At 64.9% G+C, this 57,671-nt stretch carries 50 protein-coding genes and 1 pseudogene; 21 read left to right on the top strand and 30 right to left on the bottom strand.

Annotated elements, in window-relative coordinates:
* Positions 1-3: 3 nt before the first annotated feature.
* The 3 genes from argE (at position 4) to CF70_RS03110 (ending at position 4,039) form a co-directional block, all read left to right on the top strand.
* Complete coding sequence (gene argE / locus CF70_RS03120) at positions 4-1,209, top strand: acetylornithine deacetylase (protein ID WP_035860191.1); 1,206 nt, start codon at positions 4-6, stop codon at positions 1,207-1,209.
* Positions 1,210-1,296: 87 nt separating this feature from the next.
* Positions 1,297-2,601, top strand: coding sequence for an MFS transporter (locus tag CF70_RS03115; protein ID WP_035860189.1), 1,305 nt, complete (start codon positions 1,297-1,299; stop codon positions 2,599-2,601).
* A gap of 61 nt (positions 2,602-2,662) precedes the next feature.
* A complete protein-coding gene (locus CF70_RS03110) occupies positions 2,663-4,039 on the top strand; it encodes an amidohydrolase (RefSeq protein WP_035860187.1) in 1,377 nt (458 codons plus the stop codon).
* A 59-nt stretch (positions 4,040-4,098) separates the two neighbouring features.
* Here the strand turns inward: CF70_RS03110 and CF70_RS03105 are convergent.
* The 6 genes and pseudogenes from CF70_RS03105 to CF70_RS03080 all read right to left on the bottom strand — a co-directional run.
* Positions 4,099-4,413, bottom strand: a pseudogene (locus tag CF70_RS03105) (thiolase C-terminal domain-containing protein); the annotation flags it as partial.
* Positions 4,392-4,598: a hypothetical protein gene (locus CF70_RS38725; protein WP_035860183.1), complete on the bottom strand. Its 207-nt coding sequence runs from the start codon at positions 4,596-4,598 to the stop codon at positions 4,392-4,394. The gene CF70_RS38725 and the pseudogene CF70_RS03105, both read right to left, overlap by 22 nt.
* 314 nt (positions 4,599-4,912) lie before the next feature.
* Complete coding sequence (locus CF70_RS03095; RefSeq protein ID WP_035860180.1) at positions 4,913-7,210, bottom strand: xanthine dehydrogenase family protein molybdopterin-binding subunit; 2,298 nt, start codon at positions 7,208-7,210, stop codon at positions 4,913-4,915.
* Positions 7,207-7,674, bottom strand: a complete 468-nt coding sequence (locus CF70_RS03090) for a (2Fe-2S)-binding protein (RefSeq protein ID WP_035860178.1) — start codon at positions 7,672-7,674, stop codon at positions 7,207-7,209. The genes CF70_RS03095 and CF70_RS03090 overlap by 4 nt, the downstream gene beginning before the upstream one ends.
* Positions 7,675-7,767: 93 nt before the next feature.
* The gene (locus tag CF70_RS03085; RefSeq protein ID WP_035860176.1) at positions 7,768-8,250 is read right to left on the bottom strand and encodes a MerR family transcriptional regulator; all 483 of its coding nucleotides are present in this window, start codon (positions 8,248-8,250) and stop codon (positions 7,768-7,770) included.
* A 153-nt stretch (positions 8,251-8,403) separates the two neighbouring features.
* The gene (locus CF70_RS03080; RefSeq protein ID WP_035860174.1) at positions 8,404-9,648 is read right to left on the bottom strand and encodes a saccharopine dehydrogenase family protein; all 1,245 of its coding nucleotides are present in this window, start codon (positions 9,646-9,648) and stop codon (positions 8,404-8,406) included.
* Positions 9,649-10,064: 416 nt separating this feature from the next.
* Here CF70_RS03080 and CF70_RS03075 point away from each other — a divergent pair, with 416 nt between their 5' ends.
* The 8 genes from CF70_RS03075 (at position 10,065) to serB (ending at position 19,331) form a co-directional block, all read left to right on the top strand.
* Positions 10,065-11,300 carry an NADH:flavin oxidoreductase/NADH oxidase family protein gene (locus tag CF70_RS03075; protein ID WP_035860172.1) on the top strand — a complete coding sequence of 412 codons (1,236 nt, stop codon included), beginning with the start codon at positions 10,065-10,067 and terminating at the stop codon, positions 11,298-11,300.
* Positions 11,301-11,400: 100 nt separating this feature from the next.
* Positions 11,401-12,387, top strand: coding sequence for a hypothetical protein (locus tag CF70_RS03070; RefSeq protein WP_035860168.1), 987 nt, complete (start codon positions 11,401-11,403; stop codon positions 12,385-12,387).
* Between the two features lie 1,104 nt (positions 12,388-13,491).
* Positions 13,492-14,502, top strand: a complete 1,011-nt coding sequence (locus tag CF70_RS03065; protein WP_035860166.1) for an AraC family transcriptional regulator — start codon at positions 13,492-13,494, stop codon at positions 14,500-14,502.
* Positions 14,503-14,515: 13 nt separating this feature from the next.
* Positions 14,516-15,187 (top strand): nucleoside-diphosphate sugar epimerase, encoded by a 672-nt coding sequence (locus CF70_RS03060; protein WP_035860163.1) that lies wholly within the window; start codon positions 14,516-14,518, stop codon positions 15,185-15,187.
* A 434-nt stretch (positions 15,188-15,621) separates the two neighbouring features.
* Positions 15,622-16,236 carry an START domain-containing protein gene (locus tag CF70_RS03050; RefSeq protein ID WP_035860158.1) on the top strand — a complete coding sequence of 205 codons (615 nt, stop codon included), beginning with the start codon at positions 15,622-15,624 and terminating at the stop codon, positions 16,234-16,236.
* 151 nt (positions 16,237-16,387) lie between these two features.
* Entirely contained in the window at positions 16,388-17,239 is an 852-nt protein-coding gene (locus CF70_RS03045) for an oxidoreductase (RefSeq protein WP_035860155.1), read from the top strand.
* A gap of 70 nt (positions 17,240-17,309) precedes the next feature.
* On the top strand, positions 17,310-18,158 hold the full coding sequence (locus CF70_RS03040; RefSeq protein WP_035860153.1) for an SDR family NAD(P)-dependent oxidoreductase: 849 nt from the start codon (positions 17,310-17,312) through the stop codon (positions 18,156-18,158).
* A 318-nt stretch (positions 18,159-18,476) separates the two neighbouring features.
* Positions 18,477-19,331 carry a phosphoserine phosphatase SerB gene (gene serB, locus CF70_RS03035; protein WP_035860231.1) on the top strand — a complete coding sequence of 285 codons (855 nt, stop codon included), beginning with the start codon at positions 18,477-18,479 and terminating at the stop codon, positions 19,329-19,331.
* 93 nt (positions 19,332-19,424) lie between these two features.
* Here serB and CF70_RS03030 read toward each other — a convergent pair whose 3' ends face one another.
* The 4 genes from CF70_RS03030 to rimO form a co-directional block, all read right to left on the bottom strand.
* On the bottom strand, positions 19,425-20,651 hold the full coding sequence (locus CF70_RS03030; protein ID WP_051648003.1) for a cystathionine beta-lyase: 1,227 nt from the start codon (positions 20,649-20,651) through the stop codon (positions 19,425-19,427).
* Between the two features lie 106 nt (positions 20,652-20,757).
* On the bottom strand, positions 20,758-21,396 hold the full coding sequence (locus tag CF70_RS03025; protein WP_035860151.1) for a hypothetical protein: 639 nt from the start codon (positions 21,394-21,396) through the stop codon (positions 20,758-20,760).
* A 30-nt stretch (positions 21,397-21,426) separates the two neighbouring features.
* On the bottom strand, positions 21,427-22,611 hold the full coding sequence (gene bktB, locus CF70_RS03020; protein ID WP_035860148.1) for a beta-ketothiolase BktB: 1,185 nt from the start codon (positions 22,609-22,611) through the stop codon (positions 21,427-21,429).
* 116 nt (positions 22,612-22,727) lie between these two features.
* Positions 22,728-24,107 (bottom strand): 30S ribosomal protein S12 methylthiotransferase RimO, encoded by a 1,380-nt coding sequence (gene rimO, locus CF70_RS03015; RefSeq protein ID WP_051648001.1) that lies wholly within the window; start codon positions 24,105-24,107, stop codon positions 22,728-22,730.
* A 101-nt stretch (positions 24,108-24,208) separates the two neighbouring features.
* Here rimO and CF70_RS36455 point away from each other — a divergent pair, with 101 nt between their 5' ends.
* Positions 24,209-24,349 (top strand): hypothetical protein, encoded by a 141-nt coding sequence (locus CF70_RS36455; protein ID WP_160172225.1) that lies wholly within the window; start codon positions 24,209-24,211, stop codon positions 24,347-24,349.
* A gap of 44 nt (positions 24,350-24,393) precedes the next feature.
* Here CF70_RS36455 and CF70_RS03010 read toward each other — a convergent pair whose 3' ends face one another.
* The 6 genes from CF70_RS03010 to phaC form a co-directional block, all read right to left on the bottom strand.
* On the bottom strand, positions 24,394-25,374 hold the full coding sequence (locus tag CF70_RS03010) for a tRNA dihydrouridine synthase (protein WP_035860146.1): 981 nt from the start codon (positions 25,372-25,374) through the stop codon (positions 24,394-24,396).
* Positions 25,375-25,802: 428 nt separating this feature from the next.
* On the bottom strand, positions 25,803-26,354 hold the full coding sequence (gene phaR, locus CF70_RS03005; RefSeq protein ID WP_035860143.1) for a polyhydroxyalkanoate synthesis repressor PhaR: 552 nt from the start codon (positions 26,352-26,354) through the stop codon (positions 25,803-25,805).
* Between the two features lie 6 nt (positions 26,355-26,360).
* A complete protein-coding gene (locus CF70_RS35635) occupies positions 26,361-26,663 on the bottom strand; it encodes a hypothetical protein (protein WP_152561673.1) in 303 nt (100 codons plus the stop codon).
* Positions 26,664-26,807: 144 nt separating this feature from the next.
* Positions 26,808-27,548 (bottom strand): 3-ketoacyl-ACP reductase, encoded by a 741-nt coding sequence (locus tag CF70_RS03000; RefSeq protein ID WP_035860140.1) that lies wholly within the window; start codon positions 27,546-27,548, stop codon positions 26,808-26,810.
* Positions 27,549-27,661: 113 nt separating this feature from the next.
* On the bottom strand, positions 27,662-28,843 hold the full coding sequence (locus tag CF70_RS02995; RefSeq protein ID WP_035860137.1) for an acetyl-CoA C-acetyltransferase: 1,182 nt from the start codon (positions 28,841-28,843) through the stop codon (positions 27,662-27,664).
* A 79-nt stretch (positions 28,844-28,922) separates the two neighbouring features.
* Positions 28,923-30,716, bottom strand: coding sequence for a class I poly(R)-hydroxyalkanoic acid synthase (gene phaC / locus CF70_RS02990; protein ID WP_035860136.1), 1,794 nt, complete (start codon positions 30,714-30,716; stop codon positions 28,923-28,925).
* Positions 30,717-31,085: 369 nt separating this feature from the next.
* On the opposite strand from phaC, the gene CF70_RS02985 reads away from it, so the two are divergent.
* On the top strand, positions 31,086-31,367 hold the full coding sequence (locus CF70_RS02985; RefSeq protein ID WP_035860222.1) for a hypothetical protein: 282 nt from the start codon (positions 31,086-31,088) through the stop codon (positions 31,365-31,367).
* A 12-nt stretch (positions 31,368-31,379) separates the two neighbouring features.
* On the opposite strand, the gene pgeF is transcribed toward CF70_RS02985, so the two are convergent.
* Together pgeF and CF70_RS02975 are read right to left on the bottom strand one after the other, a co-directional pair.
* Positions 31,380-32,171, bottom strand: a complete 792-nt coding sequence (gene pgeF / locus CF70_RS02980) for a peptidoglycan editing factor PgeF (protein ID WP_035860134.1) — start codon at positions 32,169-32,171, stop codon at positions 31,380-31,382.
* Complete coding sequence (locus tag CF70_RS02975) at positions 32,161-33,378, bottom strand: RluA family pseudouridine synthase (RefSeq protein ID WP_035860220.1); 1,218 nt, start codon at positions 33,376-33,378, stop codon at positions 32,161-32,163. The genes pgeF and CF70_RS02975 overlap by 11 nt, the downstream gene beginning before the upstream one ends.
* A gap of 16 nt (positions 33,379-33,394) precedes the next feature.
* Here CF70_RS02975 and CF70_RS02970 point away from each other — a divergent pair, with 16 nt between their 5' ends.
* On the top strand, positions 33,395-34,225 hold the full coding sequence (locus CF70_RS02970) for an outer membrane protein assembly factor BamD (RefSeq protein WP_035860133.1): 831 nt from the start codon (positions 33,395-33,397) through the stop codon (positions 34,223-34,225).
* Between the two features lie 84 nt (positions 34,226-34,309).
* On the opposite strand, the gene CF70_RS02965 is transcribed toward CF70_RS02970, so the two are convergent.
* The 3 genes from CF70_RS02965 to CF70_RS02955 all read right to left on the bottom strand — a co-directional run bounded on the left by CF70_RS02965 (position 34,310) and on the right by CF70_RS02955 (position 37,766).
* Positions 34,310-36,421, bottom strand: a complete 2,112-nt coding sequence (locus tag CF70_RS02965) for an ATP-dependent DNA helicase (protein WP_152561672.1) — start codon at positions 36,419-36,421, stop codon at positions 34,310-34,312.
* Positions 36,422-36,574: 153 nt separating this feature from the next.
* A complete protein-coding gene (locus tag CF70_RS02960; protein WP_035860131.1) occupies positions 36,575-36,778 on the bottom strand; it encodes a DUF465 domain-containing protein in 204 nt (67 codons plus the stop codon).
* A 175-nt stretch (positions 36,779-36,953) separates the two neighbouring features.
* Positions 36,954-37,766, bottom strand: a complete 813-nt coding sequence (locus CF70_RS02955; RefSeq protein ID WP_035860127.1) for a hypothetical protein — start codon at positions 37,764-37,766, stop codon at positions 36,954-36,956.
* Positions 37,767-37,930: 164 nt separating this feature from the next.
* Between CF70_RS02955 and CF70_RS02950 the strand changes: the two genes are divergently transcribed.
* Positions 37,931-40,300, top strand: a complete 2,370-nt coding sequence (locus CF70_RS02950) for a Tex family protein (protein ID WP_035860124.1) — start codon at positions 37,931-37,933, stop codon at positions 40,298-40,300.
* A 140-nt stretch (positions 40,301-40,440) separates the two neighbouring features.
* Here CF70_RS02950 and CF70_RS02945 read toward each other — a convergent pair whose 3' ends face one another.
* The 9 genes from CF70_RS02945 to CF70_RS02905 form a co-directional block, all read right to left on the bottom strand.
* Positions 40,441-40,593, bottom strand: coding sequence for a hypothetical protein (locus CF70_RS02945; protein ID WP_235184864.1), 153 nt, complete (start codon positions 40,591-40,593; stop codon positions 40,441-40,443).
* 289 nt (positions 40,594-40,882) lie between these two features.
* Positions 40,883-42,784 carry a potassium transporter Kup gene (locus CF70_RS02940; protein ID WP_035860122.1) on the bottom strand — a complete coding sequence of 634 codons (1,902 nt, stop codon included), beginning with the start codon at positions 42,782-42,784 and terminating at the stop codon, positions 40,883-40,885.
* A gap of 307 nt (positions 42,785-43,091) precedes the next feature.
* The gene (locus tag CF70_RS02935; RefSeq protein WP_035860120.1) at positions 43,092-43,802 is read right to left on the bottom strand and encodes an ABC transporter ATP-binding protein; all 711 of its coding nucleotides are present in this window, start codon (positions 43,800-43,802) and stop codon (positions 43,092-43,094) included.
* Positions 43,799-44,611, bottom strand: a complete 813-nt coding sequence (locus tag CF70_RS02930) for an ABC transporter ATP-binding protein (protein WP_035860119.1) — start codon at positions 44,609-44,611, stop codon at positions 43,799-43,801. The genes CF70_RS02935 and CF70_RS02930 overlap by 4 nt, the downstream gene beginning before the upstream one ends.
* Positions 44,608-45,633: a branched-chain amino acid ABC transporter permease gene (locus CF70_RS02925; protein WP_051648000.1), complete on the bottom strand. Its 1,026-nt coding sequence runs from the start codon at positions 45,631-45,633 to the stop codon at positions 44,608-44,610. Before CF70_RS02925 ends, CF70_RS02930 begins: the two co-directional genes overlap by 4 nt.
* Before the next feature lie 4 nt (positions 45,634-45,637).
* On the bottom strand, positions 45,638-46,504 hold the full coding sequence (locus CF70_RS02920) for a branched-chain amino acid ABC transporter permease (protein WP_035860117.1): 867 nt from the start codon (positions 46,502-46,504) through the stop codon (positions 45,638-45,640).
* A gap of 137 nt (positions 46,505-46,641) precedes the next feature.
* Positions 46,642-47,823 (bottom strand): ABC transporter substrate-binding protein, encoded by a 1,182-nt coding sequence (locus tag CF70_RS02915; protein ID WP_035860116.1) that lies wholly within the window; start codon positions 47,821-47,823, stop codon positions 46,642-46,644.
* Positions 47,824-47,968: 145 nt separating this feature from the next.
* Positions 47,969-48,784: an alpha/beta fold hydrolase gene (locus tag CF70_RS02910; protein ID WP_035860113.1), complete on the bottom strand. Its 816-nt coding sequence runs from the start codon at positions 48,782-48,784 to the stop codon at positions 47,969-47,971.
* Between the two features lie 47 nt (positions 48,785-48,831).
* The gene (locus CF70_RS02905) at positions 48,832-50,466 is read right to left on the bottom strand and encodes a benzoate-CoA ligase family protein (RefSeq protein WP_035860107.1); all 1,635 of its coding nucleotides are present in this window, start codon (positions 50,464-50,466) and stop codon (positions 48,832-48,834) included.
* 221 nt (positions 50,467-50,687) lie between these two features.
* On the opposite strand from CF70_RS02905, the gene CF70_RS02900 reads away from it, so the two are divergent.
* From CF70_RS02900 to CF70_RS02875, 6 genes are all read left to right on the top strand, one after another.
* Entirely contained in the window at positions 50,688-51,626 is a 939-nt protein-coding gene (locus CF70_RS02900) for a helix-turn-helix transcriptional regulator (RefSeq protein ID WP_035860104.1), read from the top strand.
* 134 nt (positions 51,627-51,760) lie between these two features.
* Positions 51,761-53,443: a 2,3-epoxybenzoyl-CoA dihydrolase gene (boxC, locus tag CF70_RS02895; RefSeq protein WP_035860101.1), complete on the top strand. Its 1,683-nt coding sequence runs from the start codon at positions 51,761-51,763 to the stop codon at positions 53,441-53,443.
* A 76-nt stretch (positions 53,444-53,519) separates the two neighbouring features.
* A complete protein-coding gene (gene boxB / locus CF70_RS02890; RefSeq protein WP_035860099.1) occupies positions 53,520-54,944 on the top strand; it encodes a benzoyl-CoA 2,3-epoxidase subunit BoxB in 1,425 nt (474 codons plus the stop codon).
* A 74-nt stretch (positions 54,945-55,018) separates the two neighbouring features.
* On the top strand, positions 55,019-56,254 hold the full coding sequence (boxA, locus tag CF70_RS02885; protein ID WP_035860095.1) for a benzoyl-CoA 2,3-epoxidase subunit BoxA: 1,236 nt from the start codon (positions 55,019-55,021) through the stop codon (positions 56,252-56,254).
* Between the two features lie 196 nt (positions 56,255-56,450).
* Complete coding sequence (locus tag CF70_RS02880) at positions 56,451-56,840, top strand: MbcA/ParS/Xre antitoxin family protein (RefSeq protein WP_035860093.1); 390 nt, start codon at positions 56,451-56,453, stop codon at positions 56,838-56,840.
* Positions 56,800-57,552 (top strand): RES family NAD+ phosphorylase, encoded by a 753-nt coding sequence (locus tag CF70_RS02875; RefSeq protein ID WP_200876684.1) that lies wholly within the window; start codon positions 56,800-56,802, stop codon positions 57,550-57,552. Before CF70_RS02880 ends, CF70_RS02875 begins: the two co-directional genes overlap by 41 nt.
* Positions 57,553-57,671 lie beyond the last annotated feature (119 nt).

Here is a 57,671-nt window from a genome sequence, read left to right as displayed (position 1 = left end):
GCCATGCAAGCCGATACCCTCAGCAAGCCTGCCGATGCCGCCAACCGTGGCAGCGCGCTCGACTGGACCCAGCGCCTGGTCAGCTACGACACCACCAGCCGCCATTCCAACCTTGGCCTGATCGAAGCGGTACGCGATCATTTCCTGGCCAAGGGCCTGCGCCCCCACCTGAGCTACAACCCGCAGGGCGACAAGGCCAACCTGTTCGTCACCGTGCCCGCCGCCAACGGCAGCACCGATGGCGGCATCGTGCTGTCGGGCCACACCGACGTGGTACCGGTGGACGGGCAAAACTGGACCACCGATCCGTTCAAGCCGGTGATCCGCGACGGCCGCCTGTACGGCCGCGGCACCTGCGACATGAAAGGCTTTATCGGCACCAGCCTGGCGCTGCTGCCCACCATCCTGCAGGCCAGGCTGCGCGAGCCGGTGCACTATGCGCTGTCCTTCGACGAAGAGATCGGCTGCATGGGCGCACCCTACCTGCTGGCCGAACTGCGCGATCGCGGCGTGCGCCCGGCCGGCTGCATCGTGGGCGAGCCAACCAGCATGCGCGTGATCGTGGCGCACAAGGGCATCAATGCCTACCGCTGCTGCGTCAAGGGCCAGGCCGCGCATTCGTCGCTCACGCCCAAGGGCGTCAATGCCATCGAGTACGCCGCGCGCCTGATCTGCTTCATCCGCGACATCGCCGACGAGTTCAAGGCCAACGGCCCCTACGACCGCGACTTCGATGTGCCATTCACCACGGCCCAGACCGGCACCATCCAGGGCGGCATCGCGCTCAACACCATCCCGGCGCTGTGCGAGTTCGTGTTCGAGTTCCGCAACCTGCCGGGGGTCGATCCCGAAGCCATCTTCGCCCGCATCCAGGGCTACGCCAACGAGGTGCTGCTGCCCAGGATGCGCGCCGAGCACGGCGACGCCGGGCTCACCATCAGCAAGATCGCCGCCGCGCCCTCGCTCGACGTGGCCGAGCAGGAAGCCATCACGCAACTGGTGCGCGCGCTGACCGCCGACCGCGACGTCAACAAGGTCGCCTATGGCACCGAGGCCGGCCTGTTCCAGCGCGCCGGCATCCCGGCCGTGGTATGCGGCCCCGGCGATATCCAGCAGGCGCACAAGCCCGACGAGTTCGTCGAACTGGAACAACTCGCCGCCTGCGAATCCTTCCTGCACAAGGTGGTCGACAGCCTGCGGGTGAACTAAGCCGTTTTTCTCGTTTTCCGTTGTAGCCGGCCCGCTAAACCTGCGGGCCGGTGGTTGCGTCATGTCCAAAAATAACCCGGAGACACCATGACAGCAGTATCGGCAAGCGGTAGCAGAAATGGCAGCGCAGCAGCATCGGCAGCGCCCGCCTCGCGCCATCCCTGGCGCGCGGTGATCTCAGCCTCGATCGGCAATGCGCTGGAGTGGTTCGACCTGGTCGTCTACGGCTTTTTTGCCGTCACCATCTCCGCGCTGTTCTTTCCCAACCACGATGAAAACACCTCGCTGCTGCTGACGCTCGGCACCTTCGGCGTGTCGTTCTTCATGCGGCCGCTGGGCGCGGTGGTAATCGGCGTCTATGCCGACCGCAAAGGCCGGCGCGCCGCGCTGACGCTCTCCATCCTGCTGATGATGGTGGGCACGCTGATCATCGCGCTACTCCCCACCTATGCCGCGATCGGCGTCATGGCGCCCATCGGCATCGTGCTGGCGCGCATGATCCAGGGCTTCTCGGCTGGCGGCGAATTCGGCAGCGCCACCGCCTTCCTGGCCGAGCACGCGCCCAACCGGCGCGGTTTCTACTCCAGCTTCCAGGTTGCCAGCCAGGGCCTCACCACCCTGCTTGCCGCGGGCTTTGGCGCGGTGCTCACCACCACGCTCACGCCCGACCAGATGCAATCCTGGGGCTGGCGCGTGCCCTTCCTCTTTGGCCTGCTGATCGGCCCGGTGGCGTACTACATCCGCCGCCACGTCGACGAAACCCCTGAATTCCTCCAGGCCGAGACCACCGAGACGCCGCTGCGCGACACGCTCAGCCACCAGAAGGAACGCCTGCTGCTGGCCATGGGCGTGGTCATCGTCGCAACAGTGTCGACCTACCTGGTGCTGTACATGCCCACCTACGCGGTCAAGCAGCTCGGCCTGCCGCCCTCGGCGGCGTTTGCCGCCACGCTGGCCACAGGCGTGGTGCAGATGGTGTTCGCCCCGCTGGTCGGCCACTGGTCGGATCGCTATGGCCGCATCCCGCCCATGCGCCTCGCCGCGCTGCTGTTGCTGGTGTCGATCTGGCCGCTGTTCTGGCTGCTCAGCCACTATCCCGGCTTCGGCGTGATGCTGGCGGTGCAGGTAGTGCTGGGACTGATGATGACGCTGTACTTCGGCGCGCTGCCCGCGCTGGCGTCGGAGATCTTCCCGGTCAAGACGCGCACCACGGGCCTCTCGCTCTCGTACAACATCGCGGTGACGCTGTTCGGCGGGTTCGCGCCCTTCATCCTGACCTGGCTGATCGGTGCCACCGGCAGCAAGCTGGCGCCGAGCTTCTACCTGATGGCCTGCGCCGTGGTGAGCCTGGTGGCGCTAGGCCAGACGCGTGCACGCCTGGGCATCCGCTAGCCGCGCATGCGTTGGTTTGTTCATCCTGTTCCATCACGAAAAAAATAGAAAAGGAGTCTTCATGGCAGCACGCCAAGCCCATTCCCCCGCCGCGCTGCGCGCCGGCGTTTCCGCCCTCGCGCTGGCCGCCGGCCTGCTGTGCCTGGCACCCGCCGCCGCGCAAGCGCAAGCCACCGGCAGCGAGAGCCTGCAGGCGCAGATCGAGACCCGCGCCAAGGCCGTCGAGGCCCAGCTGATTGCCTGGCGCCGCGATATCCACCAGCATCCCGAACTTGGCAACTATGAAGTCCGTACCTCCAAGCTGGTGGCGGACCACCTGCGCAAGCTCGGCATGGAAGTCACGACGGGGGTCGCCAAGACCGGCGTGGTGGGCGTGCTCAAGGGCGGCAAGCCGGGCCCCGTGGTGGCGCTGCGCGCGGACATGGATGCGCTGCCGGTCAAGGAGCGCGTGGACGTGCCCTTCGCCTCCAAGGCCAAGGGGCAGTACCTCGGCAAGGAAGTGGACGTGATGCACGCCTGCGGGCACGACACCCACGTCGCGATCCTGATGGCCACGGCCGAGGTGCTGGCCGGCATGAAGGACCAGTTGCCCGGCACGGTCAAGTTCATCTTCCAGCCGGCCGAGGAAAGCCCCGCGGATTTCGAGCCCAACGGCAGCAATATGTGGGGCGCCAAGCAGATGGTGGCTGAGGGCGTGCTGGACAATCCCAAGGTGGACGCCATCTTCGGCCTGCACGTCACCAGCGGCATCGAATCCGGCAAGCTCGGCTGGCGCAGCGGCCCCTCCATGGCCGCCGCCGACCAGTTCTGGATCGACGTCAAAGGGCGCCAGACCCATGGTGCCCGTCCCTGGGGCGGCATCGACCCCATCGTGGTGGCCTCGCAGATCGTCATGGGCCTACAGACTATCCAGAGCCGCCAGGTCAACGCCATGCTGGAGCCTTCGGTGATCACCGTCGGCACCATCCACGGCGGCAACCGCATGAACATCGTGCCGGAGAAAGTCGAAATGATGGGCACGGTGCGCACCTACGACGAAGGCATGAAAAAGGACATCCATGCCCGCATGAAGCGCACCACCGAAGCCATCGCCAGCAGCGCCGGCGCCGAGGCCACCTTCAAGGTCGTGGAGCTTTACAACGCCACCGTCAACCAGCCGGCGCTGACCGACAAGATGGCGCCCACGCTCAAGCGTGTGGCGGGGGATGGGAATTGGATGATTACGCCGAAGGCTACGGCTTCCGAGGATTTCTCGTTCTATCAGGAGAAGGTGCCCGGGTTGTTCTTTAACCTGGGGGTGACGCCCAAGGGGACGGATGTGAACAAGGCGCCCTCCAATCATTCGCCGGAGTTCTATGTGGATGAGGCCGCGTTGGTGAATGGGGTCAGGGCGCTAGCTGGCCTGACGGTCGACTATATGACGATGGCGCAGCGATAAGGGGGGGCCGGCAGTCCGCGCAAGGCGTGCGAGCCACCTCCTCCTCGCCGAGTGCCCGATTACCTGCCCAGAATGGTCAGGCAGGCCACTGCCTCTTCCACGCCGTGCAGGCCGCCGCCGTTCTCGGCGATAGCGATTCGTGCACCGTCCACCTGGCGCGCGCCTGCCTCTGCTCGCAACTGCGATACCAGCTCATGGACCTGCCCAAGGCCGGTGGCGCCGATCGGATGCCCCTTGGACTCCAGGCTGCCGGAGGTGTTGACGGGGATGCGCCCGCCGATACTCGTATCGCCCTGCTCCGCGGCCAGACCACCCTCGCCGGGCTCGCAGAGGCCGAGTGCCTCCACCTGAATCACTTCGCCGATGGCGCTGGCGATGCGTTGGCCGCCCCTTTGCGCACAACGTGGTCGGCAAGCTGTGCCGGCGCGCGGTCGCTGCCGGTCACCACGACGGACGCGCGGATGTAGTGGGTCTGGGTATTGTCCGAGAGCTTGCGCATCCGCATGTCTTCGATCATGCGCTGGCGTAGCGGGCTGATGGTAGGCGTGACGACTGACATGGCTGTGCTCCTGTTGAGGCTCGAGGCGAATTGCCTCTAGCCTCGACATAGGAAACAGAGCTGACGGTCGAGTCACTTTGCACTTGGCCGGAGGGTTACCGCGCGAGCGGTTTAGTCCATCGGCCATTCTCGGCCATCCCCCTTGCGTCGCCGGACGGCCGGAGTGGGACGTCATGCGAACTATGGCAGGAGCAGCCTTTTCGCGGATAGCGGACTCGTTCGCCATTGCCCAAATCGTCATCACCTACCGCCGATAGTGGTGCGCCGGGCGCTATCCGTTGCCGACGCCGCGAAATATCCACATTGCTTTTGCCTTACACAATCGGCAGTTGCCGCACCGGTTTGCCGGTGAGCTGGGCGACGGCATGTGCCACGGCCGGTGCGACCGGGGGCACTGCAATTTCACCAACGCCACTGGGCTCGGCCGTGCTGGGCACGAGGTGGGTCTCGATCACCGGCGATTCCGCCATCTTCAATACCGGATAGTCGGGGAAGTTGCTCTGCACGACCTGTCCGTCCTTGATCTGGACCTGGCCGTACAGCGCCGCGGTCAGCCCGAAAATGATCCCGCTTTCCATCTGCTGCGCAACGATGCCCGGGTTGACTACCGTGCCACAGTCCACTGCGCAGACAACGCGATGTACACGCGGCTTGCCGTCCTTGAGCGACACTTCCGCCACCTGCGCCACCACCGAGCCAAACGCATTGTGCAGCGCGAGCCCGCGCGCACGCGGTGCACCGTCTGCAGCCGGTGCCAGTGGGCGGCCCCAACCAGCTGCCTGCGCTACGGTGTCGAGCACCTTCAACTCACGCGCGTGTGCCCTGAGCAAGTCGCGCCGCATCGCCAGCGGATCGAGGCCGGCGGTGGCCGCCACGTCGTTCAGGAAACCTTCCAGGAAGAAGCCGGTGTAGGAGTGGCCGACGCTGCGCCAGAATCCGATCGGTACCGGCAAATCGACCACCAGATGCGCAATGTGTTCGTGCTCGATCTCGTATGGCAAGTCAAACAGACCCTCGGCTGCATAGCGGTCGATACCGAGCGACCGCGCGCCGAACAGGCGCTCCAGCTCGCCGGCCAGGATCGACTGCCCTGCACTGCGCGAGGCGATGGCCGTCACCTTGCCGCTCTCGACGCGTGCCTTCAGCCTCGCGATGGCCTGCGGGCGATAGAAGTCGTGGCGGATGTCGTCTTCGCGCGCCCAGATCACCTGTACCGGGCGGCCCTCGGTCCTGGTGGCGATCGACACGGCCTGGCCGATGAAATCCGACTCCAGCCGCCGTCCGAATCCGCCGCCAATGAGCGGGATGTCGATCCGCACCTGGTCCCGGCCCACACCTGCGGCGCGCGCGGCGACCAGTTGCGCCAGCGTGGCCACCTGGGTGGGCGCCCAGAGCTGCACGCCATCCCTGGTCACCTGCGCCGTGCAGTTGATCGGCTCCATGGCGGCATGCGCCAGGTACGGCACACTGTATTCGGCCTCGACGATGGTTGCGCCACCCGTCTTGTCAAAGGCCTTCAGGCCATCGCCCATCGAACGGTACGTGAAGCCGTCCTTGTCGCTGTCGAGCGCGCCGACGAGCTGGCGCCGGATGCCCGCGGAATCGAGCGAGGCGTGCGGCCCGTTGTCCCAGGCCGGTTCGAGCTTTTCCAGGGCCTGGCGTGCCTGCCAGTAGTGGTCGGCCACCACGGCCACGCCCGGCGCGCCGCCCGCCGATCCCTCGAACGGCACGACATGCCGCACGCCGGGCATGGCAAGCGCCGCCTTCGACTGGAAGGCCTTGAGCTTGCCGCCAAACACCGGACACATGACGACCGCCGCATACAACATGCCGGGCGGCCGCGCATCGATGGCAAAGCGTGCGCTGCCATCCGTCTTGGCGGCGATGTCATTGCGCGGTGCAGGCTTGCCAATCAGTTGATATCGCGCAGCCGGCTTGAGCCTGACATTCGACGGCGGGGCAATGTCGCGCGCCTTCTGCGCGACCGCGGAGAAAGGCATCTGCTTGCCGCCCGGGCCAATAAGCTGGCCTTCCCGCACCGTCACCTGTGCCGCCGGCACGCCCCATTCGCGCGCAGCCGCTTCCACCAGCGTGGCGCGTGCAGTTGCGGCGGCCTCGCGCACGGGCTGCCAGCCGTCGGCCACGCTGCTGCTGCCGCCGGTGATGATGAGGCCGATCTCGCGGGCGCTCTTTGCCATGATCCAGTGCAGCGCGCGCGCCCAAGTCTTGTCAGCGTCGTCCGGATGCAGCGGCAGCGAGCTGTCGCCCATGGCGACGACATTGCCGTAGATGCGCTCGATGGGGGACGACTCGATGCTCACCCGCGCCAGCTGAATATCGAGTTCCTCGGCAGCCAGCATCGACAGCGCGGTGTGGATGCCCTGGCCCATCTCTACCCGCGGCATGGCGAGGATGACGTTGCCTTCCGGCGTGATCTTGATCCAGCCGTTCAGGGCAATCTGGCCGGACGTCTCAGGAAACACTGCGGGATCGCCCAGCCGGCTGCGCGGGGGCATGATGCCCCAGCCCACCACCAGCGCGCCGCCAAGGCCGAGCGCCCCCAGCAGGAACCGGCGCCGTCCGCGGCGCGGGGTCGTTGCGTTGGCCTTCATGCGCGGCCCTCCCGCAGCGCCTTTGCGGCACGCTTGATGGCGGTGCGCACGCGCGGATATGTGCCGCAGCGGCACAGGTTGGTGATGGCCACGTCGATGTCGGCATCGCTGGGATCTGGCTGCCGGGCCAGCAGGTCCGCCGCCGCCATCAGCATGCCCGACTGGCAGTAGCCGCATTGCGGCACCTGTTCGTCAATCCAGGCCTGCTGCAGCGCGTGGCGCTTGCCCGGTGCGCTGGCCAGCCCTTCGATCGTGGTGATGCGCTTTCCAGCCACCGCCGCCACAGGCAGGACGCAGGACCGCACCGCCGCGCCATCCAGATGCACGGTACACGCGCCGCAAGCCGCAACGCCGCAGCCGAACTTCGTGCCTGTCAGGTTCAGGTGGTCCCGCAGCACCCACAGCAAGGGGGTGGCCGGGTCGCATTCAACGTTGACCGGCTGGTGGTTGACGTCCAGATTCATGTGTTATCTCTTTGCCCTTACCGAAATTCACGCTGGCTTGTCGCGCATGCCGAGCGCTTTGGCCGTGCAGTTGCGCAGACCATCGACGGTCCATCAGCCAGACCTGCCTGACCGGCGCCGGCTTGCCTTGCGAAGTGTCGTGACATCGCTCGCCCCCAGGATCGGGCTTTCCATTTCCCCTGACCGCATCCGCGACAGCACTCTCCTCGCATTGGCAGCGCAGTCAATTTCCTCAGGTTTCGCCTCGATCTCCGCCAAGAGTGCGACGAGGTGCGCCTTGCTCTGCGCAAGCCGCACCTCCAGCGCCTCGATGTCCTGCACCTTGCTGCGGAGCGTTTCAATCAACGAGCCATGCTTCCAGTGCGCCAGGTCGGGCGGTAACAGCGTACGAATCTCGTCGAGACTAAAACCGGCCTGCTGCGCAGTCGCGATCAGGTCGAGCACCAGCACCGTTTGAGGCGGATAGGTCCGGTAGCCGTTCGGCTGACGCTCGACCTTCAACAGGCCGATGCCTTCGTAAAAGCGGATGCGCGACGGGGCAAGGCCAGTGCGCTCCGCCAGTTCCCCGATCTTCATGCTCGTCTCTCCCCTCAAACAGTTTGAAGTCGCCCTCAAGAATCTCGGGCTTTATACGTCAGTTAACACGCGCTAGCCAGCCTGGCGGCAGGGCTCAGCGTTTGGCCAACGCCATCTTGGCTTGCAGGCTGAATGAATCTTCCAGGTACCTCGTCATATCAGCTCGAAACGCAAACCAGCATGGCGCGTCAGGCGGTCGATAAAGCGCTCGTCGAATATCGTCGCCGGTGTCCAGAAGCCTCCACCGCGCCCGCTCTTGATACCATTCTTGACGTGGTCCAGTGCCAGACTGGCCGCCGCCTGGCCAAGTATCTTGCTGGTGGAGCCATAACCCGGATCGCGATCACCGGTGACTTTCACACGTAAGGTCTGCCCCCCTTCGGTTCGACCCAGGAGACGCAGATCGTAGCGACCGGCCAACTGTGCCGCAGGGCTGGGCCCTTCACCGGGCTTGGGCAACAAGAAGCGCTCCATCACGCCGCGTATGGGGCTGATGACGGCTCCCACCATGAACGCACCGAGACCCGCCACGATCGTCAGTGCAGTCAAGCGGCCTTTGAAACCCACCCCCGTCAGCATCGCTTCGTCATACGTGAACGGGTTGCCATAGGCCTTGCCTGACAAGGCGTTGGAGCGGTGAACCACGCGCTCATTGATCGCCGCCATGACGAAGGGGGCTATCCAGGCATCGAAGTCAGTATCGAATTCGGCGGCGCTAACGTAGTGCTGGCGCGCCGTGAAACCGTGGCCTCCGGGGCAAAGTGCATAGGGGTTGACCAACTCCTTGCGCAAGGAAGGATCGGCAGCGGCCTCCTTGACCACGTTGATCATGCTGGCCACCGTGCCGCCTGAAGCGCCACCCTTGAGTGTCTTGACGCGCATCTTGACATGGGCGGCCGGGGCACCAAAATGCTGCATCGCCTGTCGCTGCAGGAAATAGACGCCCATGTCGGAGGGCACCGAATCGAAGCCGCAGCAATGCACAATGCGCGCCCCCGACTGACGGGCCGTGGCCTCATACTTCTCGATCATCCGCTTGATCCACTGGGTCTCGCCGGTGAGGTCGCAGTAGTCCGTGCCACTTTCCGCACACACCTTGATCAGCGGTTCGCCATACAGCGCGTAGGGGCCGACGGTGGACACCACCACCCGGGTCTGCGCGCACAGGACTCGCAACTGGGCTTCGCTAGCCGCGTCCGCCACGATGATGGGCAGGGATTGCCCCGCCGCGCCCAGCGAGCGCCTGACGTCCTCGAGCTTCGCTTCGGATCGGCCCGCAATGGCCCAGCGCAAGGTTTCAGCCTGACCGGAGAGGTATTCGGCCAGGTACCGCGTCAGGATCTGACCAACAAAGCTGGTGGCGCCAAACACGACGACGTCATAGTCTGGGGCGGTCATGGGCGTTTCCTTGCGGCGCTGATTGCCGAGGGGCTGGAATTCAAGCCTTCTGGCTCACCTTCCTGCGGTTCGAATTCGATCTGTGTGACCTGCCTATCCCCATTCATTGCGCTTTCTCGATGATTGACCCGGTACGCAGTGCCTGAGACAGTGCCCGAGGCAAGCCAATTAGCAGCCAGCACTTTAAGGTTAAACGCAACTTTAAGGTCAAGTATCCGGATGCGGATAGTTCGCGTTGGTCTCATTCCGGTCACCTTGTGGGTCCCATCCTCGCGCCAAGCTCGGTCCGGTCGCCGTTCGCCTTCCTGTTTTCGCAGCCATCCTGGGCGATGCGCATACATCACCTCACAAAAGGTATTGACATTAAAGTTGACTTCAACCTTACAGTCGAATCACGATCAAAACGAGGTGACTCCATGAACGTGTTCGACAAGTTGATCCTTCGTAACGGTTCAACCGTTCCGAATCGCATCGCCAAAGCCGCCATGGAAGAGAACATGGCGGACGCTGACCACGCCCCCTCCGAGGCGCTGATGCGCCTGTACATGGCCTGGGCAGAAGGGGGGGCCGGCCTGCTGATGACCGGCAATGTGATGGTGGACAGCCGTGCCATGACAGGGCCCGGCGGCGTCGTGCTGGAGGACGCCAGGCACCTGGACCGGTTCAAGCGCTGGGCACGGGTCGGTCGATCCAAAGGAGCGCAGTTCTGGCTGCAGATCAACCATCCCGGCCGCCAGATGCCTGCCAATCTGGGGCAGCCCACTTGGGCTCCCTCCGCTGTGTCAATGAACCTGGGCAATATGTCCAGGCACTTCAACACGCCGCAGGCGATGACGCAGGAGGTCATCGAGGACGTGATCCAGCGCTTTGCCCGTACGGCGCAACTGGGAGAACAGGCAGGTTTCACGGGCGTTGAAATTCACGCGGCGCACGGTTACCTGCTGAGCCAATTCCTCTCGCCGTTGAGCAACCAAAGAACAGATGCATGGGGTGGCCCGCTGGAGAACCGCGCTCGCCTGCTCTTTGAGATCGTCAAGGCCGTACGCGCCGTGGTTTCGCCCGGATTCGCAGTTGCCGTCAAGCTGAACTCCGCCGACTTTCAGCGTGGCGGCTTCAGCGCGGACGACGCCCGCCAGGTTGTGAAGCTGCTCAACGAACTGGCCGTTGACCTGGTCGAGTTGTCGGGAGGGAGCTACGAGGCCCCGGCCATGCAGGGCGACGCCCGCGACGGCAGCACGCTCGCCCGCGAGGCCTACTTTGTCGAGTTCGCCCGCGACATCCGCGCGGTGGCGAAGATGCCAGTGATGGTCACAGGCGGCATCCGCCGTCGGCCGGTGGCCGAACAAGTGATCAAGAGCGGCGTGGACATGGTCGGCATCGGTACCGCCCTGGCCATCGACCCCAATCTGCCGCGCGACTGGCGTGCCGGCAAAGACAGTGCGCCTGCTTTGCTGCCGATCAGTTGGAAGAACAAGCCGCTGGCCTCGTTGGCCAACATGGCGGCAGTCAAGTTTCAACTGCGCAAGCTCAGCCGAGGCAAGGCCACCGACCCCAAGGTGTCACCGCTGCGCGCGCTGATCCTGCAGCAGTTGTCCAACGCATGCGGCGTCCGCCAATACCGGCGCTGGATGGCTCAGCGAGTCCATGCCTGACAGGCCGACATCGCCAGCCCCGAGGGGGGCAATAGCTTCACGGCTTCAATCACTCCCGAACTAGACATTTTTCAACTTAAGCACACAAAGTATCGTCAAGATGAAAACCAGCAATCTTGCGGCTGCAACAGGTGTACTCCTAAGCGCCCTCTTGAATCCTGCATGGGCCGATGGCACGTCGGACACCAAGCAGACCGAAAGCACAACCATCAGCATCGCCGACCATGAGGTCCCTGTGGTCAAAGGCGGGCTGTATGACCGCTATCGCTCCAATCCTCCGCTTTCCGTCATTGAATCCGAAGCGCCAGACGTTGACTTGAGCTGGTTCAAGGAACTCAAGAAGGAGAAAGTAAATATTGGCTTTGAATCCTATTCGCCAAATTTCTACTACAAGAACAGCAGGGTGACGGCCATCTTTACCGCGGACTTGGACAAGCTGCGGGAATTGATACCTGCGCGAGTGCTAGAGAAGGTTCAACCACTTCAGGTATGGCCGGGCAGAGGCCTTGTCGCACTCACCGCCTACGCATATCACTATTGCGACAACGACAGCTACAACGAGATTGGTCTCTCCGTCATCACGAATCGGCCGGGTAGCTCTAGTCTTGGGCCGCTGACCTTGATGAGCCAGGCGATGTCGAACGACTTCTGGGGCTACGTACTGAAGCTTCCGGTAAATACCGAGCTCGCCAGGGTACGGGGGGTTGTTGGCTACAATCTACCCAAGTGGCTGACGGGCATTGACTACCGCGAAACCGACAAGTCGGTTGTCGTCGAGATTTTTGACAGCGAGACGGGCAAGGTCGACGTCACCATCGAAGCCAGGAAGCTGGACGACCTTTCAAAAAAGATCTCCATGGTGACCAATCGCTTTACAAACGTCGATCAGCAAGGGCGATTGACCACTGGCTATGCAACTTCCCGTCAGCTCAGTCATGCCTCCAGCACAAGTGCAGAGGCGGTGAGCCTCAGTCTGACCGAAGGAAGTTTATCGACGTTCATTAAGTCCCTGAAGCTAGGCAAGATGCTCAAGTACGAGTACGTGCCCGAATTCCAAGGCGCGCTGTACTCCCCCAAGCCGCTGTGATCCTTTCTTGCCGTCGAGTCGACGCCGGTAGCCCCGCAGGCATGTCTTGGGGGCCACCGCCTTTTATCCTTGTCATCCGAGCCCCCCCACGGATATTCCCTCCTTGGCGGGTGACACTTGTAGATGTGGGGGCGAAGCTTGCATGGACGGCTAGATCAAGATGTGCGACGCATTCTGATGCGTCTGTCTTTAACGAGCATCGTCGGCCAGTCTCCTATGGCCGTTGTATGTCAAGATGCGGCCAGATCATCGCGGGCCTCGGATGGCTGAGAAGGGTTGTGAAGAGCTGATGACGACCCCACCCGAGGTGGTCAATCGCCTGTTGATGACCTACGGGGAATAGCAACCCGGCTAGACTTCCTGCTGCCAGTCCGATGCGGCTGCTTGCAATCCTCCGAAGCGCTAAAGCCATCCAATGACGAACAAACCCTACCAAGGCATTGATCACGTTGTACTTCGCCTCTCGGATGCAGAGAGTTTGTATGCGTTGTTAAGCGGGCCGCTTGGCCTCCCGGTGACATGGCCTCTCGAGCACGCTTCCTTTGCGACCGTCGGTTGGATTGGCGTCGGAAATACGAACCTCGAAATCTGGGCGGCTGCCAGCAACTCGGATTTGCCAACAGATTGCCCGTTCCCACTTGTGCATGACTTCGCACTCGAACCCCATGACCTTTCCTTAAGTCTTGCTCAGTTGGATTCCAAAGGAATCCGTTGCAAGGAGCCTCGCGTGTTCCAGTCCAAGGACACGCATGGACTCCCGAGTTCCCCCTCCAACTCGGTACGCTGCCCCAGCCATTCGGTTGCCAGTTCCGACGCCAGCCGGCGCATCCCTTCGGCGATGGGAGCAGCGACTCGGAGAGCAACTCGCCGCAAAGTGTGTGAAAGTGAGGCCACGTGGGAGCCAGGAGGAAAGCCAGGACGCTTTGTATAGCCTGCCCCGCACTGGACGATGGAGCGGGCCAATTTCAAGAGAGGGACCCCTTGTGGCGCATATTGAGGAAGAGATGGCGTCGTTTGCATGCCGCAAATAACCTGCGGTCTCTACACTGATTCCCAATCTGGCGCAGACAGCGGCCCCAACTTCGGCCTTTGATGAATATCCCCATGACACGCAATCAAGCCTTTTACTTGGACATCGGGTGGCAACCCTTGCTGAAGGACTTCGGCCTTGCGCCGAGTCACGTGCTGCGCAAAGCGGGACTTCATGAAGACCTGTTTTCCCGCGGAGGGGATGGGCTGACCACTGACGAGTATTTCCGCTTTTGGCGTGCCTTGGAAGCCGAGGCCGGTGATGTCATGTTTCCTTTGCGCATCGTCGAGACCGTTTCGGCTGAGTCGTTCGCCCCGCCATTGTTTGCAGCCCTGTGCAGTGCCAATCTCATGCAGGCTGTACAGCGCCTGGCCAAGTACAAGCAGCTCGTAGCGCCGATGAGCCTGGATGTCGATGTGGGCAAGGCGGGCGAACTAACCGTGTCGCCTCACTGGCTATCGGTGCAGACCGATGTGCCTTATTCGCTGCAAGTGGCCGAAATCGCATTTTTTTTGCGACTGGCCCGGCTTGCCACTCGCGAGCCCGTAAAAGCGCTTCGGGTGACGATTCCGCAACTTCCTCCCAGCACTTACGCCCGACGTTACGAGAACTTCTTCGGCGCGCCCGTACAACACGGGGAGAGCCCAAGTATCACATTCGCAGCCGTGGACGCGTTACGTCCATTTCTCACGATCAACGAAGGTATGTGGCGCGTGTTCGAGCCTGACCTTCGCCGCCGACTCAGCGAGCTCGATGCGACAGCGACAACTGCACAACGCGTGCATGCCGTCCTGCTGGAACTGCTGCCCAGCAACGCGGCCACCATTGAGAAGACCGCCGAGCGCCTGGGCATGAGCAAGCGCACGCTACAGCGTCGCCTGGAAGACGAGGGGGAGAGCTTTCGCGCCCTGGTTAATGCGACGCGGGAGAGCTTGGCCCGCCACTACCTGGGGAACACCAAAATGTCCGGTGGGGAGATCGCTTTTCTCCTCGGCTTTGAAGATCCCAATTCCTTCTATCGCGCATTTCAGGACTGGACGGGGCAGACGCCTGACAGTGCTCGGCATGCCATGCGCCTGAATTGAGGAGAAGCAGATCGTGTCCACGCAGGTCGATAAGCGAAGAGTGCTGCTGGCCGGCGCCACCGGGCTGGTGGGAGGCCTGATGCTCGAGGCCCTGCTGGCGGACCGGACGGTCTCCGAGGTGCACGCCCTGAGCCGCCGGGCATTGAACGTACGGCACCCCAAGCTCCAGGTCCACATCGTGGATTTCAGCCGCCTGCCCGCGCTGCCGCCGGCCGACGAGGCGTACCTGGCGCTCGGCACCACTATCAAGGTGGCGGGCAGCCAGGCGGCGTTCCGCACCGTCGACCTGGAGGCCAATCTGGCGGTGGCCCAGGCCGCTTTTGCCGTGGGTGCCCGGCGCGTAGGGCTGGTCAGCGCGGCGGCGGCGAACGCGAAATCCTCCATCTTCTACAACCGCATCAAGGGTGAATTGGAAGACGCGCTCAAGGCGATGGCGTTGACGGCGCTGGTGATCGCGCAGCCCTCGCTGTTACTGGACTACCGCGATGGCCTGCAGCAGCCGCCGCGCATCGGTGAACGGATCGCGATCCCGATCGCGAAGCTGCTCGCGCCGCTCTTGCCCGGCACCTATCGCCCCGTGCATGCGCAGGCGGTCGCGCAGTCGCTGGTCAAGACCGTGCCAGCGGCGAAGGGCGTGGTCGTGCTGGCGTCCGACGTGCTCGCCAGGACAGGCGATGCGCGCTGAGACGGCGTGAACAGCACCTGGGCGATGCACCGCATCCGGCAAGTTCCGCGGTGTCGATGTGGTTGAGGATGTCCCAGGTGCAGAGTTGCCTGCCATCCCGCCCGGAGGCCGCGTCGGCCGACGTGCTGATCGCGCCGGCGATCGCACTTGCCGGCGTGGATGAAGCCGAGGGTAGGGAGACGGCCCGGCGCCTCGGTTACGACGCCGCGCGCGATGCTCTGCCCGCCCTGTGGACGGCTTTGCAGCACCATGGCGTGGCCCCCAGGGCCGGTACGGGCCGGACCGGCGGCCCCCGCGCTTTCGCTTTCGACGGAGCCTTGACGCCAGGGAGTCTGGCTGGCACGGATTGCCGCATGGGTGGCACGTGGTGCAAGTGAGTCGATGCGGTTCCGCCTCTAAGGTCGTGGTGTCCCCACTCCCTGATGAGGTTCCACATGAGCACCAAGCGCTTCGCATTCTCCATCGCCCTGTTGGCCGGCCTGGCCCTGGCCCAACCGTCGTTCGCTCAGGACAACTGGTCGCTGGCCAAGGACGCCGAAGGCATCAAGGTCTATCTTCGCAACGTCGAGGGCTCGCCCTTGCGCGAATTCCGGGGCGAGGTTCAACTAAACAACACCCCTGAGCAGGTCGCCGGGGTGCTGCGCGATGCTGATGCCTTTCGCAAGTGGATGCCGGATGTCGCCGCCTCGGAGCTGCTCAAGGCCACCGACACTGAGCAGTTCCATTACCTGGACAACAAGGCGCCCTGGCCGGTGTCGAACCGCGACGGGGTCTACCGCTTCTCCTATTCCCGAGCCGGCGACGGCGCAATCACTATCCGGGTGGAGGCCGTGCCCCGGTACCTGCCGCCGCGTGACGGCAAGGTGCGCGTCCCCCAGGCGAATGGTCAGTGGAAGCTGGTTCCCAATGCCGAGGGCGTGAGCGTGACCTACCAGATGCATGCCTCCCCCGGCGGGGCGATCCCCGACTGGCTGGCCAACCAGACGGTGGTGGACACCCCCTTTGGAACGCTCAAGGCGTTGAGAAGCTACCTGCAAGCCCCCCACTGAAACCTGCCGCAGAAGGCTGGCGCTTTTTGCTTGAAGCGTGGCGCCGATCGCAAGAGAGGTGGCGCCACTCGCTGCATACAGTAGAGGTCAAGGAAGGCGAGTTCGAACCCGAGCCGCCATGCATTTCAACCCAGGACCCAGGAAATTCGATATGACGACCAAAGTTGCTCTCGTGACAGGTGCTTCCTCCGGTATCGGTGAAGCCACCGCGCTCAAGCTCAAAACCCAGGGCTACACGGTTTATGCGGCTGCGCGTCGCGTGGACCGGATGCGGTCCCTGGCTAATGCCGGCGTCCACGTGCTGGCGATGGACGTGACGGACGATGCCTCGATGCAGGCGGGCATGACCAGGATCATCGCTGAATCGGGCCGCATCGACGTGCTGGTCAACAACGCCGGGTATGGCTCTTACGGCGCGGTCGAGGACGTGCCGCTGAGCGAAGCCCGCGCGCAGTTCGACGTCAACGTGTTTGGTGCGGTGCGCCTGACCCAGTTGGCACTGCCGCACATGCGCGCGCAGCGCTCGGGCACCATCGTCAACATCACCTCGATGGGCGGCAAGATCCATACACCGCTGGGAGCCTGGTACCACGGCACAAAGTTCGCGCTGGAGGCCATCAGCGACTGCTTGCGCATGGAAGTGCAGCCCTTCGACATCGACGTCGTGGTGATTGAGCCGGGTGGCATCAAGACCGAATGGGCCGACATCGCGGCCGACAAGCTCCGCGAGGTTTCTGGCAAGGGGCCTTATGCGGGACAGGCGAATGCGATGGCCGAATCGATGGACGGAGAAGCCAGCCGCAAGCGGCAGTCGCCGCCCGAACTGATCGCCGACACGATTTCCAAGGCCGTCAGCGCCCGTCGTCCCCGGACGCGCTATGCGGTGGGCTTCGGTGCCAAGCCGATGATCTTCATGCGCAGCCTGCTGTCCGACCGAGTATTCGACGGTTTCATGCGCATGGCCACCGGAATTTCACGTAACGCGGTTGCCGGCAAATCCTGAATACCGCTGCTCGCACGAGACAAGTCTCAATGGTGCGGTTTTGTCATTACCTTCTTCATGAGGATTAGCCATGTCTGAAAAAGTGTGGTTCATCACGGGTGCTGCCCGCGGATTTGGGCGCGTATGGGCCGAGGCCGCCTTGGCGCGCGGCGACAAGGTCGTCGCCACCGCTCGGGACGCGGGCATGCTGGGCAAACTGGTCGAGTGCTACGGCGAGCAGGTTCTTCCCCTTCCCCTGGACGTGACGGATGCGCAGCAGGTCGTGGACGCAGTCGCGCAAGCCCATCAGCATTTCGGCCGGCTGGACGTCATACTGAACAATGCCGGCTTTGCGCTCGTCGGCGCGATCGAAGAAGCCAGGGTGGACGACGTGAAGGCGGAGTTCGACACCAACCTCTTTGGCGCACTGCGTGTTATCCAGGCGGCACTGCCCATCCTGCGCCAGCAGAAGCGAGGGCACATCCTCGGCGTTTCCAGCGTGGCGGGCATCGTCGCCGGCCCCATGGTCGGTTTCTACAACGCATCCAAGTGGGCGCTGGAGGCCCTGCACGACAGCTTGGCCCAGGAGGTCGCCCGCTTCGGAATCCAGGTGACGCTCATCGAGCCCGGCGCCTACGCGACCGACTTCGCAAGCCCGACCTCCCTGAAACTCTCCGAGGGTCTGGATGCATACGGCGCTCTACGGCAGCAGGTGTTCGCAAATAGCGCGGACATCGACTTCGGCGAACCGAAGGCGACGGCGCAGGCCGTGCTGCAGGTTGTCGATGCGGCCCACCCACCGCTTCGCTTCTTCCTTGGCACGGAGGGCATGCCCGCCGCGCGTGCGGCCTACGCCGCGCGTCTGGCCGAGTGGGAGCGATGGGAGCCTGTGTCGAACGCGGCTCAAGGCGCATCCACCCGCCAGACGATCACGGCCTGAGGCTAACCATGCCGCGCGACATCGGGGTTCAACTTGGTCAACGGCAGCGACTCGGCTGCGAAGGCGGACGGTCGAAACAGAGTCGTATCGAGCTGACGTCACCGCCCGCCAATGTCCGATTCCACGCTCGGAACGGCACTTTCAACCTCTTAGCCGTGACAGCCGCCCACACGGATGCCGCCGCGCAGCGGCTGGGCTAGCGGGCGCCGGCTGCGCCGCATGCGCGCGGGCATATACAATAGCGGTCTTCGCCGCCGCTGCGGCTCGCATCCCGCATTTACCGCCATCGGCCGCCCGGCCCGGCCCTGCATTCGCACCATGTCCCTGATTCTGCAAAGTCCCGCCCCGCTGTCCGCCAACGATATCGACGCCATCCGCGCCATCGCCCAGGCTCCCACGCTCGCGCTGCGCGCTGAGACCGTGGCAGCCGCCGATGCCAGCGCCGCGCTGACACCCGCCCTGCGCGAAGCCCTGGACGCCTATTGCGGCCCGCGCAGCATCGACTGGGCCATCGTGCCCGCCGGCCGCAAGCTGTCGGATTTCAAGCTGGTGGCGATGGATATGGACTCCACGCTGATCACCATCGAGTGCATCGACGAGATCGCCGACTTCTGTGGCCTCAAGGCGGAGGTCTCGGCAATTACCGAGGCCGCCATGCGTGGCGAGATCACCGACTTCAACGAGAGCCTGCGCCGCCGTGTGGCCCTGCTCAAGGGGCTGGACGCCAGCGTGCTGGACCGCGTGTATGAAGAGCGCCTGCGCCTGTCGCCCGGCGCGGAAGACATGCTGCGGACCGTACAGGCCCTGGGCATGCGCACCCTGCTGGTTTCAGGCGGTTTCGTGCATTTCACCGAGAAGCTCAAGCCTCGGCTGAAACTTGACGTCACCCGCGCGAATACGCTGGAGATCATTGACGGCAAGCTCACCGGCCAGGTGGTGGGCGAGATCGTCAATGCCGACGTCAAGGCCCGCACGGTGCAGGAAGTGTGCGCGCAAATCGGCGCGGAGCCGTCCCAGGCCATCGTCATGGGCGATGGCTCCAACGATCTCAAGATGATGGCCGTGGCCGGCCTGTCGGTGGCCTTCCGGGCCAAGCCGGTGGTGCGCGCGCAGGCAAGCGTTGCGTTCAACCACGTCGGGCTGGACGGCTTGCTGCAGCTGTTTCCGCACTAAGTACCCGCACTAAGTAGTGCACCAAGTAGTGCACTAGTAGCCGCATTGAGTACTCCGCCGCGCCAGATCATGTCCGGCGCGGTCTGTCTCATTTCATGCCACCAGTTGCGACTCCATCGCGCCGCGCAAGTCGGCGATCAGGTCGCGGGTATCCTCCAGCCCGATATAGAGGCGCACCAGTTCGCCAGCGTTCTGCCAGCCCGCCGGCGGCCAGGTGCCTTGGGGGCGCATGGTCTGGACGTGATAAGGCAGCGCCAGGCTGTGCGCTCCGCCCCACGACCAGCCGATCGCGAACAACCGCAGCGCCTCGACAAAGGCATCGACCTGGGTCCGCGTATAGCGCGCATGCAGCACGATCGAGAACAGGCCTGTGGCGCCGCTGAAATCGCGCAGCCAGAAATCGTGGCCGGGACAGTCCGGCAGCGCCGGGTGCAAGACCTTGACCACTTCCGGGCGCTGGTTCAGCCACTCGGCCACTTCGCGCGCGGCGCGGTCGTGCGCCGCCAACCTGACCGGCATGCTCGGCAGCGAGCGCAGCACCAGGTAGCAATCGTCCGCCGATACGCCCCAGCCCATCAGCATGCGGGCGCGCCTGATGCGCTCGTGGAGTTTATCGTCGGTGGTCAGCACGGCGCCCATCAGCACGTCGCTGCCGCCCGACTGGTATTTGGTAAGCGCTTGCACCGAGATGTCGATGCCCTTGTCGAACGGCCGGAAATATACGCCGGCGGACCAGGTGTTATCGATGGCGGTGAGCACCCCGCGCGCTTTCGCCGCGGCCACGATGGCCTCGGTGTCGGGCACTTCCATTGTCACCGACCCCGGTGACTCCATCCAGATTAGACGGGTATTGGGGCGGATCAGGCCGGCAATCCCCGCACCGATCATCGGATCGTAATAGCGGACCGACACGCCGAAGTCCCGCGCCAGCCATTCGCCGTGGTCGCGGTTGGGGCCGTAGACGTTGTCCGGGACCAGCACGTCGTCGCCCGATTTGACCAAGGCGAAGTAGACCTGCGAGATCGCAGCCAGCCCCGACGGCAGCAGCAGCGCATGGCGCGCGCCTTCGATCAGCGCGAGGTGCTGGCACAGCGCCTCGCTGGTGGGCGTGGCATGCAGGCCATAGCGCCAGTAGGTGGTGGCACCGTCGCCATGCGCGCGCAGCTCCGCCAGGTTGCGGAACACCACGGTGGAGCCACGATGGGTAGCTTGGGAAAAGGAGGCGAAGCCCGGCGCGATATCCAGTTCTGGCTGGACGGCCACGGTCGCCAGGTAGGCGGGTTGGGAAGCGGGCTGCTCGGGTGGCTGGCGGTCGGACACGGCGATTCCTTGTCTGGCAATAACTCGATGAACGTTCGAGCTTACCAGCATTCGGGTGCGCGTTGGCCTACCTGGCGGCCCGGCCCCTTTCCACCCCGGCTTGACGCTACCGGCCGGAAATCGAGGACTTCGGTGCGGGCGGGGCGTAGGTAATGCCGCTGCTGGGGGTCATGTCGAAGGGCGGGATCACCAGCACGCCCAAAGGCCGGATCATGAAGGGCAGCACGATGGCCGGGTTGACGGGGTCGGTCCAGTTGCCATGGACCACGCCGGCGCCGTCGATGGTGCCTTCCCAGTTGCCAGTGACGTGCGCGCCGTCATTGGACTCTTCCATCAGGAAAGCGCCGTTTTCATATTCGCCGGCCAGCAGGCGCACGCCGCCGGCACGGCCGACGCTGTACTCGCCATGCACGCTGTCGCGCTCGTCCGGCTTGGGCCCGAGCCGCAGGCGCACCGGCTGGTCGCCGAGCGTGCCCACGTAGACCGGTAATGATGCGTATTCGGGACGCGGCGCCAGCGCTTTGGGCGCGGCGCCGGTGGAAAGCTGCGTGCCGCGCTTCGACTCGCCCTCGCGGATCGCCTGGTTGATGCCGAAGCCCTCTGACTGGCTGCCCGCACTATCGCCGGCAGTGCCGGCGCCGGGCGTGCCTGTGGACAGCTCGGCACCGCCGGCGGCCAGCGCGGCGCCGGCCAGCGTTGCCGCGGCCAGTCCGGTTGCCAGCGACAGGGAAACGGAAAGGGACAAAGTCGCTACGCGCCGCAAGACAGCCTCGGATCAGATACGTTCGAAGATGGCCGCAATGCCCTGGCCGCCGCCAATGCACATGGTGACCAGCGCGTAACGGCCTTGCACCCGTTGCAGCTCGTACAGCGCCTTGACGGTGATTAGCGCGCCGGTGGCGCCGATCGGGTGGCCCAGGGAGATGCCCGAACCGTTCGGGTTGACCTTGGCCGGATCCAGCCCGAGCGCCTTGGTAACGGCGCAGGCTTGCGCTGCAAAGGCTTCGTTGGCTTCGATCACGTCGAGGTCCGCCACGGTCAGGCCGGCACGCTCCAGCGCCTTCTTCGTGGCCGGCACGGGGCCGATGCCCATGGTCTTGGGATCGACACCGGCGTGGGCGTAGGAAACCAGGCGGGCCAGCGGCTTGAGGCCGCGCTTCTCGGCCTCGGCACGCTCCATCAGCACCACGGCGGCAGCGGCGTCGTTCAGGCCCGAGGCGTTGCCCGCGGTGACCGTGCCGTTCTCCTTCACGAAGACCGGCTTGAGCTTGGTCATGTCATCCAGGACCGCGTCGTGGCGCACGTGCTCGTCGGTGTCGAAAGTGACGTCGCCCTTGCGGCCCTTCAGCGTGACCGGCAGGATCTGGTCCTTGAAGTGGCCGGCGCGGATGGCTGCGGAGGCGCGGCGGTGCGACTCCAGCGCGGCCTCATCCTGCTGGCCGCGGCTGATGTCGTATTCCTTGGCCACGTTCTCGGCGGTGACGCCCATGTGGATCCCGTGGAAGGGATCGTGGAGCGCGCCCAGCATCATGTCGAGCATCTTGGCGTCGCCCATGCGCGCGCCCCAGCGGGCCGATTGCGCCAGGTAGGGAGCACGGCTCATGCTCTCCGCCCCGCCGCCGATGGCCACATCGGCATCGCCCAGCAAAATGGTCTGCGCCGCGCTGACAATGGCCTGCAGGCCCGAGCCGCACAGGCGGTTGACGGTCAGTGCCGGCGCGTCGATCGTGACGCCGCCCTCCACTGCCGCCACGCGGCCCAGGTACATGTCCCTGGGCTCGGTCTGGATGACGTTGCCGAACACCACGTGCCCAACGTCGTCGCCGCTGACCTGCGCACGGGCCAGCGCCTCGCGCACGACCATGGCGCCCATCTGGGTCGGGGAAAGATCCTTCAGGCTGCCGCCAAAGGTACCGATTGCGGTCCGCACGCCGCTCACCACCACCACTTCACGTGTCATTTTGTGTCTCCAGGACTGATGTTGCAGCGCACAGTATAACGGCGCGCCGCACAAAGCGAACGATCGTACTTTTACCTAGCGCAGCGACCTGGCGCAGCGCACGGACCTTGCCTGCCTCAGACCTCGCCCCAGAGGTCGTGGCCATCGGCGCCGGTGATCTTCACCGAGACGAATTCCCCGACCTTGTAGCGCGGTGAACCCTGCGCCGGCGGGTCGATATAGACCAGGCCGTCGATTTCCGGCGCATCCGCCGAGGAACGGCCGATCCCGCCATCCTGGTTGACCTCGTCGACCAGCACGCGCAGGGTCTGGCCAACCTTGCGCTGCAGGCGCCGGGCGGACACTTCCTCGGCCACTTCCATGAAGCGCGCGCGGCGCTCTTCGCGGACCTCGTCAGGCAAGGCGCCCGGCAGGTCGTTGGCGGTGGCGCCCTCCACGGGCGAATAGGCAAAGCAGCCCACGCGGTCCAGTTCAGCCTCGGCGATAAAGTCCAGCAGCGTCTGGAACTCCTCCTCCGTCTCGCCGGGGAAGCCCGCGATAAAGGTGCTGCGGATGGTCAGTTCGGGACAGATCTCGCGCCAGGCCCGGATACGGTCCATGGTCTTCTCGGCATTGGCCGGGCGCTTCATGCGCTTGAGCACGTCCGGGTGGGCGTGCTGCAGCGGCACATCCAGGTAAGGCAGCACATGACCTTGCGACATCAGCGGAATGATCTCGTCGACGTGCGGGTACGGGTACACATAATGCAAGCGGACCCAGGCGCCGTACTTGGCGGCGAGTTCGCCCAGCGCCGCGACCAGTTCGGTCATGCGCGTCTTGAGCGGGCGGCCGTCCCAGAAGCCGGTGCGGTACTTCACATCCACGCCATACGCGCTGGTGTCCTGCGAGATCACCAGCAGTTCCTTGACGCCGGACTTGAACAGGTTCTCGGCCTCCAGCATGACTTCGGCCACCGGGCGCGAGACCAGGTCGCCGCGCATCGACGGGATGATGCAGAACGAGCAGCGATGGTTGCAGCCCTCGGAGATCTTCAGGTAGGCGTAATGCTTGGGCGTGAGCTTGATGCCGGCGGCCGGCACCAGGTCCATGAACGGGTCGTGCGGCTTGGGCAGGTGCGTGTGCACGGCCTGCATCACCTCGCCCAGTGCATGCGGGCCGGTCACGGCCAGCACCTTCGGGTGCACCGACGTGATGATGTCCTCACCCGCGGCGTTCTTCTTGGCGCCCAGGCAGCCGGTGACGATCACCTTGCCGTTCTCGGCCAGTGCCTCGCCGATGGCGTCGAGGCTTTCCTGCACGGCTTCGTCGATAAAACCGCAGGTATTGACGACCACCAGGTCGGCGCCGTCATAGGTGCCGCTGATGGCATAGCCCTCTGCGCGCAGCTGGGTAATGATCTGCTCGGAATCCACAAGTGCCTTTGGGCATCCAAGGCTTACAAATCCCACATTTGGAATATGGTCTTTCTTGATCGTTGATTCTGAAGGGTTTTTCACGGTTACTTCCAAATGTGGGGCGAGCGAGGCGGGACATGGCCGCCTGGCGGTACAAAGCCAATCGCGCATTTTAACCGCTCGCTGGAGTTTGCCGGGGCCTCATGGCAGACATGAACGTGGCAGGCCGCTTGCGGCTGCAGGCTATCGCGCGGGCCAATGCCGCCTATGACGTCCGTCAAGCGGTCCATGGCAAACTCTATGAGCAACGCACCTTCATGCTCTCGGCCACGATGGACTTGTGAACGATGCGCGCGCATACGACTCTGATGGCCACGTCTGCGCGAGCCTATCGTAACGAGGGTGATGCCCCCAGCATGCCCTCCAGGGCGCTCTCGATCACCGCCTGAACCTCCCGCGCCCCTTGCAGGCGCCGGATGGCTGCATGCAGCTCGGCAGCCTGCGGCCAGGTCCGTTTCAGGTAGCTGAGCCACAGCTTGACGCGTCCGTGCTCGTGAGCGCAATTGTCATTGGCCTGCAGCTTCTTCAGGTAGCCGGCGATATGGCGGAGCACGGACGGCCATTCCTCGGCAGAGGGCGTTCTGTCCATCAGTCCGCGTATCCGCAAGGCCAGGAATGGATCCGACACGGCACCCCGCCCGATCATCACGTCGGCGCAGCCGCTGACCGCCCGGCAGCGCTCCCAGTCGGCCACCGTCCAGACTTCGCCGTTGGCAGTGACCGGCACGTCCACCGCCGCATCGATACGCGCGATCCATTCCCAGTGGGCCGGCGGCCGGTAGCCATGATCCCGGGTCCTGGCATGCACGACCAGGGACGCCGCCCCCCCTTCGGCCAGGGCCGTGGCGCAGTCGATCGCCAGCGCCGTATCGGACACACCAAGCCGCATCTTTGCGGTCACGGCGATGCCGGCAGGCACCGCGGCGCGAACGGACGCAACGATCCGGTTCAGCAGTTCGGGATCCGCCAGCAGCATGGCCCCGCCGCCGTGCCGGTTGACGACCTTGGCCGGGCAGCCGAAATTCAGGTCCACGCCATGCGGCGATAGGCGGGCTGCCTGGGCGGCATTCACCGCCAGCCATTCAGGATCGCTCCCCAGCAACTGGATCACCATCGGCGTGCCGCTGGGGGTATGGCCTCCGTCAAGGATCTCGGGCGTGTCTCTCTCGTAGACGCGCTCGGGCAGCAGGGAGCCCGTCACCCTGACGAACTCGGACACGCACCCGTCGTACGCGCCTGTGGCGGTCAGCACGTCGCGCAACACGTAGTCGGCAAGCCCCTCCATGGGAGCAAGGAACAGCCGGCTCATGCGGAAGCGGGCGCTGCAGGAGAGCGCTTTTCCTGGTGACAGACGGGAAGCGGGTGGCCTGTGTCTTGGATTGCGGAGGGCATTGGGATTCGCGCTGTGCTAGGCGAGTCCGCTGTATGAATCGCCACATTTGAGAGGGGTAGACAGCGTGATGCTGCTGCGTGCTACCCGGATGCGGGGATTTTAACCGATCGAACGGGCGAGGCAGGTCAGCCGATCAAGCGGCACGAAACCCGCTTTGAGCAAAGCGGGCCACATGGAATTCCGATGGTGGAATACGCGGTGCCGGGGGGCTAATGACTGTACGCCAGTGGCTGGGGGACGCCCGACTCCTGGGCTCATCCCGGACAGGTCCGTGCAACCGCACAGTTGCGCTGTCGCACTGCCATGCGATACCGCGCCGCCATGCCACGGCGGCGTGCGCCGGCTTACTTCTTGTCCGGCTGGTTGAACGGGAACGTGCCGAACATGTTCTTGGCCTGGCTCTGCATCTGTTCCTGCATCTGCACGAACAGGTTCTTGCTCTGCTCGATGTAGTTGCTCATCATGCCCTGCATCATCGGGCCCTGCATGTTCATGAACTGGGACCACATGTCGGGGCTGAACGGCTCGCCGGAGTACAGGCCCTTGGAGTTCTCGGCCAGCTTGTTCTGGATATCGATAAAGGCCTGGATGTTTTTCTCCAGGTAGGTTCCCATCATGCCCTGCATGGCATGGCCGTAGTAGCGGATGATCTGCGACAGCATGGAACTGGAGAACATCGGCACGCCACCGGTTTCTTCTTCCAGGATGATCTGCAGCAGGATGCTGCGCGTGAGCTCGTCGCCTGACTTGGCGTCGATCACCTTGAAGTCCTCGGTGTCCATCACTAGCTGCTTGACGTCGGCTAGCGTGATGTAGGTGCTGGTCTGCGTATCGTAGAGCCGGCGATTAGGATACTTCTTGATCAGTCGCTCTGCGCCTTTCTTGGTGGTAGCCATCGTGCTCTATCCTTTTATCGTCGCTGTTGCATGCTGCTGCACCGCATGCTGTGCGGTGCGCAAAATCGAAACCGGCAGCGGGGGATACAACGTGTTGACCTGCAACGCATGATCTATTTTGGTGCGGGCGAGCCGCTGCCCTGATTCTATGCCCAACAAGGCACTATTGAAAGCAGGGGCCGTTAAGGAAAACCCGCACGGGGCAATGGATTGCGGGAAATCGGAGGGTAGGTTTCCACCCGGTTCAGGCGGTTTGGTGCGGTGCGGAGAGTGCAATGCAATATTGCTGCGGGGAACAAGCAGGCTCAAGGTCTATTTGGAAAACATGCGCGGACTTCGGTTGATCGCCGCGGTTGGCAGCCCTGCCAGCTCCGCCACCAAAACAAAAAGGCCCTCCGAAGAGGACCTCCCAAGACAAAAAGCCACCCGGACACCAAAGGCGGCTCTCGCCCGTCACCCCATATGCAAGCCGCCGTTCAGCGAGAAATCCGCGCCAGTCGAGAACCCCGACTCATCGGATGCCAGCCAGGCGCAGATCGAGGCAATTTCCTCGGGCGCGCCAAGCCGCTTGACCGGAATGGTGCCAACGATCTTGTCCAGCACATCCTGGCGGATCGACTTGACCATGTCGGTAGCAATATACCCAGGCGATACCGTATTCACGGTCACGCCCTTGGTCGCCACTTCCTGCGCCAGCGCCATGGTGAAGCCGTGCAGGCCTGCCTTCGCGGTGGAGTAGTTGGTTTGCCCGAACTGGCCCTTCTGCCCGTTGACCGACGAAATATTGACGATGCGGCCGAAGCCACGGTCCGCCATGCCGTCGATGACCTGCTTGGTCACGTTGAACAGCGAGGTCAGGTTGGTATCGATCACGGCGTCCCAGTCGGCGCGCGTCATCTTGCGGAACACGACGTCACGCGTGATGCCGGCGTTGTTGATCAGGACGTCGACTTCACCGACTTCGGCCTTGACCTTGTCGAAGGCGGCCTTGGTTGAATCCCAGTCGGCAACGTTGCCTTCCGACGCGATGAAATCAAAGCCCAGGGCCTTCTGCTGCTCGAGCCATTTTTCACGGCGCGGCGAGTTGGGGCCGCAACCGGCCACCACTTTGTAGCCGTCCTTGGCCAGACGCTGGCAGATGGCCGTTCCAATGCCACCCATGCCACCGGTTACGTATGCAATGCGCTGAGTCATATCTACTCCTTGATGGCTAGTTTTTATTGAAACCAGCGGGGAGAAGCCTTCTCCCCGCCAGCACACCCCTCAGACCAGCTTGCGCTATGCGTTGCGGCAAGCGATGCAGGTTGTCACTCGCGTTCCACCGCCAGCGCCACACCCATGCCGCCGCCGATGCACAGCGAGGCCAGGCCCTTGCGCGAACCGCGGCGCTTCATCTCATGCAGCAGCGTGACCAGCACGCGGCAGCCCGACGCGCCGATCGGATGCCCGATGGCGATAGCACCGCCATTGACATTGACCTTGGACGTGTCCCAGCCCATCTGCTTGTGCACGGCCAGGGCCTGCGCAGCGAAGGCTTCGTTGATTTCCATCAGGTCGAGCTCTTCCACGCTCCAGCCGGCGCGCGACAGGCAACGCTGGGAGGCAGGCACCGGGCCCATGCCCATGACCTTGGGATCGACACCGGCGGTGCCGTAGGCGCGGATGGTCGCCAGCGGAGTCAGGCCGAGTTCCTTGGCCTTGGCGGCCGACATCACCACCACCGCGGCAGCGCCGTCGTTCAGGCCCGAGGCATTGGCCGCGGTCACCGTGCCGGCCTTGTCGAAGGCGGGCTTCAGGCCAGCCAGCGCATCCTGCGTGACGCCGTGGCGCACGAACTCGTCGGTGGCGAACTGCACCGGATCGCCCTTGCGCTGGGGAATCGGCACCGGCACGATTTCCTCGTCAAACCTGCCAGCCTTCTGGGCAGCTTCGGCCTTGTTCTGCGAGGCCGCCGCGAACGCATCCTGCGCTTCGCGCGTGATGCCATATTCCTTGGCGACGTTCTCGGCGGTGACGCCCATGTGGTACTGGTTGTAGACGTCCCACAGGCCGTCCACGATCATGCTGTCGATCAGCTTGGCATCGCCCATGCGGAAGCCGTCGCGCGAGCCCGGCAGCACGTGCGGCGCGGCACTCATGTTTTCCTGGCCGCCCGCCACCACGATCTCCGCATCGCCCGCGGCAATGGCGTTGGCCGCCAGCATCACGGCCTTCAGGCCGGAGCCGCAGACCTTGTTGATGGTCATGGCCGGCACCATCACGGGCAGGCCAGCCTTCAGCGCGGCCTGGCGCGCCGGGTTCTGGCCGGAGCCGGCGGTCAGCACCTGGCCCATGATCACTTCGCTGACCTGCTCGGGCTTGATGCCGGCGCGTTCGAGCGCGGCCTTGATGACGATGGCGCCAAGTTCAGGTGCGGGGATCTTGGCGAGCGAGCCGCCGAACTTGCCCACCGCGGTACGGGCAGCGGATACGATGACGATGTCAGTCATTGGGAGGTCCTCTCGAGTTGAATGCGGATAAGGGGTGAAAGAGGCCGGCTTCCCAATGGGGTGCCGGCCCGGACAAATCCTATGCCTTCGCCTTGACGTAGCGGCCCGGTGCCGGCTCGATGGCGCGGTAATCCTTGTTGCCGTAGTCGGTGGGCGCTGCCTTGCGCGCGCCGGCGTGCTTGCCCAGCCAGGATGCCCAGTCGGGCCACCAGCTGCCGGCATGCTCGGTGGCACCGCTGAGCCAGTCCTCTGGCAACGCCGGAAGCTTGTCGTTGGTCCAGTGGCTGCGCTTCTTCTTGGCCGGCGGGTTGATCACACCGGCAATATGGCCCGATGCCCCGAGCACGAAACGCAGTTTGTTCTTGAGCAGCGCGGTCGAGGCGTAGGCCGATGCCCAGGGCACGATGTGGTCTTCACGCGAGCCGTAGATATAGGTAGGCACGTCGATGCTGCCCAGGTCCACCGGGGCATTGCACACGGTCAGCTTGCCCGGCTCCTTGAGTTCGTTCTGCAGGTAGGTATGGCGCAGGTACCAGCAGTACCAGGGCCCCGGCAGGTTGGTGGCGTCGCCGTTCCAGAACAGCAGGTCAAACGGTACCGGAGTATTGCCCTTCAGGTAGTTGTCGACGACATAGTTCCAGACCAGGTCGTTGGGGCGCAGGAAGGAGAACGTGTTGGCCAGTTCCACGCCGCGCAGCAGCGCGCATGGCGCGCCCGCGGCGCCGCCCAGGGTGGCTTCGCGCAGCTTGACGTGGGCTTCATCGACAAACACATCCAGCACACCGGTCTCGGCGAAATCCAGCAGCGTGGTCAGCAATGTCAGGCTGGCCACGGGCCGCACGCCGCGCTTGGCCAGCACCGCCAGCGCGGTGGACACGATGGTGCCGCCCACGCAGAAGCCCAGCACGTTGATCTGGTCCTGGCCGCTGATCTCGCGCGTGACTTCGATGGCGCGGATGGCGGCATGCTCGATGTAGTCATCCCAGCTGATCTCGGCCATCGAGGCATCCGGGTTGCGCCAGGACACCATGTAGACCGTGTGCCCCTGCTCCACCATGTAGTTCACCAGCGAGGTCTGCGGCTGCAGGTCGAGGATGTAGTACTTGTTGATGCACGGCGGCACCAGCAGCAGCGGGCGCGTGAACACCTTTTCGGTGATCGGCTTGTATTGCAGCAACTGGAAGTAGGGGTTCTCGTAGACGACCGCCCCCTCGGTGACAGCCACGTTGCGGCCCACTTCGAAGGCGGATTCGTCGGTCTGCGAGATCTTGCCGCGGCCAAGGTCCTCCAGCATGTTGAGCACGCCAACCCGCAGCGACTCACCGCCCGACTCGATCAGTTTCTTCTGCGCCTCCGGATTGGTGACGAGGAAATTGGCCGGCGACATGGCATCGACCCACTGCGAGACGGCGAAGCGGATGCGCTGGCGGGTCTTGGCGTCGGCCTCGACCGCGTCGGCCAGCTCATTCATGGCGCGTGCGTTGATCAGGTAGAAGGCAGCCGCGTAGTGAAAGGCCGCGCTGCTGCGCCAGGCATCGCCGGCAAAGCGGCGGTCGGCCAGTGCCTCCGCCGGATTGGCGCCACCTTCGGCCATGCTTCGCCACAGCTCGCTGAAGTCCTTCATGTAGCGCTGCTGGATGCCGGCCAGCTGATCGGGCGCGATCTTCACGCCCGCCATGGCGGAACCCGTCAAAGCCTCGAAACCGGGAATGCCGGGCATGCCGGACAAGCCCTGCTGGGTCGCCATACCGTTGGCCTGTGCCTGACGGGTCCATTCCAGCCATGTCGCTGGATCAAATGGCCCCGAAGCAAATGAAAACGGTTGGGACTTGTCTTCCTTGGCGGAAGCTGCCGCACCTTTGCCGGTTGCCATGATGTTTCGTCTCTCTGCCGTCACTTATTTGAAAGCTGGCTGGGCGGCGTGCCACCACTGCGGGTCTCCCCCCACCTCCAGCCTCGGAACCGGCCCGCGCTGACACCCTCGGCTGGTGACGTCATGCGGTATGCTTGCCGGACATGCCTCTCCGCGGACCGGATGGTTCCGGCGGAGCCCGCGAATGCTCGCGAACACACAATCGCAAGCCACTCGAGGCCATTGTTGCCTTGCAATGTTCTGCCTGTCAATGCGGAAAATTGCGCGGACCGGCGCTAATGGCAAAATGCGCCCGGCGCGAATCTGCAGGCAGCCCGGCGCAGCCACTCCGGCCCCGGGGCAAGCTTGCACGAGAAGGATGACTTTCTGATGTACATCGTTGCAATCGGTTGGCTGTACGTGGTCCTGATGATGGCCATTACCGAACATACCGTGGTCGCGGGCGTGGCCACTTTCGTCTTTTATGGCCTGTTCCCGGTGGCGATCCTGGTGTACATCATGGGCACGCCTGGACGCCGGCGCCGGCGCAAGGCCGAGGAAGCAAAGCAGGCCAAGAGCGAGCCGGCCCCCGCGGCCGCCGGGGAGCCCGAGGCGACCCAACCCGCCCAGGCGACGGGCGCGGGACCAGCCCTGCCGCCCGCCCGGGACTGACGGCGGGGGAATTCAGGCGGCCAACCAGACCAGGCTGGCCATGCGGCCAGTGACGCCATCGCGCCGGTAAGAGTAGAAGCGCTGCGCATCGCTGACGGTGCAGGCGTCGCCGCCATACACCGCGGTACAGCCCGCGCGCGCGAGGCGGATGCGGGCAAGCGCATAGATATCCGCGAAATACTTGCCGTCCGCGCCGACGCGGAATGCGCTATCCACCGGCCCCGCTTCTTCGGGCAGCGCCTGGGCAAGAAAGGCCTGCCGGACTTCGGCGCCGACCTCGAAGGCTTGCGGGCCGATCGCAGGACCAAGCCAGGCCAGCCACTCGGCCTGCGCGCCTGCGCGCTCGCCCATGCGTGCCACCGTGGATTCGATCACCCCGCCGCACAACCCGCGCCAGCCAGCGTGCGCCGCGCCCACCACCGTGCCAGCACGATCGCAGAGCAGCACCGGCAGGCAATCCGCGGTCATTACGGCGCAGACCCGTGCAGGGGTCGTGGCAATGCTGGCGTCCGCCTGCGGAACCACGCCATCGGCCGCGAACTGGTCCTCGGTGGCGATCGCGCAGCCATGCACCTGCTCCAGCCAGCCTGGCGCGGCCGGCAGCCGCGCGGCCAGGCGCGCCCGGTTGCCGGCGACCGCCGAGGGATCGTCGCCCACGTGGGTGCCGAGGTTAAGCCCGCCCGGGCTGCCGTCCGCCAGGCCGTAAGGGGCCTGGCTCAAGCCGCCCTGACGGGTGGTGGACAACGCGCGCACCCGCGCCGGGGCCGGCCAGTCAGGAACCAGCCACGGCGCCTCAGTCGTCATCGCCGTACTCCCATGCGCCGTCCTCGCCCTCCACCCAGCCGTCATCCTCGTCCTCATCATCGGCGCGATCGAAATCGAGCGCTTCGATCAATGCCTGCAGGTCGTCGGGCGGCGGCGCCTCCCACGACATGGACTTGCCGGTCGTCGGATGCACCAGCCCCAACCGGAAGGCGTGCAGCGCCTGGCGCCCCAGCGGCACCGGCAGCGGCGCCTTGATGGCCGGGCGCTGGCCGCGCTGGGTGGCGGCGCGATGGTAGACCGGATCGCCGACCAGGGGATGGCCGATCGATTCGAAATGCACGCGGATCTGGTGCGTGCGGCCGGTTTCGAGCTGGCACATCACCATCGAGACATGGCCCCGCCCGAGCGGCACCGTGCCCAGCGTGCGGAAATGGGTGCGCGAAGGCTTGCCGCTGTTGGTGAGCACGATCGCCATGCGGATCCGCTCGCGTGGATCGCGGCCGATCGGCGCATCGATGGTGCCTGATTCGGGCGTCTCGCCCCACACCAGCGCCAGATAGGTACGTTTGACGGTTCGCGCCTGCAACTGGCGCACGAGGTCGGTCTGGGCGGTAAGTGTGCGCGCCACCACCATCAGCCCGGAGGTTTCCTTGTCGAGCCGGTGGACGATGCCGGCGCGCGGCAGGCCCACGGCCTCGGGATAGCGGTGCAGCAGGCCGTTGAGCACCGTGCCGCCCCAGTTGCCGGCAGCGGGATGCACCACCAGCCCGGCGGGCTTGTCGATGACCAGCATTGCCGCGTCCTCGTACACCACCTCTAGCGGCACGTCCTCCGGCACGAAGGCGCGCGATTCGGCCGGGGCCTGCGGCCGCACCACGACGCGCTCGCCCATCTGCACCGAAGCCTTCGAGCGGCGTACCTCGCCGTCGACCAGCACCGCGCCGCTCTCGATCCATTGCTGCAGGCGGCTGCGCGAAAATCCGCTGAGATGGCGGGCCAGCAATTTATCGAGGCGCTCGCCATGTGACGCACCGTCGACTTCAAACTCCACTTGCTGCATTTCCAACTCGATCGGCGATGCCTGCGCACCAGCCTCCAGGCCGCCTAGCGCGGCCACATCGGTCAGGTCTTCCAGGTCCTCCACTTCGTTCAAAGTGTCGGCTGAATCGGCAGCTTGCTGCGCGATGCCCTTGGCGGCGGTTGCCGGCAAGGGGCTTGGGCTATAATGCTTGACGCTATTTTTCATCCGGGATATGTTGCCCATGCAATCGATGAGCATGAAGCGCGCCAACTGGCGCGCAAGAATTGGAGCGATTCTGCTCGCAGGCGGCTGCGTCATGCTATCGGCGTGCGGCCTGCTGTCGGATCAACCAGACGAAACTGCCGGCTGGTCGGCTAACAAATTATATTCGGAAGCCAAGGACGCACTCGATTCCGGCGACTTCACCCGTGCAGTCAAGCTGTACGACAAGCTGGAAGGACGCTACCCCTTCGGCCGTTTCGCGCAGCAGGCACAGATCGATTCCGCCTATGCCAGCTACAAGGATGGCGAAACCGCCGCGGCCCTGGCCTCGGTTGACCGCTTCATCCAGTTGCATCCGAATCACCCGAACGTGGATTATGCCTATTACCTGAAGGGCCTGATCAACTTCAATGATAATTTGGGCTGGCTCGGCCGCTTTTCCGGCCAGGACCTGAGCGAGCGCGACCCCAAGGCCGCGCGCGCCGCGTATGACGCATTCAACACCCTCGTCACGCGCTTCCCCGACAGCAAGTACACGCCGGACTCCGCCGCGCGCATGCAGTACATCGTGAACGCGCTGGCCCAGCACGAGGTCCATGCGGCACGCTACTACTACAAGCGTGGCGCCTACCTGGCCGCCGCCAACCGCGCCCAGCAGGCGCTCAAGGAATATGATGGCGCCCCGGCCAACGAAGAAGCGCTGTACATCATGATCCGTTCCTACGACTCGCTGGGCATGAAGGATCTGCGCGACGATACCGCCCGCGTGATGGAAAAGAACTTCCCCAACAGCGATTACATCAAGTATGGAGAACGCCGCAAGGACAAGTCCTGGTGGGAAGTGTTCTGAACAGCAGGCATGCAATTGAATATGCCGGAGGCGCAAGCCCCGGCAACAAAAAGCCCGGTCGAGACCGGGCTTTTTGCTGCCTGCTCACTCGGGCCGCGCTTCGCCCCCTTGGTCCGCCGCTGGCGCCTCCCCGCCGTCGCGGATCGATTCCAGGAAGCGGATCACGGTCTCGGCCTCGCGCGTCCGCTTGAAGGGCGGCAGGCTCTGCCAGATCTGGCGGCCGTAGGGCTTCTCCACCAGTCTGGTATCGCAGATCACCAGCACCCCACGGTCTGTTTCGGAGCGGATCAGGCGCCCCGCGCCCTGCTTGAGCGTGATCACCGCATGCGGCAACTGGTGCACGGCGAACGGGCTCAGGCCCTTTTTCTGCAGCACTTCCATGCGTGCGGCCAGCACGGGATCGTCGGGTGGCGCAAACGGCAGCTTATCGATGATCACCAGTGACAGCGCCTCGCCACGCACGTCGACGCCCTCCCAGAAACTCTGGCTGCCGACCAGCACCGCATTGCCAAGCTCACGGAAACGGTCGAGCAGTTCTGTGCGGCTGGCCTGGCCCTGGACCAGCAGGGGTAGTGCCAGGCCGCGCTCCGCGAAGGCCTCGTAAAGCATATCGGAGGCACGCTGCACCGCCCGCAGCGTGGTGCAGAGCAGAAAGGCGCGCCCGCCCGCCGCCTCGATCAGCGGCAGCGCGGTTTGCACCACCGCTTCCGTGAACTGGGGCGACTGCGGCGCCGGCAGGTCTCGCGGCACGTAGAGCAGGCCCTGCTCGGCGTAGTCGAACGGGCTTGGCAAGGTCAGCGACCTGTCCTTGTCCAGCCCGAGCTGGGCAGCGTAGTGGCTGAAATTGCCCTTCACCGAGAGCGTGGCCGAGGTAAATACCCAGGCTCGCGGGTGCCCTTCGCGCTGACGCGTGAAGATCGGCGCGATCGACAACGGGGTGCGATGCAACTGCACCGTCTGGGAGAACACCTCCACCCAGCGCACCGTGTCCGGCCCGAATGCGGCTGCGGGGGCCGCCGCCGCGCCATCTTGCGCCTCGCCGGTCGCGGCGGGCTGCGGCGCGGCCTTGGATTCGCTGCGCCAGGCCGCCAGGCGCTGATCGAGCTCCACCGCGCGGCGGTGGCACTGCTCCAGCGACTCGGCGCGCTCTGCCTGGCTTTCCAGCAGGGTCACGAACTCCCCCAGCGCACTTTCGAGTGCGCCCAGCGTCTCAAAAAAGGGCTTGCTGATGCGCGGGTCCGCTTCGATCTGGTTCACCGCCAGGCGCGCATTGTCCTTGGTAAAGGCCAGCCGCAAGTCCCGCGCGGCGCGCTCCAGAGGCGCCGCGATGCGCACCCAGTCGGCGGCGTCCCGCGCGTGCGAGAGGCCTTCGGCCACGGTATCCCGCGCGAGCTCCAGCAACTGGCTGGTCGACAGGCTGTCGCCGAAGAACAGCGTGGCCGTCTCCGGCAGCTGGTGCGCCTCGTCGAAGATTACTGTATTGGCCGCCGGCAGCAGTTCCGCCATGCCCGTGTCGCGCAGTACGACGTCGGCAAAGAACAAGTGATGGTTGACCACCACCAGGTCGGCTTGCTGCGCCTCCTTGCGCGCGCGCATGACAAAGCACTCTTTGTAGTTCGGGCATTCCGTGCCGAGACAGTTGTCGCGGGTCGAAGTGACCAGTTGCCATACCGGCGCGTTTTCCGGCACCGAGGCAAGCTCGGCCTTGTCGCCCGTGGACGTCACCTTGGCAAACCGGCCGATCTCGCGCAGCCATGCGGCGTCCTGCCGCGAGGCCAGTCGGCCCTGGATTTCGGCGCGTTCCAGATGGTAGTGGCAGAGATAGTTGGCCCGCCCCTTGAGCAGCGCGACCGACACCGGCACATTGAGCGCGCGCCGCACCGTGGGGATATCGCGCAGGAAGAGCTGGTCCTGCAGGTTCTTGGTACCGGTGGAGAGGATGACCTTGCCGCCCCACAACATGGCGGGGACCAGATAGGCAAAGGTCTTGCCAGTACCGGTACCGGCCTCGACGATGACCGTGTCGGCGCGCTCGATCGCGCTGGCCACGGCCTCGGCCATGCGCTCTTGCGCCTCACGCGGGCGGTAGCCTTCGATGCCCTGCGCCAGGGTCCCGGTCGGGGCGAAGATGGTAGCCAGTTCGGCGGCATGCGATACCGCGGCGCCGGACGGCCCGGCACCGCTGGCGGCCGGCATTGCGGGCGTATCAGGCGTATCAGGCGTGTCGGCCGCAGCGGACACAGTGGTCGTTACGGGGACCGCGGGCGTGGCGGAAAGGTCTTCTTCGGAGGCGGGCAAGGCGAGGCTTTATGGCGGACCGCTTCAGCGACGGCCCGTGGACAAGGGGAATCAGGCGGGCACGTCCGGCTCGAGCTGAAGCTGGAGCAAGGTAATCGCATCCTTGAGCTTGAGGCGGCGCTTTTTCAGGCGCCGCAGCTGCAGCTCGTCGTGCGTGGCGTCAGCCGCCATGCGGTCAATCAGGTAATCGAGATCGCGGTGTTCGATCTGCAACTCCATGATCTGCCGCGATAAGGTATTCAGGTTGCGGTCCATGGGCTCCCCCGATCAAAGCCGGCGCTGGCGCCGGCGGGCCGGGATGGCTTTCTGCGCCGGGGCCGCGGGGGGGCCGGTATGGCTTCCGACGCTGGCACCGCGTGGCGCGTCGCGTCGTCTTGCACCGGCCATTGTCGCCGGTATTGCCCCCGGCTGTGGGCGCGGCTCGCACCGCTCAGAAACCGAAGGGACGCGGCGTCGTGGCCTGCCCCTGCTGTTCCTTGGCCTTGGCGCGGCGCTCGTCGACGTCTTTTTGCCGTTGTTCGGCTTCGCGCTGCTTCGCCTCGAACGCCTTTACATTTTCCTGGCGCTGCCTGGCCTGCTGCGCGCCCTGCTCCTGCGATGCCTTGACGCGCGCATCGAAGTCAGCCTGCTTCTTGTTGTAAGCCTCGGCATTGGCGGCACGCTGCGGAGCATCGGCCTGATGCTGCGCATCGCGCAGTTGCTGTTCCTGCTGCTTGCGCTCGAAACTCTCGCGGCTGGCGCGTTCGTTGGCTTCGCGGGCAGGCTGGCTGGCTTCGTACTCGGCACGCTTGATGGCCTGTGCCTGGTCGCGCTCGACCGCCTTGAAGGCGCGCTCCGCTTCTCCAACCTCCAGTTCCCGCTTGCGCAGCACCTGCAGTTCCCCGCGGCGCACATCCTTGGCCTTGTCGATGCAGTGCGTAACAAAAAAACTGTTGTAACAATCGTGCTCCGCCTTGCCGTAGCGATAATCGGTCCAGGCACGCGAATCGACGATGGCCTTGCGCTCCGCGGCGAAATCCCGCGACGGCGGCTGCGGCGCTTGCGCCTCAGTTGCCTGGGCAAGGGCCTGCGCAGCGCCCGGGGCCGCCTGCGCATGGCCGCGCATTGGCATGAGCAACACCGCCAGGCCGGCGCACAGCAAGGCAAGCCGCAACTGCGCGGACAGAGAGCGGGCCTTGGCCGGGGCGGCGGAGCAGTCGGATAACGCGGCCGCGAGTGGGGCCGGATGTGGCTTGACGATCATGCCCGGATTCTAACATCCGCCCCGCTTCTTGCCCCAGGGCACGGCGGCTTATTGATGCCTGGCCAGCCTCCGCCGGAACGCCGGCTGTGCCCAGCCCTGAACACCGCGCCGCGCCGCGGCAAGCTTGTGGCAAAATGCCCCGCTTTCGACCGACTGTTTTCCTGATGTCCAATCTGCCAGCTTCCGTCATGCAAAAGATCGTGTCGCTCATCGCGGCCGAACTCTCCGTCCAACCCCGCCAGGTGGCCGCGGCCGTAGAACTGCTCGACGAAGGCGCGACCGTGCCGTTCATTGCGCGCTACCGCAAGGAGGTCACCGGCAACCTGGACGACACGCATCTGCGTAACCTGGAAGAGCGCCTGCTTTACCTGCGTGAGATGGAAGAGCGCCGCGCCACCATCCTCGCTTCCATCGAGGAGCAAGGCAAGCTGACGCCCGAACTGCGCGCAGCCGTCGAAGGCGCCGAGACCAAGCAGGCCCTGGAAGATCTGTACCTGCCCTACAAGCCCAAGCGCCGCACCCGTGCCCAGATCGCGCGCGAGTGCGGGCTCGAGCCGCTGGCCCTTGCCCTGCTGGCCGATCCCACGCTGGACCCGCAGGCCGAGGCCGCCAAGTACGTCAACGGCAATCCCACCGCCGATGGCGGCGTGCCCGACGTCAAGGCCGCACTCGACGGCGCACGCGACATCCTGTCGGAGCAATTCGGCGAAACCGCCGAACTGCTCGGCAAGGTGCGCGAACACCTGTGGAACAACGGCATGGTGAGTTCGTCCGTGATGGAAGGCAAGGAAGGCGCGGAGGAAGAGAAATTCCGCGACTACTACGAATACAGCGAGACCATCCGCACCATTCCGTCGCACCGCGCGCTGGCGCTGTTCCGCGGCCGCAATGCGGGCGTGCTGATGGTCAAGCTCGGCCTGGGCGAGGAACAGGACGCCATGGTGCCGCACCCGTGCGAAGGCATGATTGCCCGCCACGTCGGCATCCAGAACCAGAACCGTCCCGCCGACAAGTGGCTGGCCGACGTGTGCCGCTGGTGCTGGCGCGTCAAGGTGCAGCCGCACCTCGAGACCGAGCTGCTGACGCAACTGCGCGAAACCGCGGAGAGCGAAGCCATCAAGGTGTTCGGCCGCAACCTGCACGAACTGCTGCTGGCCGCGCCGGCCGGTCCGAAGTCGGTGATGGGCATCGACCCGGGCATCCGCACAGGCTGCAAGGTGGCCGTGGTCGACACCACCGGCAAGCTCATCGACACCGCCACCATCTACCCGCACGAGCCGCGCCGCGACTGGAACGGCTCGCTCGCCACGCTGGCGCGCATGGCAAGGCAGCACAATGTGATGCTGGTCTCGATCGGCAACGGCACGGCCAGCCGCGAGACCGACAAGCTGGTGCAGGACCTGATGAAACAGCTGCCCGAGGCCAAGCTGACCAAGATCGTGGTCAGCGAAGCCGGTGCCTCGGTGTACTCCGCATCGGAACTGGCGGCCAAGGAATTCCCCGATCTGGACGTGTCGATCCGCGGTGCGGTTTCGATCGCGCGCCGTTTGCAGGATCCGCTCGCCGAGCTGGTCAAGATCGACCCGAAGTCGATCGGCGTGGGCCAGTACCAGCATGACGTCAACCAGCGCGAGCTGGCGCGCGCGCTGGACGCCGTGGTGGAGGATTGCGTGAATGCCGTGGGCGTGGACGTGAATACCGCCTCGGCCCCGCTGCTGGCGCGCGTATCGGGCCTGAACACCGTGCTCGCGCGCAATATCGTCGAGTATCGCGATGCCAACGGCGCATTCGCCAACCGCGATGCGCTGAAAAAGGTGCCGCGCCTGGGCGACAAGACGTTCGAACAAGCCGCCGGCTTCCTGCGCGTCAACGATGGCGACAATCCGCTGGACCGCTCCTCGGTGCACCCGGAAGCCTACCCTGTGGTCAAGCGCATCCTCGACCATATCAAGAAAGGCCTGCCCGACGTGATGGGCAACCGCGACGCGCTGCGCGGCCTGTCGCCGACGACCTTCACCGATGAGACCTTCGGCCTGCCTACGGTGCGCGACATTCTCTCCGAACTGGAGAAGCCCGGCCGCGACCCGCGTCCCGAGTTCAAGACCGCGACGTTCCAGGACGGCGTGGAGGACATCAAGGACCTGCAACCCGGCATGGTGCTCGAAGGCGTGGTCACCAACGTCGCAGCCTTTGGCGCATTCGTCGATATCGGCGTGCACCAGGACGGCCTGGTCCACATCTCCGCCCTCTCCACCAAGTTCATCAAGGACGCGCACGAGGCGGTCAAGGCCGGCCAGATCGTCAAGGTCAAGGTGATGGAGGTGGACGTCAAGCGCAATCGTATCGGCCTGACCATGCGCCTGGACGACGAGCCCGGCCAGGGCCCGGCCCGCGCGGGACAATCGGACCGCGGCAACGGGCCACGCCAGGGACAGGGGCAGCGCCCCGGCCAGGGCAAGGGCTTCGGCGGCCAGCGCCGCGAAGCGGAGCCGTCCGGCGCGATGGCGGCGGCGTTCGCCAAGCTCAAGCGCTGAGCGTCAGGCGCCCGTGGATAAAAGCCCCTGTGCCATGCACAGGGGCTTCTTTTGTTGCGTGTGCGGCATCGTGACGGAGTTACCCCCTGGAGACGTGAATCTGCGAGGTAGGCGATAAGGAGCGCCCCGCCAGGCGGCGCTCAAAACTCGAGCGGATTGATCTTCATTCGCTTCGCATTGCGGGCCAGCACGTCATCGAGCGTCGCCATGGTCGTGGCCTTGGCATACAGCGCAGAGGCAAGGTGCAGCGCATCGCCCGCACGGAGCCCCGCGGACGCATCCAGGGTTAGCACTGCAGCGCGATGAGATCGTTTGGGCCCCTTTGCGCGCGTAAGTGGCTCAAGCGATAGTTCGATGTACCCGAACCCAGGCCATCCGAAACGTGCGGAGGCCGGTCCCGCGCACAAACCAGCCAACCGCCACCCGGCGGGTCGTAGCCGGTGGACAACAGACATCAAACCAAAAAAAGATGCCCTATGGCTACAAGACCCAGGAATTGACAGATCTTGTAGCTATAGGGCATCAAACATTCAGTTTGCACGGCGGTGGCTCGTCAGCGCATGCGAGCCCTCAAACCTGCCGTCAGATTTCCACCTTGGTACCAAGTTCCACCACCCGGTTGGCCGGGATCTGGAAGAAATCCGAAGGCTTGGCGCCGTTCTGATGCATCCAGGCGAACAAGCTCTCGCGCCACATCGACATGCCCGGCAGCTTTGAAGGAATGACCGACTCGCGTGCGATGAAGAACGACGTCTCCATCAACTCGAACTGCATATTGAGCTTGCGCTGGGCGAGGTCCAGCACCCGCTGCACGTCCGGTGTTTCCTTGAAGCCGTATTCTGACTTGAGGATAAACACGCCGCCGCCAAGGTCCTTGCACGTGAGGCGATGATCGTCGTCCACGTAGGGCACGTCGCGCGTCACAAAGCTCAGGAACACCACGCGTTCATGCAGCACGCGGTTGTGCTTGAGGTTGTGCAGCAGCGAGACCGGCACCGACTCCGTATTGCCGGTCAGGAAGACGGCCGTCCCTTCGACCCGGTGCGGTGGGTGAGCCAGCAGGCCGCCGATGAAGGGTTCGAGCGGAATGCCATCCTCCAGGCTGCGCGCGCGCAGCAGCTTGCGGCCGCTGTGCCAGGTCATCAGCAGGAAGAAGGCGCTGCCGCCCATCAGCAGCGGGAACCAGCCGCCCTCGGCGATCTTCAGCAGGTTGGCGGAGAAGAAGGCCAGGTCGACCAGCAGGAACGTCAGGCCGATCAGCGTCACCAGCACCGGGTTCCATTTCCACACATTGCGCATGACCACGGCGGCGAGGAAAGTGGTGATCACCATGGTGGTGGTCACCGCGATGCCGTAGGCAGCCGCCAGATTGTCGGACTTCTTGAAGGCCACCACCACGATCACCACCAGCACCAGCAGAAGCCAGTTGATGACCGGCAGGTAGATCTGGCCGATTTCCGCGTCCGATGTATAGCGGATGCGCATGCGCGGCACGAAGCCAAGCTGAATGGCCTGGCTGGTCAGCGAGAAGGCACCCGAGATCACCGCCTGCGAGGCAATCACCGTTGCGCAGGTGGCCAGCAGCACCATGGGGATCAGCAAAGGCTGCGGCACCATCAGGTAAAACGGGTTGCTGATGGCTTCGGGATTCTGCAGCAGCATGGCGCCCTGGCCGAAATAGTTGAGCATCAGGCACGGCATCACCACCGCGAACCAGCCCATGCGGATCGGACGGATGCCGAAGTGGCCCATATCGGCATAGAGCGCTTCCGCGCCGGTCAGCACCAGGAACACAGAGCCGAGCACCACGAAGGCCTGCAGCGAATGCTCCATCAGGAAAATGACCCCATAGTACGGATTCACCGCCATCAGGATCCCGGGCGCATGCACCATGTGATACACGCCCAGCGCGCCGAGCGCCACGAACCACACCATCATGATCGGCCCGAACAGCTTGCCCACCGCGGCGGTGCCGCTGCGCTGGATCATGAAAAGGGCCACAAGGATCACCAGCGTGATCGGTATGACAAAGTGAGAAAGCCCGGGCGCGGCGATTTCCAGGCCCTCGACGGCGGACAGCACCGAGATCGCGGGCGTGATCACCGCGTCGCCATAGAACATGCAGGCGCCGAAGATGCCGAACATCATCAGCAGTTTCGCCATCCGCGAACGCGGCGCGGCGGTGCGCAGCGCCAGCGCCATCAGGGCCAGGATGCCGCCCTCGCCGTCGTTGTCGGCCCGCATGACGAACATCACGTACTTGAGCGACACCACGATGATCATCGCCCAGAACAGCATGGAAATGATGCCCATCACGGCCGCGTCGCTGAAGGGAATGCCATGCTCGCTACTGAAGCACTCCTTCAACGCATACAACGGGCTGGTACCGATATCGCCGAAGACGACGCCGATTGCCCCGATCACCAGCGCGCGCCTGCTGGGACTTTCTACAAAATAGTGACTGGTGGTTGCGGGCTGGGTCATGGATAAAGGTCTGGTTGAAGGGCTCGCGCAACGCCCTCGGCACACGGCGCGAGCGCCGGATCGGGCGCAACGGCAACGCGCCGCTATTGCATTGCACAAACGCGCGCCATTCTAGATGAAGTGCCGGGTGACGACCACTGGGGAGCATCCTGCCTGGAAACCTGCCATATGCTGATGACGCATCAAGCATGAGAGGGAAGTCCCGGCCGGTCAAGCGCTTTGCGCGCCTTGAACCACAAACCTGGCGAAGCCGCACATGCGTGTTGCCGTTGCTACACCACCACAATTTGTGTCTATTTAGGCACAATTAGACACCCAAATAGCGATCCAGCAGGCCCGGTTGCACCGCCAGTTCCGCGGCGGGACCGTTCATGACAACCGCGCCCTTCTCCAGCACCACCACGCGGTCGGCATTAGCCAGTACGGTGCGGTAGTTGCGGTCCACCACCACGGAGGCAATGCCGGTGGCACGCACGGTAGCGATGACCTGCCAGATCTCGGCGACGATACGCGGCGCCAGGCCTTCGGTCGCCTCGTCCAGGATCAGGCAGTCGGGATTCGTCATCAGGGCGCGCCCGATCGACAGCATCTGCTGCTCGCCGCCGGAAAGCTGTTGCCCGCCATGGCCAAGGCGCTCCTTGAGACGCGGAAAGAGATCCAGCACCCTTGCCTCGTCCCAGTCCAGCCGTCCTGACGGACCCTTGCGCGCCGCCATCACCAGGTTCTCGCGCACGGAGAGGTTGGGGAAAATCCCACGCCCTTCGGGCACGTAGGCCACTCCCAGGCGCGCCACCTCATAGGGCTGCGCGCGCGAAACGTCGCGCCCGGCGGCAAGAATGGTTCCCTCGCGCTGCCGCACATGGCCCAGCAAGGTGCGCAGCAACGTGCTCTTGCCCATGCCGTTGCGCCCGAGCAATCCCACGGTCTCGCCCGCGCCAACGCTGAAATCGACCCCGCGCAGGACATGGCTGCTGCCATACCAGGCGTGCACGCCGCTCGCTTGAATCATCGCGCTCATGCCGCTTGCTCCCTGCGTGGCGCCGCGTGCACGGGGGTCGCCACCCCCTCCTCGCCCTCTTCGCCCTCTTCGCCAAGATAAGCCTGCTGGACTTCGCGGTTGACGCGGATCGCGTCCGGTTCGCCCGAGGCGATCACGGCGCCGTTAACCATCACGGTGATACGGTCGGCGACCGAGAAAACCGCCTCCATGTCGTGCTCGACCAGCAATACCGCATGGCCATCGCGCAGCGAGCGCAACAGGGCCAGCATGCGCGCCGACTCCTCCGCGCCCATGCCCGCCAGCGGCTCATCCAGCAGCAGCACGGTAGGTTGGGTGGCCAGGCACATGGCGACCTCAAGCTGGCGCTTCTGGCCATGCGACAAGGCCGTGGCAACGGTATCGGCACAACCCGCCAGGCCGGCGCACTCCAGCGCCTCGTCGCCCAGCGCGCGGCTGGTGCGGCAGCGCTGCGCGTCTTCCCACAGCCGCCAGGCCCGCTGCGCGCGCGACTGGGCCGCCAGCCGGCAGTTCTCGCGCACCGTCAGCGGCAGGAAGATATTGTTGCGCTGGTAGCTGCGGCCAACGCCTTCGCGCGCCAGGCGCGGCTGCGACCAGCCGGTCACGTCGCGCCCCTGCAGTTGCAGCCTGCCCGACGAAGGCGGCAGTTCGCCCGACAGCATATTGATCAGCGTCGACTTGCCCGCGCCATTGGTGCCGATCACCGCGTGGATCTCATGCAAGGCGAGGTCGATATCCACGTCGCCCACCGCCGTGAGGCCACCGAAGCGGCGGGTCAGCTTGCGGGCCGACAAGACAGGTGCATTCATCGGGATCCCCCTTGGCGCCGGCGCGCAACCCCGCGCGCCAGGCTGACCAGTCCATGTGGCAGCAAGGCCACCGCCACGATGACGAAACCGCCCATCAGCAGTTGCCAGTGCTTCGTCAGCGTGCTGAACCATTCCGCGAGCAGCACGAAGGAAAAGGCGCCCAGCACCGCCCCGGCCAGGCTTCCGGCGCCGCCCAGGATCACCATCAGCATAGCGTTGCCGGACTGGTGCCAGGATGCGATCTCCGGATTGACGAAGCCATACTGGATGGCATACAGATAGCCCGCCAGGCCAGCAAACGTGCCGGCCACCACGAAGGCGCCGAGCTGATAGCGGTAGGTGGCGTAGCCGGCGGCGCGCATGCGCTGCTCGTTATGCTTGATGCCCACCAGCGCATGGCCGAAGCGCGAGCGCAGCACCACAGCCAGGCCGGCCACCGTCAGCGCCAGCGCGGCGAGCACCAGCCAGTAGAAATGCGTGACGTCGTTGACATCGAACGGCCGCGCCCCCAACAAGCCGAACTCGGGACGGAAATAGATATAGGTGCCGTCGCTGCCGCCTGCGATCTTGGTGTCGTGGAACACGAAGTACACCATCTGGGCGAAGGCGAGCGTGACCATGATGAAATAGATGCCGCGCGTGCGCAGCACCAGCGCGCCCACCACCAGCGCCAGCAGCGCCGCCGCGCCAAGCGCGCCCAGCAGCAAGAGCCAGCCATTGCCCGGCCCGGCCTGCGGCGCCATCATCGCGGTGGCATAGGCGGCCATGGCGAAATAGGCGGCGTGGCCCAGGCTGACCAGCCCGCTGTAGCCGATCAGCAATTGGAGCGACAGCGCGAAGATGGCCATGATCATGACCTTGCTAAGCAGCTCGATATAGAAACGTTGCCCGTCCGCATTCAGCAGCAGCGGCAGCACCGCCAGCACGGCAAAGGCCGCCAGCCATCCCAGGCCGCCCAGCAAGTGCGCGGACCCGCCACGCGCGCGCAGCGGGCGGTCCAGTGCGTTGATATCGCTCGGCATATCCTTACCCCGCCTTGAACAAGCCCTGGGGTTTCCAGAGCAGGATGAGTGCCATCAACAGGTAGATCAGCACGCCGGAGGCCTCCTGCCAGAACACCTTGCCGAACGTGTCGACAAAGCCCAGCAGCAGCGAGGCCACCATGGCCCCCTTGACCGAGCCGATGCCGCCGATCACCACCACCACGAAGCACACGATCAGCACCTGGCCGCCCATGCCGGGATAGACCGAGGACACCGGTGCTGCGATCATGCCGGCCAGCACCGCCAGCGCCACCCCGAGGGCGAACACGAAGCGGTACAGCACCGTGACGTTAATGCCCAGCGACTGCACCATCTCGCGGTTGGTGGCACCGGCGCGGATCATCATGCCCAGCCGCGTGCGGCGGATCACCAGGTACATGGCCGCGGCCACCAGCAGGCAGATCGCCGAGATAAACAGGCGATAGACCGGATAGGTCATGTCGTTGCCGATCGGCAGCGCCCAGTCGAGTATCGCCGGCACCGTCACGCCGTGCACGTCGTCGTCCACCAGGATGCTGCGCATCTCTTCGAACACCAGGATCAGGCCGTAGGTCATCAGCACTTGTTGCAGATGCTCGCGCTCGTAGAGATAGCTGAAAAACACCCACTCCAGCACATAGCCGAATGCCACCGCCAGCACAATGCCCAGCGGGATAGCGATCAACAGGTTGCCGGTCAGCCCCGCCAGAGTGAAGGCCAGGTAGGCACCCAGCATGTAGAAGCTGCCGTGGGCAAGGTTGATCACGCCCATGATGCCGAAGATCAGGGTCAGGCCGCTCGCCACGAGGAAGAGCAGCAAACCGTACTGGATGCTGTTAAGGCACTGTATGAAGAAGGAAACGATATCCATGGATATCCATGCGGCAAAGCGGCAACTCGGTTGCGGTATGCGGCTCCGACGCTACCGGCCCGGACGGGACACGGCATGGCGGGCCGGACTTCTGCCCGGTGCCGCGGGAGCGGCGCCGGGCCACAGCGTTCAACCGTTCAGAGACGGCAGCCGCGCGCCGGATCGGCCAGCCCCTTTACGGCAATCGCGCCGACCTTGTTCTCGCGGCCGTCCACCTTGCGCAGGTAGAAATCCTGCACCGGATTGTGCGCCTTCGACAGCGTAAAGGCGCCGCGCGGACTGTCGACCCTGGTCTGCTCCATCGCCTTGATGACCTCGCCCTTCCTGGTCATATCACCCTTCACCGCGCTGGCGCCGGCGGCCAGCAACTGGGCAGCGTCGTAGCCTTGCACGGCGTACACGTCCGGCTGCAGCTTGTAGGTCTTGGCGTACTCCAGGCGGAAGCCCTTGTCGCGCGCGTTGGACAGGCCATCGGCATAGTGCAGCGTGGTTTCAAGGCCTTGCGCCGCATTGCCCTGCGCTTCCAGCGTGCCGTCGGTGAGGAAGCCCGAGGCGTAAAGCGGGATCTTGTCCTTGAGGCCCGCCGCGGCCCAGTCCTTGACGAACTTGACGGCGCCGCCGCCGGCAAAGAAGACGAACACCGCATCGGGCTTGATCGATGCCACCTCGGTGATCAGCGCCTGGAACTCGACGTTGGGGAACGGCAGGCTCAACTCTTTCACCACCTTGCCGCCCTTGGCTTCGAAGGCCTCCTTGAAGCCCTTGACCGACTGCTCCCCGGCCGCGTACTTCCAGGTCAGCGTGACCACCTTCTTCATGCCGCGTTCGGCCAGCACGTGGCCCATGGCATAGCCCGGCTGCCAGTTCGAGAACGAAGAACGGAAGATATTGGGGCCGCACAGCGGACCTGTGGCTTCGTCCACGCCCGCATTGGGAATGATCAGCAGCGTGTTGTTTTCCTTGGCTACCTTGACGATGCCCATCTGCACGCCGGAGTGCACCGTGCCTACCACCACATCGACCTGGTCGCGCTTGATCAGCTTGGTAGCGTTCTCCGGCGCCTTGGCGGGATCGGACTCGTCATCCACCTTGAAGTACTCGATCTCACGCCCGCCCAGCTTGCCGCCCTGCTCCTGCACGTACATCTTGAAGCCATTCTCGATGGCATTGCCGAGGGAGGCGTAAGTACCCGTGTAGGGCAGCATGAAGCCAACCTTGATTTTGCCAGTGCCTTGGGCGCTGGCGCCCGCGGCGAAGGCGAAGGATGCAGCAATGGCAAGGCATGCGGGCGCCAGCCCGCGCGATGTGAAGCGATGCATGGATGTCTCCTGGTGGTCAAGCCGACTTCCGTCGCCTGAGCCGGCATCGCCGGCCTGCGGGCTTCCGGGCTACTCGCGGCAATCGCGGACTTCGCGAACTGCCGGAATCGCTGGAAATGCAGGCCAACGTGCAGGGGGCGCGAAATTATTTTAGGTATGAAGTATGCGCCGTTATAAACCGGACCGCCGCATCCGTCAACGGCCCTGGCTGGTCGCGGTGCGGCGAGTGGCCGCATCGCGGGAGTTTAAGCAGGACGGTTTGTGGCGCATATCGATGGATACCCTCAATCTGTGCCATGGTGCCGTATTCGTCGTCTTCGCCTTGCACGGCGAGCACAGGGCAACGCAATTGCGGCAGCAAGGGCCGCAGATCGAAGGCGCGGAAGGCGGGATCGAGCCAGATGTCGTTCCAGCCCCAGAAGGCCGAATCCACGTCGGCATGATGGCGTGCCAGCTTGCTGCGCAGATCGGTCTGCAGATAGGTTTCGCGGGTGGCCCGGATGCTGTTCACCGACACGTCCTCGACCATGATGTGAGGCGCCAGCACGGTGATCCCGTCGACTGCCTGCGGGAAGCTGGCGGCGTAGATCAGGGCGATCGAGCCGCCGTCGCTGTGGCCGAACAGCCAGGGCACGCCGCGGCTGCGGCCGGGCCCGATCTGAAGTGCATCGAACAGCGCCGGCAAGGCCTCGCTCGCTTGCCGGTGCATGAAGTCAACGCCCCACTTTTCCTCCGCGGGACGCGGCGTGGAGCGGCCATAGCCATAGCGCGACAGCACCAGCCCGCGAAAATCGCCGGCCTCGCACAGGGCGGCCGGAAAGTCGCGCCACATGCTGATTGAACCCAGCCCTTCATGCAGGAAGACCACCAGCGGGCGCTCCTGCCGGTGCGGGCGCAGCCACTGCACTTCCACCTGGATACGGCGGCCGTCGAAAGGAATTTCCACCAACTCGCTTTGCATGCTTTTGCCTTTGCTTATATCTTCGTTTCTTGCCTTGACTTTGATTGTCAGCCCCCGGCCGGCGCAGCTTCCTCGCGCTGGCGCAGGCGGAAACGCTGGATCTTGCCGGTGGCCGTCTTCGGCAACTCGGCCACGCATTCGATCTGGCGCGGATATTTGTAGGGCGCCAGCCGCGACTTGACAAAGACCTGCAACTCCGCCGCCATGTCCTCATGCCACGAGCGGCCGGGGCGCATCACCACGAAGCCCTTGGGCTTGACCAGCCCGTCGGCATCGGTCACGCCGATCACCGCGGCCTCCAGCACGGCCGGGTGCTGCGCCAGCACCGCCTCCACCTCGAATGGCGAGACATAGATGCCGCCTACCTTGAGCATGTCGTCGCTGCGCCCGGCGTAGATGAAATAGCCGTCCGCATCCTGCAGGTATTTATCGCCACTGCGGGTCCATTCGCCAACGAAGGTGTCGCGGCTCTTGTCGCGGTTTCCCCAGTACATCAGCGCGGCGCTCGGCCCCTTGATAAAGAGGTCGCCGATCTCGCCCGGCGCGCACGGGTGACCCGCTTCGTCGAGCAGCTTCAGCGCATAGCCGGGCACCGGCTTGCCGGTGGTGCCGTAGCGCACGTCGCCGGGACGGTTCGAGAGAAAGATGTGCAGCATCTCCGTGGAGCCGATCCCATCAAGGATGTCGCAGCCAAAATGCGCCTGGAAACGATCGCCCATATCCTTTGGCAGCGCTTCTCCCGCCGAGGTGCAAACCCGCAGTGCGACGTCCGCCCGCGCGGGCAGGTCGCTTGCGGCCAGCATGCCTGCGTAAAGCGTCGGCACGCCGCAGAAAACCGTGGGCCGGTGCTCGCGCAGGCGCCGGAAAACAGCCTGCGGCGTGGGGCGCTCGGCCATCAGCACCGTGGTGGCGCCAACAGCGAGCGGGAACGTCAGCGCGTTGCCCAGGCCATAAGCAAAGAACAGCTTCGCGGCGGAAAAGACCACATCGTCTTCACGCAGGCCGAGCACCTGGCGCGCATAGAGATCGGCGGTATGAAACAGGTTGCCGTGCGTATGCACGGTGCCCTTCGGCCGCCCCGTGGAGCCGGACGAATAGAGCCAGAACGCAATGTCGTCCGGTCGCGTTGCGGCAGCGCCTTCCAGCGGCGCGCCCTGCCCTGCCATCCCGGCCACGCTTGGCGCCGGGCCGGCGGATGCGTCATCGGGGCCGGCCAGCATCAGCGCGGGATCCGTGCCGGCCTTGCCGATGGCCTCGCGCATCGTGGCTGCCAGCGGCGCCGACACCACTACCGCGCGCGCGCCGCTGTGCTCCAGCATATAAGCGTAGTCGTCGACCGTCAGCAGGGTATTCACAGCCACGGGTACCACGCCAGCCAGCAGGCACCCGAGGAAGACCGTGGGGAAATCGGTGGTGTCGAGGGCGCACAACAGCAAGCGCTCCTCCGGCCGCACACCGGACGCCAGCAGCGCGGCGGCAAAACACCGGCTGCGCTGGTCGAGCGCGGCAAAGGTGAGCGTGCCGGCATCGTCCACATAGGCGATCTTGCCGGCGCGGGCGGCGGTGAGGTTGCGCGTCAGCAGGTCCGCGGCCGCGTTGTACCGGGCCGGCAGCACTGCGACGGCAGCCGGCGGCAAACCCGCACCGGCCACCGGGGACGGGGATGCAACAGGGGGCGTCATGTCTCCACTCCTCGATGCCGCCCCCCGGTCACGCTCGGTCATGGGGAAACGGAGTCAGGTATTTGTGTGTCTTCTGTACTTTCTTTTGTTGATGCATTTTATTGCATATCAACTATTATGCAAGCAGAGTAATGCACTATATGACACAAGCGTACTGTCCCTTATAATCGCAACCCCGATCCGGATGCCTCCCGGATCTCATTGACACGTAAAAGCCGTCCATGCGCCGCGATCCAGATCCCCTGCTGGCCCCAGACTCCTCCGACTCCCGCCCCGCTGGCGAGCGCAACCCCTACCTGACACAACTCGGGGAGCGCATTCGTTCGCTGCGCGCTGCGCGCGGCATGTCGCGCAAGGACCTGGCTCGCGGCGCGGAGGTTTCCGAGCGCTATCTCGCCAACCTGGAAACCGGTACCGGCAATGCTTCCGTGCTGCTGCTGCGGCAGGTCGCGCGCGCGCTCGACGTGCCCCTGCCGGTGGTGCTCGCGGAGATGGAAACGCAGCATGCCCCTGGCGACCAGCCGGCCTCCGAATTCTCGCAACTGGTGCAATGGCTGGCGCAACTGCCCGCAGGTGACCTGGCGCGCGTGCGCGAAGCCTGCCATCACGCGCTGGCGCCGTCCGCGTCCCATGACATGCGTCATCGCCGCATCACCTTGATCGGGCTGCGCGGCGCGGGCAAATCCACCCTCGGGCGGGCGCTGGCGGCGGCAATGGAAGTCCCCTTCGTGGAACTGAACGGCGTCATCGAGCAGGAAGCCGGCGCCAGCCTGGCAGAGATTCACTCGCTGTACGGACAGGCGGCCTACCGCCGCTACGAGATGCGCGCACTCGAACGCGTGCTGCGCGAGCACGATCGCATGGTGCTTGCCACGCCAGGCAGCCTGGTCTCGGAGCCCTCCACCTTCAACCTGCTGCTGGCGCGCTGCTACACGGTCTGGGTAAAGACTTCGCCCGAGGAGCATATGGCGCGCGTGGTGGCGCAAGGTGACATGCGCCCGATGGAAGGCAACCGGGAGGCCATGGACGATTTGCGCCGCATCCTGCAGGCGCGCACCCCGCTCTACTCGCGTGCCGATGCGACGATCGACACCAGCGGCCAGGATCCCAACACCTCCCTGCAGGCGCTGCGCGCCCAGCTCCGCGCGCTGGGCACCTGAGCGGCGGCGCTGGCTGCTGCCCGGCGTGCCAGCCCGGCCTGAAAGTTATCGCACAAGGATTGCGCCGCCCGGATTTGTGCACTATATTTCATCACAGAGGATGATCGACAATATAGTGCATAAAGGAGACAACAATGTCCGCCCCGGCCGTCCCTGCCACCACCGCGCATCCCCCCATCACTTTCGAACGCGACCCCGCGACGTATCGCCACTGGAAACTGGCGTTCGACGGCCCGGTCGCCACGCTGTCCATGGATGTCGACGAGGACGGCGGCCTGCGGCCCGGCTATGCGCTCAAGCTGAACTCCTACGACCTCGGCGTGGATATCGAACTGCACGATGCCCTGCAGCGCATCCGCTTCGAGCATCCCGAGGTGCGTACCGTGGTGCTCACCAGCGCCAAGGAACGCATCTTCTGCTCTGGCGCCAACATCTTCATGCTCGGCAAGTCGTCCCATGCCTGGAAGGTGAACTTCTGCAAGTTCACCAACGAAACCCGCAACGGCATCGAGGACGCCAGCCGCTACTCAGGCCTGAAATTCATCGCGGCCTGCAACGGCACCACCGCCGGCGGCGGCTATGAGCTTGCCCTGGCCTGCGATGAAATCGTGCTGGTCGATGACCGCTCATCGGCCGTCAGCCTGCCCGAAGTGCCGCTGCTCGGCGTGCTGCCGGGCACCGGCGGCCTGACGCGCGTCACCGACAAGCGCCGCGTGCGGCGCGACCATGCCGACATCTTCTGCACCACCACCGAGGGCGTGCGCGGACAGAGGGCACTGGAGTGGAAGCTGGTCGATGCCGTGGTGAAACCGGCGCGCTTCGCCGAACACGTACAGCAGCGCGCGCTTGCGCTTGCCGCCGACAGCGACCGCCCCGCGGACCAGCCGGGCGTACGGCTCACGCCGCTGTCGCGCAGCCACGATGCGCACGGCTACCGCTATGACACCGTCCAGGTACACCTGGACCCGGCTGCGCGCAAGGCAACGCTGACGGTATTCGGCCCCCGCAAACAGCAGCCGCAGGCGCTCGCCCAGATCCTTGCCGCTGGCGCCGACTGGTGGCCGCTGAAGATGGCGCGCGAGCTCGACGACGCCATCCTCACGCTGCGCGCCAATCATCTCGATATCGGCATCTGGATTCTCAAGACCGAAGGCGACCCGCATCAGGTCCTGGCCACCGATGCCCTGCTGGAAGCGCATGCCGGCCACTGGTTCGTGCGCGAGACCATCGGCATGCTGCGGCGCACGCTGGCGCGCCTGGAAGTTTCCTCCCGCACGCTGTTCGCGCTGATCGAACCGGACTCGTGCTTTGCCGGCACCTTGCTGGAACTGGCGCTGGCCGCCGACCGCAGTTATATGCTGCACCTGCCCGACGCGCCGGACGACGCGCCGCGCGTGTTCGCCTGCGCTGCCAACTTCGGCCGCTACCCGATGGTCAACGGGCTGACGCGGCTGGCCGCGCGCTTCTACCAGGATGAGGCCGCGATCCAGGCCGTGCAGGACCATGCCGGCGCGCCGCTAGATGCCATCAGCGCCGCCTCGCTGGCGCTGGTCACCGCCACACCCGACGACATCGACTGGGAAGACGAGATCCGCATCGCCATCGAAGAGCGCGCAAGCCTGTCGCCGGACGCGCTGACCGGGCTCGAAGCGAACCTGCGCTTCGGGCCGGCGGAAACCATGGAGACCCGCATCTTCGGCCGCCTCACCGCCTGGCAAAACTGGATCTTCAACCGGCCCAATGCCATTGGCGAACACGGCGCGCTCAAAGTCTTCGGCTCCGGCAACAAGGCCCGCTTCGACTGGGACCGCGTCTGAACCGGCACTCGTAAGGCAACACGCGACAAGACAAAAGAAGATAAAAGAAGACAAAAAGAAAACCAGGAGACATCCCGTGAGCATCGACTACAGCCAGAAAATCCCCAACAACGTCAACCTGTCGGATGACCGCGCGCTCCAGCGCGCGCTGGAGCACTGGCAACCCGCCTTCCTCGACTGGTGGCGCGACATGGGGCCGGAGGGCTCGCACCAGCACGATGTCTACCTGCGCACCGCGGTCTCGGTCGACCCCTCCGGCTGGGCGCACTTCGAGCACGTCAAGATGCCGGACTACCGCTGGGGCATCTTCCTCCAGCCCGCCGATCCTGCGCGCCGCATCCATTTTGGCGAGCACAAGGGCGAGGCTGCCTGGCAGGAGGTACCGGGAGAACATCGCGCCAACCTGCGCCGCATCATCGTCACCCAGGGCGACACCGAGCCGGCCTCGGTCGAGCAGCAGCGCCATCTCGGCATGACCTGCCCGTCCCTGTACGATTTGCGCAACCTGTTCCAGGTCAATGTGGAGGAAGGCCGCCACCTGTGGGCCATGGTCTACCTGTTGCACCGCCACTTCGGCCGCGACGGGCGGGAAGAAGCCGAAGCGCTGCTCGGGCGCCGTTCCGGCGACGATGACAACCCCCGTATCCTCGGCGCCTTCAATGAGCGCACGCCCGACTGGCTGGCCTTCTTCATGTTCACTTACTTCACCGACCGCGACGGCAAGTTCCAGCTTTGCGCGCTGGCCGAATCCAGTTTCGATCCGCTGGCGCGCACCACGCGCTTCATGCTGACCGAGGAAGCCCACCATATGTTCGTGGGCGAATCCGGCGTCTCACGCGTGATCCAGCGCACCTGCGAAGTAATGCGCGAACGCGATATCCGGGACCCGGCCGACGTCCGCGCGGCGGGCGTGATCGACCTCGAAACCATCCAGCGCTATCTCAACTTCCATTACAGCGTGACGATCGACCTGTTCGGCGCAGACCAGTCGTCCAACGCCGCCACCTTCTACAGCGCCGGGCTCAAGGGCCGATTCGAGGAGGGCAAGCGCAACGACGACCACGTGCTCAAGGGCGACGTGTACCGCATCCTCGATATCCAGGACGGCCGCCTGGGCGAGCGCGAGGTACCCATGCTCAACGCGCTCAACGAGGTGCTGCGCGACGACTACATCAAGGATTCCATCGGCGGCGTGGCGCGCTGGAACAAGGTGATTGAAAAGCACGGCATCGACTTCCGCATGACGGTGCCGCACAAGGCGTTCAACCGGAAGATCGGCAGCCTTGCCAACGTGCATGTCTCGCCCGCCGGCGAATTGCTCACCGAAGGCCAGTGGCAGGCGAGTGAACGCGAATGGCTGGCAACGGAAGAAGACCGCGCCTTTGTTGCCTCGCTGATGGGCCGCGTGACCGAACCCGGCAAGTACGCCAACTGGATCGCGCCGCCGATGGTCGGCGTCAACCGCCAGCCCATGGACTTTGAGTACGTGCGCTTCAACTGACGCAACGACTGACCCACCGGCAACGTTCGGCGCAGCGGCGGCAACAGACCCGCCGCACGCCAAGGAGACAAGAGATGGGCGCCCCCGAGATCATCAGGCAGCACCTGATCGACCCCGAAATCTGCATCCGCTGCAACACCTGCGAAGACACCTGCCCGATCGACGCGATTACCCACGACGACCGCAACTATGTGGTCAAGGCCGACGTATGCAATGGTTGCGGCGCCTGCCTGTCGCCGTGCCCTACCGGTGCCATCGACAACTGGCGCACCATGCTGAAAAGCGAGGCCTATCCGATCGAGGCGCAGTTGCTCTGGGATGAACTGCCTGGCGACACGCCGCTGCCGGCAACCGGCGAGGCAGAGAGCCAGCCCGATCCGGCCGCGCCGGAAAGCGCGCCGGAACCGCTGGCGCAACAGGTGGAAACCAGCGGGCATACCTCGCCCAAGGCGCCTTGGTCGGCCGCGCATCCCTACGTCAACCTGCACGGCGTGCGTGCTCCCGCCACGGCCACTGTCGCCGGCAACTACCGCCTGACCGCCGACGACGCATCGAGCGACGTCCACCACATCGTGCTGGATTTCGGGCAGCACTTCTTCCCGGTGCTGGAAGGCCAGGCCATCGGCATCGTGCCGCCCGGCACCGACGCGGCGGGCAAGCCGCACTATATCCGCATGTACTCGATCGCCAGCCCGCGCGATGGTGAGCGGCCGGGCTACAACAACATCGCGCTGACGGTAAAGCGGGTCGAGCAGGACCACGAGGGGCGGCCGGTTCGCGGCGTGGCATCCAACTTCCTGTGCGACCTCGCGCGTGGCGACGAGGTGCGCGTGGTCGGCCCGTTCGGCAGCACCTTCCTGATGCCGAACCACCGCGAAGCCAGCGTGATGATGATCTGCACCGGCACAGGCTCGGCACCGATGCGCGCGATGACCGAACGCATGCGGCGCAACCTTGACCATTTCGCCGGGCAGCGCATGCTGTTTTTCGGCGCGCGCAATGCGCGGGAACTGCCCTACTTCGGCCCGCTGATGAAACTGCCGACGAGTTTCCTGGATATCCACTTCGCCTTCTCGCGCGACCCCGGACAGCCACGCCGTTATGTGCAGGACGCTATCCGGGATGCCGGCGCGCGCGTGGCCGGCCTGTTGAACGACCCGCACGGCCATATCTATATCTGCGGTCTCAAAGGCATGGAAGACGGCGTGCTCGCCGCGTTCGGGGATGCGTGCGCGGATGCGGGACTTCCCTGGGCCGAACTGGAGGCGCGCATGAAAGCGGAGGGACGGCTCCACATCGAGACTTATTAGGCCTATCAGGCCTATCACCTATCAGGCCTATCACCTATCAGGCCTGTGCGACCTGGCCAGCCACATATCGTATTGCCGAGAACTTGCCGCCGCCGAAGCCACCAAACCCTACAGATCCTACAGATGCGGCGTCGTTTAATACTTCCCTTACGAAACGAACCGCCTATAATGTTTCTGAAGAAACAGGAGCGAGGCGATGCAACCCAGGCAAGTCCCCGAGCATCTTCCTGCCGGCAGTCCGGACCCCGGCACCACACTCACCAAGGCGGTGATGCGTGCCGCCGGCTTTCTCGGCATCAGCCAGGCAGGCGTGGCCAACGTGCTGGGCATCAGCACAGCCTCCGTTTCCCGAATGGCATCCGGCGGCTATGTGCTCGATGCGCACCGCAAGGAATGGGAATTCGGCGTGCTGTTCGTGCGCCTGTTCCGCTCGCTCGACGCCATCCTTGGACACAGCGACCAGGCCCGTCTCTGGCTTGCCAATGAAAACCTGGCGTTGGGCGGCAAACCGCTCGACCTGATCCGCACAACCGAGGGGCTGGTACGTGTCGTTCACTATCTGGATGCCACCCGCGGTCGCGTCTGAGCGCAAGGCCTTTGCGCTCACGCTCTGGCGCGCGGTGGAGGCCCAGCACGTAGTCTCGACCATGCCGCTGGTCGACAGCCTGGAAGAACAGGCCGTGCTCGAAGCCGTGCTCGACGCCGGCAAGCCCGCCGTGCCCGCCGAGGCGCGCCATCTCCATTACCTGCTGTTCACGCCGTTCCGCTACCCCCCGTCGCCGTGGGGCTCGCGCTTTCGCGCCGAACAGGATCCAGGCGTGTTCTACGGCGCCGACGACATTCGCACCGCCTGCGCCGAACTTGGCTACTGGCGCTGGCGCTTCCTGCTCGACAGTCCGGCGCTGCCGCGCATCGATGCGCGCCCGCACACGTTGTTTCAGGTCAGCGTTCGCACCGACGGCATCGCGCTCGACGCCCCGCCCTTCGTGGAGGATGCGGCGCACTGGACCGATCCCGTCCGCTACGATGCGTGCCAGGCATTGGCCCGGGTGGCGCGCGAGGCAGGCCTGGGCATGATCCGCTACACCTCGGTACGCGACCCGGAACACGGCCCCTGTGCAGCGCTGCTGACGCCGCGCGCCTTCGCCGAACCCAACCCGCGCGTGACCACCACCTGGATGCTGACGGTACGTCCCGACCGCGTCATCTGGCAGCGAGACGACCTGCTGCAGCGAGACAGTTTTCAGTTCCCGGCCAGCGCATGGCAGCGCAGCCCGGACGGCACGGACAAGGACTGAATGACGGTGCGCCATCGCGCTGGCATGCGTTGCAGGGGCATGGTCTTGCGCCTTTGCCCATTGTTGCGCAATTAGCTGTTGCGCAGCAAAAGGAATTGCCTTACAATCTTTTTCTTCGA

The sequence above is a fragment of the Cupriavidus sp. SK-3 genome (assembly GCF_000611145.1).
Lineage (GTDB): Bacteria > Pseudomonadota > Gammaproteobacteria > Burkholderiales > Burkholderiaceae > Cupriavidus.
Note: the sequence above shows the minus strand (reverse complement) of the source record. Positions and strands in the feature narration are given on the sequence as shown.

Bases quoted from the DNA above. Each gene is read 5' to 3' on its own strand.
- CF70_RS03115 (WP_035860189.1), top strand. From the start codon at position 1,297: ATGACAGCAGTATCGGCAAGCGGTAGCAGAAATGGCAGCGCAGCAGCA.
- CF70_RS02995 (WP_035860137.1), bottom strand. From the start codon at position 28,843: ATGACTGACATCGTCATCGTATCCGCTGCCCGTACCGCGGTGGGCAAG.
- CF70_RS02910 (WP_035860113.1), bottom strand. From the start codon at position 48,784: ATGCAAAGCGAGTTGGTGGAAATTCCTTTCGACGGCCGCCGTATCCAG.
- CF70_RS02940 (WP_035860122.1), bottom strand. From the start codon at position 42,784: ATGACCCAGCCCGCAACCACCAGTCACTATTTTGTAGAAAGTCCCAGC.
- CF70_RS38725 (WP_035860183.1), bottom strand. From the start codon at position 4,598: ATGTCAGTCGTCACGCCTACCATCAGCCCGCTACGCCAGCGCATGATC.
- boxA (WP_035860095.1), top strand. From the start codon at position 55,019: ATGGGCGCCCCCGAGATCATCAGGCAGCACCTGATCGACCCCGAAATC.
- CF70_RS02900 (WP_035860104.1), top strand. From the start codon at position 50,688: ATGCGCCGCGATCCAGATCCCCTGCTGGCCCCAGACTCCTCCGACTCC.
- boxC (WP_035860101.1), top strand. From the start codon at position 51,761: ATGTCCGCCCCGGCCGTCCCTGCCACCACCGCGCATCCCCCCATCACT.
- CF70_RS02925 (WP_051648000.1), bottom strand. From the start codon at position 45,633: ATGCCGAGCGATATCAACGCACTGGACCGCCCGCTGCGCGCGCGTGGC.
- CF70_RS02970 (WP_035860133.1), top strand. From the start codon at position 33,395: ATGCAATCGATGAGCATGAAGCGCGCCAACTGGCGCGCAAGAATTGGA.
- CF70_RS03040 (WP_035860153.1), top strand. From the start codon at position 17,310: ATGTCTGAAAAAGTGTGGTTCATCACGGGTGCTGCCCGCGGATTTGGG.
- CF70_RS03080 (WP_035860174.1), bottom strand. From the start codon at position 9,648: ATGACCGCCCCAGACTATGACGTCGTCGTGTTTGGCGCCACCAGCTTT.
- CF70_RS02975 (WP_035860220.1), bottom strand. From the start codon at position 33,378: ATGAAAAATAGCGTCAAGCATTATAGCCCAAGCCCCTTGCCGGCAACC.
- CF70_RS03010 (WP_035860146.1), bottom strand. From the start codon at position 25,374: ATGAGCCGGCTGTTCCTTGCTCCCATGGAGGGGCTTGCCGACTACGTG.
- CF70_RS02905 (WP_035860107.1), bottom strand. From the start codon at position 50,466: ATGACGCCCCCTGTTGCATCCCCGTCCCCGGTGGCCGGTGCGGGTTTG.
- CF70_RS02935 (WP_035860120.1), bottom strand. From the start codon at position 43,802: ATGAGCGCGATGATTCAAGCGAGCGGCGTGCACGCCTGGTATGGCAGC.
- CF70_RS02950 (WP_035860124.1), top strand. From the start codon at position 37,931: ATGTCCAATCTGCCAGCTTCCGTCATGCAAAAGATCGTGTCGCTCATC.
- CF70_RS02930 (WP_035860119.1), bottom strand. From the start codon at position 44,611: ATGAATGCACCTGTCTTGTCGGCCCGCAAGCTGACCCGCCGCTTCGGT.
- CF70_RS02985 (WP_035860222.1), top strand. From the start codon at position 31,086: ATGTACATCGTTGCAATCGGTTGGCTGTACGTGGTCCTGATGATGGCC.
- CF70_RS02955 (WP_035860127.1), bottom strand. From the start codon at position 37,766: ATGATCGTCAAGCCACATCCGGCCCCACTCGCGGCCGCGTTATCCGAC.
- serB (WP_035860231.1), top strand. From the start codon at position 18,477: ATGTCCCTGATTCTGCAAAGTCCCGCCCCGCTGTCCGCCAACGATATC.
- phaR (WP_035860143.1), bottom strand. From the start codon at position 26,354: ATGGCTACCACCAAGAAAGGCGCAGAGCGACTGATCAAGAAGTATCCT.
- CF70_RS03000 (WP_035860140.1), bottom strand. From the start codon at position 27,548: ATGACTCAGCGCATTGCATACGTAACCGGTGGCATGGGTGGCATTGGA.
- CF70_RS03085 (WP_035860176.1), bottom strand. From the start codon at position 8,250: ATGAAGATCGGGGAACTGGCGGAGCGCACTGGCCTTGCCCCGTCGCGC.
- CF70_RS02965 (WP_152561672.1), bottom strand. From the start codon at position 36,421: ATGCCGGCCGCCAGCGGTGCCGGGCCGTCCGGCGCCGCGGTATCGCAT.
- argE (WP_035860191.1), top strand. From the start codon at position 4: ATGCAAGCCGATACCCTCAGCAAGCCTGCCGATGCCGCCAACCGTGGC.
- CF70_RS36455 (WP_160172225.1), top strand. From the start codon at position 24,209: ATGGCAGACATGAACGTGGCAGGCCGCTTGCGGCTGCAGGCTATCGCG.
- CF70_RS03045 (WP_035860155.1), top strand. From the start codon at position 16,388: ATGACGACCAAAGTTGCTCTCGTGACAGGTGCTTCCTCCGGTATCGGT.
- CF70_RS03070 (WP_035860168.1), top strand. From the start codon at position 11,401: ATGAAAACCAGCAATCTTGCGGCTGCAACAGGTGTACTCCTAAGCGCC.
- CF70_RS03050 (WP_035860158.1), top strand. From the start codon at position 15,622: ATGAGCACCAAGCGCTTCGCATTCTCCATCGCCCTGTTGGCCGGCCTG.
- CF70_RS02920 (WP_035860117.1), bottom strand. From the start codon at position 46,504: ATGGATATCGTTTCCTTCTTCATACAGTGCCTTAACAGCATCCAGTAC.
- pgeF (WP_035860134.1), bottom strand. From the start codon at position 32,171: ATGACGACTGAGGCGCCGTGGCTGGTTCCTGACTGGCCGGCCCCGGCG.
- bktB (WP_035860148.1), bottom strand. From the start codon at position 22,611: ATGACACGTGAAGTGGTGGTGGTGAGCGGCGTGCGGACCGCAATCGGT.
- CF70_RS02960 (WP_035860131.1), bottom strand. From the start codon at position 36,778: ATGGACCGCAACCTGAATACCTTATCGCGGCAGATCATGGAGTTGCAG.
- CF70_RS02915 (WP_035860116.1), bottom strand. From the start codon at position 47,823: ATGCATCGCTTCACATCGCGCGGGCTGGCGCCCGCATGCCTTGCCATT.
- CF70_RS03065 (WP_035860166.1), top strand. From the start codon at position 13,492: ATGACACGCAATCAAGCCTTTTACTTGGACATCGGGTGGCAACCCTTG.
- CF70_RS03075 (WP_035860172.1), top strand. From the start codon at position 10,065: ATGAACGTGTTCGACAAGTTGATCCTTCGTAACGGTTCAACCGTTCCG.
- CF70_RS03095 (WP_035860180.1), bottom strand. From the start codon at position 7,210: ATGAAGGCCAACGCAACGACCCCGCGCCGCGGACGGCGCCGGTTCCTG.
- CF70_RS03110 (WP_035860187.1), top strand. From the start codon at position 2,663: ATGGCAGCACGCCAAGCCCATTCCCCCGCCGCGCTGCGCGCCGGCGTT.
- CF70_RS03090 (WP_035860178.1), bottom strand. From the start codon at position 7,674: ATGAATCTGGACGTCAACCACCAGCCGGTCAACGTTGAATGCGACCCG.
- phaC (WP_035860136.1), bottom strand. From the start codon at position 30,716: ATGGCAACCGGCAAAGGTGCGGCAGCTTCCGCCAAGGAAGACAAGTCC.
- CF70_RS02880 (WP_035860093.1), top strand. From the start codon at position 56,451: ATGCAACCCAGGCAAGTCCCCGAGCATCTTCCTGCCGGCAGTCCGGAC.